Below are 46940 nucleotides of genomic sequence, written 5' to 3' on the forward strand. Positions count from 1 at the left end.
CGAGCTTCGAGCTTCGAGCTTCGAGCTTCGAGCTTCGAGCTTCGAGCTTCGAGCTTCGAGCTTCGAGCTTCGAGCTTTAGACTTCGAGTGGCAGGCGACGAGCCGCGAGTAATGAAGTGCTCGCGGCTCGGGGCTCGCGGCTCGAGACCCACGGAGTGGAATGATGCGCTATATCAGTACCCGCGGGCAGGCGCCCGCGCTGTCCTTCGAGGAGGTCGTGCTGACCGGTATGGCCAGCGACGGCGGGCTTTACGTGCCCGAGACGGTTCCCCAGCTCAGCCATGAGGAACTGGCCGACATGGCCGGGTGTTCCTATGCCGAGATCGCCTTTCGGGTGATGAAGCCGTATGTGGGCGGCGAGATCGACGACGACACCTTCCGCGGTATCGTTCGCGATGCCTACGCGACCTTCAGTCACGATGCCGTGGTGCCGCTCAATCAGCTCGACGCCAATCACTATCTGCTCGAGCTGTTCCATGGCCCGACGCTGGCCTTCAAGGATGTGGCCCTGCAGCTGCTCGGGCGGCTGCTGGATCACTTCCTTGCCAAGCGCGGCGAGCGGGCGGTGATCATGGGCGCGACCTCCGGCGATACCGGCTCGGCGGCCATCGAGGGGTGCCGTCATTGCGACAACCTGGACATTTTCATCCTGCACCCTCACGAGCGGGTCTCCGAGGTGCAGCGACGCCAGATGACCACCGTGCTGGCCAACAACGTCTTCAACGTGGCCATCGAGGGCAACTTCGACGACGCTCAGGCGATGGTCAAGGCCAGCTTCGCCGATCAGACGTTCCTGAATGGCACCCGTCTGGTGGCGGTGAACTCGATCAACTGGGCGCGCATCATGGCCCAGGTCGTCTACTACGTGGCTTCCGCCGTGGCGCTGGGTGCGCCGCACCGCAAGGTCAGTTTCTGCGTGCCGTCGGCCAACTTCGGCAACGTCTTCGCCGGCTACATGGCCTACCGCATGGGGCTGCCGGTCGAACGCTTCGTGATCGCCACCAACGCCAACGACATCCTGCATCGCACCCTGGCCGACAACGACTTCTCCAAGCAGGCGTTGATCGCGACCCTGGCGCCGTCCATGGACATCGTGGTGTCGTCCAACTTCGAACGCCTGCTGTTCGAGGCCTACCAGCGTGATGGTGCCGCCGTGGCCGAGCTGCTCGAGCGCTTCCAGGATGAGCCCTCGGCGCTGGCCGAGGCACCGCTGGCCCGGTTGCGCGAGATGTTTGCCAGCCACAGCATCGACGACGCCACCATCCTGGAGGTGATCCGCGAGGCGCATCACCGCACCCAGGAGATCCTCGATCCGCATACCGCCACCGGCTATCGCGCCGCCGAGCGCGAGCGCGGCGACGAGAGCGTACCGATGATCACCCTGGCGACGGCTCACCCGGCGAAATTCGCCGAGGCGGTGGTCAAGGCCGGCTTCCCCGGCGTGCCCTTGCCGCCGCACATGGATGACCTGCTGGAGCGCGAGGAGCGTTATACGGTATTGCCGGCGGAGCTTGCCGCGGTGCAGCGGTTCGTTGCCGAGAATCGTCGCTGAAGAGGTCTGATCTCCTGTGGTTCCCGATAGGCCGGCTCCAAGAGCTCATGGCCGTTATGGGGCGGGAGTCGCGCGAGGCTGAACCGTCGACAGGTCTGCGAGGGGGCGCTGTGAACCCTTCCCTGGGCGCTACCGATGCCATCCATGGCATCGGACCCCCTCTTCGACCTGTCCCCGGCGCCTCTCGCTAGGTTTGTGCGAAAAGTCGGTGAGCGCAGACAGTTTTCGTACAGAGCCTGGGCCTGTTCCTGCGGGCTTTCATACTTCCTCTCCCCTTGCGGGCGACGAGCGCAGCAATAGACCAGTGTTTCCCCTGATTAGAGGAGCCAGGCGTGAACGCCCCTGTCGATCTGCATGAATCCCTCAAGCCGCGTATTCTGCCGCGCCCGCGGGATGCCTCCGTAGAGCAGCGCGCCCTGGTCGAGGGACTGACGCCGCTGCAGGCACGGATTCTGGCCGGGCGGCTCGGTGGCTACGAGGGCGAACTGGCGCCGCTGGTGACGCCGAGCCTGCGTCACCTGGCGCATCCCGAACGCCTCCAGGACGCGCGCCGCGCTGCCGAGCGTATCGCCCGGGCGGTGACCGAGGGCGAGCATATCGGCATCCTCACCGACTATGACGTCGACGGCATCACCTCCCATGTGGTGATACGGCGGACCTTGAACGAGCTGTTCGGCGTCCCCGAGAGTCGCCTGCACAGTTTGATCGGCCACCGGATTCACGATGGCTACGGCATCAGCCTGCCACTGGTGGAACGCACCCTGTCGCTCTCGCCGCGTCCGAGCCTGGTCATCACCGCCGATTGCGGCAGCAGCGACGAGCCGCGTATCGCCAGGCTCCGCGAGGCCGGTATCGACGTGGTGGTCAGCGATCACCACGCCCTGCCGACGGAGGGGCCGCCGGCCTCGGCCTTCGCCACCGTCAATCCCACCCGCGACGACTGTACCTATCCCGACCCGACCATCGCCGGTTGCATGGTGGCCTGGCTGGTCATGTCGCTGACCCGCAGCGTATTGATCGAATGGGGGGTGCTCGAATCGGCCACCCCCAAACTGTCACCCTGGCTCTCCTATGTGGCCCTGGGCACGGTGGCGGATTGCGTCTCGCTGGGCGGCAGTGCGTCCAATCGTGCCGTGGTCGCCCATGGCCTGACGCTGATCAATCGGATGGAAGCGGCCTGCTGGCGGACCATGGCCCAGCGGCTGGGGGCCGACAGCGTGCCCTTCGACGCCGAGACCCTGGCCTTTCAGATGGGCCCGCGGATCAACGCCCGTTCCCGCCTGGATGATCCCTATGCGGCGCTGCATTTCATGCTGGCGGCGGATGACGCCACGGCGGCGGGCCACCTGGAAACGCTGGATCAGGACAATCAGTCGCGCAAGGCCATCGAGGCGGAGATGACCGAGCGTGCCCGTGGCCTGGCCATGGCCGAGCTGGAGGCCGGCGCACCGCTACTGGTGGTGCTTCTCGAGGATGGCCATCCAGGGGTTCAGGGCATCGTCGCCTCGCGGCTGGTGCAGGCCTTCGGGCGGCCCGCCCTGGTGCTGACCCCGGCCGCGCAGCCCGGCATGCTCACCGGTTCCGGACGTTCCATCGAGGCCCTGCACCTGCGCGATGCCCTGCAGCGTGCCTTCGAGCTGGCGCCGGCATCGCTGCCGCGTTTCGGCGGGCACCGAGGGGCCGCCGGCGTCGGGGTGCCCCGTGAGGCCTTCGACGACTTCCGCCAGGCGTTGCTCCAGGCGGTCGGCGAGCAGCTCGGCGATACGGAGCTGGGGCCACGCGTCTTTACCGACGGTGAACTCGAGGCCGATCAACTGGGCCTGGAAACGCTCGATGAACTGGAAGCACTCGGTCCCTATGGCCGCGAGTTCGATGCCCCGCTTTTCGAAGGCGTGCTGCGGGTGGAGAGCCTGCGTACGGTGGGCGCCGATGGCAGCCACCTGATGCTCGAGCTGTCCAGTGGCGCCATCAGCGTCAGGGCGATCTGGTTTCGCGCCCTGACACCGGGCGAGGTGCCGGCCTTCGATGCCGGCGACCTGTTGCGTTGTGCCTACAAGCTCAATCGCAATCGCTGGCGGGGACGGGAGTCGTTGCAGTTGATCATCGAGCATGCTGAACCCACCTGAGGAAACACTGATTTATTACTACGCTCGACGACCCATATGGATGTGGGAAGTGCGAAGGCCCGTAGGGAACGGGCCTAGCCATCTTGGCTGCCGGCGGTACTCAATATCCTCATTTACTGGCGTGTAAAAACTCCGGTATCTCCGTTCCGGCAGCAGCCAATCTATCTTCGCTCGCGACATAAATCAGCGCTTCCTTAAATGGAAAGAGGGGCAATAGAGCTCGGCATTCCGCCTGTTGCGTCTTCTTCAAAACGCGCAGCGTCGTACTTACCTCTTCTCTCTTCCCTCTTCTTTCAGTAATTCGGCCAGACGCCGGGGGTGGCCAGCTCCAGCAGGTGGCCGTCCGGGTCGCGGAAATAGAGGCTCTCTCCGCCTCGGGGCCAGTGGGTACGCCCCTCGATCTCGACGCCATGGCTCATCAGGCGGCGTTCCCATTCCGCCAGGGCCTCGGCGCCGATGGCGAAGGCCATGTGCGTGCGACCGGTGCCGTCGTGGGGCGGGATGGTGCCCATCTCGTCGGGCAGCACCACGGTGTCACGCGTCGCCCCTTCGAGAAACAGCAACAGGACGGTATTGCCGCCGGCGTCGTAGGCGGTGAATCGCTGGTCGGCGGTGAAGGCCGACAGGCCCATTACCTCCTCGAAGAAGGTCCGGGCCCGGACCATGTCGGTGACATACAGGGCCGTTTCCAGTACGCCGTCGAGTCTGGGCATGGCATTGCCTCCTGCTGATCTTTCGTACTTGCCAGCCTAGCAGTCCCCGGGCTCAATCCAGCCAGAACCACCAGACGATCAAGGCGATCAGGCCCAGTCCGATGAGGTTGATGATCCAGCTCATGATGTCGTCTCCCGGGCATCGGTGGCGTCGTGCGGCGTGAACAGGCGCAGTCGGCTGGCATTGCCGACCACGGTGATCGACGACAGCGACATGGCGGCGCCGGCGATCATCGGTGACAGCAGGGTGCCGGTGAGCGGATAGAGCACGCCGGCGGCGACGGGAATGCCGAGCAGGTTGTAGCCGAAGGCGCCCATCAGATTCTGGCGGATGTTGCGCAGGGTGGCGCGGCTGATCTCGATGGCGGCGACCACGCCGTGCAGCGAGTCGCGCATCAGCGTGATGCCGGCGCTCTCGATGGCCACGTCGGTGCCCTGACCGATGGCGAAACCGACATCCGCCAGCGCCAGGGCCGGCGCATCGTTGATGCCGTCGCCGACCATGCCCACCACCTCGCCGTCGCCTTGCAAGCGCTGGATCTCGGCATGCTTGTCCTCGGGCAGCAGGTCGGCGCGGAAGTCATCGATGCCGACCTCCCGGGCGATGGCTTCGGCGGTATGGGCATTGTCGCCGGTGAGCATGACTACCTTGAGGCCGTCGGCGCGCAGCCGCTGGATCGCCGCCACGCTATCGTCGCGCAGTGGGTCGCTGATGCCGAAGACGGCAGAGAGGCGGCCATCGACGGCCAGGTGGACGACGCTGCGGGCCTGACGCTGCAGGCGTTCGGCGATGTCCTGGCCGGCCTCGAGCGAGACTCCCTGGTCCTGCAGCAGTCGGGCATTGCCCAGCAGCAGCTCGCTGCCTTCCGCGGTGCGCGCCGTGACGCCGCCTCCCGTCACCGACTGGAAGTCGTGAATGTCGGCGGCCGCGACATTTGCCTGTTCGGTGTAGGCCAGCAGGGCGCTGGCCAGGGGGTGTTCGGAGCCACGCTCCAGGGCGGCCACCAGGGCAAGTGTCCCCTCGCGGTCACCCTCGAGGATCTCGGCTTCGGTGACCCTCGGCTTGCCTTCGGTCAGGGTGCCGGTCTTGTCGACCACCAAGGTGGTCAGGCGGCTGGCGGTCTGCAGCGCCTCGCCGGTTCTGACCAGCACACCGTGTTCGGCGGCCTTGCCCACGCCGACCATGGTGGAGATCGGCGTCGCCAGCCCCAAGGCGCAGGGGCAGGCGATGATCAGCACCGTGGTGGCGGTGACCAGCATGTGGATGACCCGGGGTTCGGCGCCGAGGTTGAACCAGACCAGGGCGGTGATCACGGCAACGATCATCACCGCGGGGACGAAGATGCTGGAGATGCGGTCGGCGAGCTGGCCGATGGGCGGCCGTGAATTCTGGGCGCTGGCCACCTGCTCGGTGATGCGGCCGAGTCGAGTATCGGCACCGACCCGGGTGGCACGGTAGACCAGCCCTCCCTTGCCGTTGACGGTGCCGGCGCTCAGCTCGTCGCCGACCGACTTGGCGACCGGCAGCGGCTCCCCGGTCAGCATGGATTCGTCGACATGGCTGGACCCTTCGAGCACGTCACCGTCTACCGGCAGACGCTCGCCAGGGCGCACGCGCAGGTGATCTCCCTCGCGTACCGCATCGATATCGATCTCGCGTTCCTCGCCGCCGCGGATTACCCGCGCGGTTCGGCTCTGCAGGTCGAGCAGGCGTCGCAGTGCCTCGCTGGTACGCCCACGAGCGCGCAGTTCCAGGGCATTGCCCAGCAGGACCAGGCCGATGACCATCGCCGAGGCTTCGAAATAGATACCACGTGCGGCCTCCGGCAGAGCGCCGGCGAAGGCCACCACCGCCATGGAGTAGAGCCAGGCGGTCCCGGTGCCCATGGCGATCAGAGTATCCATGTTGGCCTGGCGATGGCGCAGGTTCTTCCAGGCATTGAGGAAGAAGTGGCGCCCGGGGAACACCATCACGGCCAGCGTCAGCAGTCCGACCACCAGCCAGTAGAGACGGCCGGCGCCGATCGGCTGGGGATGAAAGGCGAACATGCTGGCCATCAGCGGCACGGCCAGCGCCAGGGACCAGGCCGCGCCCCGCATCAGACGGCGGTATTCGGTGCCCTCTCGTTCGGCGCGGGTCCGTTCGGCCTCGCGCATGTCGAGCACGGGTTCGGCGCCATAACCGACGCTTTCCACGGCACCGACCAGGTCATCGAAATCGGCGTCGCCCCGTACCTGGGCCGTATGAGTGCCGAAGTTGACGCTGGCCTCGGCGATACCCGGGACGCCTTCCAGTGCCCCCTGGACGGTGCGCACGCAACTGGCACAGGTCATGCCGGAAATCGACAATCGCCGGGTGCCGCCGGCGCCCGATGATGGCTCGCGCGATGGCACCTCGGAAGCCGGGGAATCGGTCGCCGTCATGCCTTCGTCGTCGTCGGAGCCGGGGGGGTAGCCGGCTTCGCTCAGGGTCGCATCCAGCGCCTCGCCGTCCAGAGAGGTGGTGACTGTCAGGCGCTTGTCGGCGGGCTCGCCGGCCACCTCGGCCTCGGCGTCATGGGCCTGGATGGCGCGTCGCATGCGGCCGACGCAGCCCTGGCAGCTCATGTCGGGAACCAGACGCTCGTATCGAGTGTTCATGAAGAGGCCTCCTGCCGGGGTGGGGTGGGGGCGTCGTCGGGCGCGAGCGACTCGGGGAAGCTTTCGATCAGCCGGCACAGGCTATGGCCGTCGGGGGTGCCATCGGGCATGTCCGACCAGGCCGACAGAGCCTGCTCCATGCGCGACGCCAGCGCCTCGAGCTCATGGATGCGGGCGCGGATCTCCGGGAGGCGTTCGGCCATCAGGTCGCGTACCAGCGGGCAGGGCGAGTCGCCATGATCGGCATGTTCGAGGATCTGGCGGATCTCGGCCACGCTGAAGCCGAGCGTCCGGGCCCGCTGGATGAAGCGCAGGCGCTCCAGGTCGGTGCCATCGTAGCGCTGGTAACCGTTGTCGGGGTTGCGCTCGGGCGCGAGCAACCCTTCGCGGGTGTAATGACGCACGGTTTCGGCGGTGACGCCGGTTCGACGTGCGAGTTCACTGACTTTCATGGTGCCCTCGTCGGGGTGATGACGTTGGCAACAGTGTAAAACCCTTGTGTTACACAAAGGTCAAGCCAGGATCCCGAGCGGACAGGGTGCTTTCAGAGAGTAGTATGTAACCGGTTGAAAAATAGAGAAGTCAAACGGTCGTGTGACTAAAGTATGAGCATGTTTTGCGTTAAAACGAACGTTTGGACTTGATCGTCGGGATGGGTTTCGCAAACACTGAAGCCACGTGACCGCCCCGTGGTTAGCGAGACAACAATCACCCATCACGACTAGGGATGTCTGCTCATGCAAAACAAGCTCAACAAGCTCACCGTCGCCGTGACCCTGGCGTCCGCCGTGCTGGCGTCCAGCCAGGTCGCCGCGTCGGGTTTCCAGGTTCGTGAACAGAGCGCCAAGGCGCTGGCCAACGCCATGGCCGGGGCGGCGGCCGGTGCCGAAGATGTCAGCTTCATGACCTATAACCCGGCGGCCATCGGTAACGTCGAAGGGACCCAGGTAGCCGGCGGCATTTCCTATATCGATGCCAGCTTCGAACTGACCGATGCCTCGGCGAGCCCCGCTGGAATGCCTGTGAGCTATGATCGTGGCGGCTCTCGCGAGGGGGGCGAGGAGGCCTGGGTGCCGAGCTTCGCCTTCAAGACTCGGCTGAGCGACCAGTTCGATTTCGGTCTCTCGGTCTCGGCACCGTATGGCCTCTCGACGGAGTACGACAAGGACTGGATCGGCCGTTATCATGCCGTCGAGACCGACCTGCAGACCATCGATATCCAGCCGACGCTGAACTATCGCGCCACCGATCGCCTCGACCTCGCCGTCGGGGTTCGAGCCCAGTATGCCGATGCCACCCTGTCCAATGCCATTGACCTCGGTGGCATGGGCGTCCGTGCCGGCCAGTTGCCGCCCTCGGCGATCGGCAATGCCGATGGCATGGCCGAGGTGACCGGCGATGACTGGGGCTACGGCTACACCCTGGGGGCGCTGTTCCAGGCCACCGATCGTACCCGCCTGGGGATCAGCTATCGCTCCGAAGTGGATCTGACGCTGGATGGTGACGTCAATTACAGCGCCGACAACGCCACCGGGCAGCAGGTGCTGGCGGGTGCCCAGGCCATGGGGCAATTGCAGGACGCCGGCGGCAAGGCGGATCTGACCACGCCGGCCAACCTCAACTTCGGGGTCTATCATCAGTTGACCGACCGCTTCGCCCTGATGGCCAACGCCGAATGGACCGAGTGGAGCAGTTTCGATGAGCTGGTCGTCGAATCGGGCGGTCAGGATTTGAGCACCACGTCGGAAAACTGGGACGACACCTGGGCCTTCTCGGTGGGGGCCAACTATCAGCTCAACCCACAGTGGATGCTGCGTGCGGGCCTGGGGATCGACGAGTCGCCAGTGCCGGACAGCGAGCATCGCACGCCGCGCGTGCCGGATGCCGATCGTCGCTGGGCGACGCTTGGCGCGACCTGGATGCCGACGCCTGATCTGGGCGTGACGGCCGGCTACATGCGGGTGTTCGGTGACGATGGCGACATCGACCAGTCCGGTGCCAAGCCCGAGAACGCCAGTCGCGGCGACCTGTCCGGGACCTATGAAGTCGATGCCAACGTCTTCGCCCTCTCGGTGGATTACCGCTTCTGACGCCGACTTCGCGCGACCTTCGCGCCTCGTGAACACGACAGGACCCGGCTGAGGCCGGGTCCTGTCGTATCGTTTCCCGCTCCAGGCAGGGCCGGAGCGGGCCGGTCGTCAGGCGGCGTCGTCGACGAAGGCCGCCCGCATCAGCTCTCGGGTATAGGCGTCGCGCGGGTTGGCGAAGATATTTTCGGTTGGGCCTTGTTCGACGACCTCGCCCGATTTCATCACCATCACGGTGTCGGCCAGGGCGCGAACCACCGCGAGATCGTGGCTGATGAACAGGTAGGTCAGGCCGTACTTCGCCTGGAGGTCGCGCAGCAGCTCGATCACCGTGACCTGCACCGAACGGTCGAGCGCCGAGGTCGGTTCGTCGAGCAGCAGGAACTCCGGCTTGAGCACCAGGGCGCGGGCGATGGCGATGCGCTGTCGCTGGCCGCCGGAGAACTCGTGGGGGTAGCGATTGCGCATCGCCGGGTCGAGCGCCACTTCCTGGAGGGCTTCGATGACCCGGCGTTCGCGTTGGCGCCGGTCGAGGACCGGCTGATGGACGCGCAGCCCTTCGCTGATGACTTCGCCGACGGTCAGGCGCGGGGAGAGCGAGCCGAAGGGGTCCTGGAAGACGACCTGCAGGCGCGAGCGCAGCGGGCGCATGCCCGCGCCATCCAGGGCGGTGAGGTCGCTGTCGTCGAAACGGATATCGCCACTGCTCTTGAGCAGGCGCAGCAAGGCGCGCCCCAGTGTCGACTTGCCGGATCCCGACTCGCCGACCACCCCGACGGTCTGGCCGCGCCGGATGGTCAGGTCGATGCCGCGTACCGCCTCAAAGTACTGGCTGGGGCGGAGCAGACGCTTCTTGAGGGCGAAGCGCACGCGAAGATCCCGCGCCTCCAGCAGGACCGGCGCGCTGTCCTCGACCGGCGATTTGCCGCCGCGGGGATCGGCATCGATCAGCATGCGCGTGTAGTCGTGTCGGGGATTGGTGAAGACCTCGGCGGTATCGCCGCGTTCCACCATCTCGCCGCGGCGCATGACGCAGACCCGGTCGGCGAAGTGCCGCACGATGCCCAGGTCATGGGTGATGAACAGGATCGCCATGCCATAGCGGGCCTGCAGCGACTTGAGCAGTTGCAGTATCTGTGCCTGGACCGTGACATCCAGGGCCGTGGTGGGCTCGTCGGCGATCAGCAGCTCCGGCTCGCAGGCCAGCGCCATGGCGATCATCACCCGCTGGCGCTGGCCGCCGGAAAGTTCGTGGGGATAGCTGTCGATGCGCCGCTCGGGCTCGGGGATGCCGACCTGCTCCAGCAGTTCGAGGGCATGGGTCCTGGCCTTGCGCCCCTTGGCCTTGTTGTGCCGGGTCAGGACCTCGATGATCTGGGCGCCGATCCGATGCAGCGGATTGAGCGAGGTCATCGGCTCCTGGAAGATCATCGAGATGGCATTGCCGCGGATGCGTCGCATGCGCCGCGGGGTGGCGGCGAGCAGGTCCTCGCCATGGAAACGGATCGCGCCGCGGGCCTGGGCCAGGTCGGGCAGCAGGCGCATGGCGGCAGTGGAGGAAACCGACTTGCCGGAGCCGGATTCGCCGACCAGGGCCACCGTCTCGCCGGCCCGGATATCGAAGCTCACTCCCTTGACCGCCGGGACGGTGCCGTCGGGGAGCTGGAAGTCGACGCTCAGATTGTCGATCTCGAGCAGGGTGTCGCTCATGGCGTCCTCCTAGCGGGTCTTGGGATCCAGGGCGTCGCGCAATCCATCGCCCAGGAAGTTGAGACAGAACAGCGTCGCCGCCAGGAATACCGAGGGCACCAGCAGCATCCAGGGCGCGCTCTGCATCATGTCGGTGCCTTCCGAGATCAATACCCCCCAACTGGTCAGCGGTTCCTGCACGCCGAGGCCGAGGAACGACAGGAAACTCTCGAGCAGGATGACCTTGGGCACCGTGAGAGTGACATAGACGATCACCGGACCGATGGCATTGGGGATCAGGTGGCGGGTGACGATTCTTGAGTCGCGCACGCCCAGGGCGTGGGCCGCCTCGATGAACTCGCGTTGCTTGAGCGCCAGGGTCTGACCGCGCACGATGCGCGCCATGTCCAGCCACTCCACGGCACCGATGGCGGCGTAGATCAGCAGAATGTTGCGGCCGAACACCACCATCAGCAGGATCACCAGGAACATGAAGGGCAGCGAGTACATGATGTCGACGAAGCGCATCATGACGTTGTCCACCCGGCCGCCGAGATAGCCGGAGATGGCGCCGTAGAGCACGCCGATCACCAGGCTGACGAGGCTCGCCACCAGTGCCACCGACAGCGATACCCGGCCGCCGTACAGGGTGCGGGTGAGCAGGTCGCGGCCATTGGCGTCGGTGCCGAGGAAGTGACCGCCCTCGAGGCTCGGCGAGGCGGTGAAGGCGTTCCAGTCGACTTCCGACAGTCCCCAGGGCAGGACATAGGGACCGAACAGGCACGTCAGGGTGATCACGATCAGCATCACCAGGCTGACCATGGCTGCGCGATTCTGCTTGAGCCGCCGCCAGGCATCACGCGTCAGACTCTCGCCGGCGGCCGGCGCCGCGTCCGGACCGAGGTCATCGGCCGTGGCGTGGCGGTCGCCGTCGTAGGAAAGGGGGTCAGTGGTCATGGCTATCCGCTCCCTGCGGGTCAGTCGTCATGGCGGATCTGCGGATCCAGCGCGGAGTAGATCAGGTCGACGAGCAGGTTCATCAGCACGATCAGGGCGCCGTAGAACACCACCGTGCCCATCACCAGGGTGTAGTCGCGGTTGAGCGCGCCCTGCACGAAGTAGCGACCGATGCCGGGAATGCCGAAGATCTGCTCGATCACCACCGAGCCGGTGATGATCCCGGCGACGGCCGGGCCGAGGTAGGACGTTACCGGCAGCAACGCCGGACGCAGGGCGTGGCGCCAGATGACCTGGGACTCGGCCAGTCCCTTGGCCCGGGCCGTGCGGATGTAGTGACTGCCCAGCACCTCGATCATGCTGGCGCGCATCATCCTCGCGATGTAGGCGACCTGCTGGATCGACAGGGCGGCGACCGGCAGCACCAGGTTGGGCAGGGCACCACCGTTCCAGCCGCCGGCCGGCAGCCAGGCCAGCAGCACGCCGAACACCAGCGCCAGGATCGGGGCGATGACGAAGTTGGGAATCGCGATGCCGGCCAGGGCTGTGCCCATCACCAGGTAATCGATGGTCGAGTTGCGCTTCAGTGCGGCGATCACGCCCAGCGGCAGGCCGAGCAACAGGGCCAGCAGGATCGCCAGCCCGCCGATCTCCAGGCTGACCGGGAAACCCTGCATGATCAGCTCGGTGACCGAGAAGTCCTTGTACTTGAAGGAAGGGCCGAAGTCGCCCTGCAGCAGGTTGCCCATGTAGCGCAGGTACTGCATCGGCAGGGGCTCGTCCAGATGATAGGCGGCCATCAGGTTGGCCTCGATCTCCGGCGGCAGGGCCCGCTCGCCGTCGAAGGGACCCCCGGGCGCGATGCGCATCAAGAAGAACGAGATGGTGATCACGATCAGCATCGTGGGAATGGCCTGCAGCAGCCGTTTCAGCGTATAGCTCAGCATGACGGCCTCCGGGGCATGGGCCGATGATATGGGATGGCAAGACGGAAAGTCACGGTGCTAGTCCTCGAGCTGGATGTAGCGCAGTGGGTGAATGTCGATGGCGCTGGTCTGCCATCCCTGGACCTCGGGAGTGACCAGGTTGAGCGCAGACATGACGGCAAGGCGCGCTCCGCAGGGGAGCGCGCCTTTCACAGCCGGAAAGTCACTGCTCGAACGAGATCCAGCGTGAGGGATGATCGTCCTCGACGTTGTCTTCCCAGCCGGTGATGGCCGGGTTCACCAGGTTGCGCGACACGTAATAGAGCAGCGGCAGGACCGCGTAATCGTTCAGTGCCGTCTGTTCGGCCTGCTCGAGAAGGGTTTCGCGTTCGTCGGCGTCCAGAGTGCGGGCGGCCTGGTCCGTCAGATCGTCGAACTCGGCATTGGAGTAGGCGCCGTAGTTGTTGCCGACCCCGCTGTGCAGCAGGCTGAGGAAATTCTCGGCGTCGTTGTAGTCGGCGATCCAGCCGGCCCGGGCGATGTCGAAGTCACCCTCGGCGATGGTCTGGTAGTGCACCGTGGCTTCCGAATTGATCATCTCGATCTCGACGCCCAGCGGACGCCACATGGCGGCCAGGGCGACGGCGATCTTCTTGTGCTCGTCGTTGGTGTTGTAGCGCAGGCGAAGGTTCAGCGGGTTGTCGGGGCCATGGCCGGCCTCGGCGAGCAGTTGCCTGGCGCGTTCCATGCGCTCGTCCATGTCGCCTTCCTGCGGCATCTTCTGGACGTCGTAATGGTGGATGCCCTCGGGCACGAAGGAACGTGAAGGCAGGAAGGTGCCGCCCATGATCTGCTCGGAGAGCACCTTGCGGCGCACCACGAGACTGAGCGCCTTGCGGACCTTCGGATCGGCGGTCGGGTGGTCTTCGCGGTGGTTGAAGACGTAGTAGTAGCTGCCCAGGTAGGGCGCCATATGGGTGGCGTCGGGCAGTTCTTCCTGAAGCATGCCGTACATGCTGGAGGAGTACTCGCGCATGATGTCCAGCTCGCCGGAGCGGAAGCGCGAGACGCCGGCGTTGCGATCCTCGACCGTGTAGTAGTTGACCTCGTCCAGCGCGACCTCGTCGGCATCGTAGTACTCGGGGTTGCGGCTCACGGTGATACGCGACTGCGAGATCCACTCCTCGGGCGTGAAGGCCCCGTTGGTGACGATGTTGTCCAGTTTTACCCAGTCCTTCCCGTATTCCTCGATGGCGTGCTTGGGGGCCGGATAGGCGGTGTAGTGGGTCAGCAACTGGATGAAGTAGGGCGTGGGCGCCGTGAGCTCGACCTGGAAGGTACGGCCGTCGTCGAGGGAGGCCACGCCCAGGGCATCCAGGGACTTCTCGCCGGTGTTGACCGCTTCGGCGCCTACCACGGGATAGAGCATGTAGGCGTACTTGGAGGCATTCTGCGGGTCGAGCAGATGTTGCCATCCGAACACGAAGTCCTCGGCAGTGACTGGTTCACCATCGGACCAGGCGGCGTCTTCGCGCAGGTGGAAGGTGTAGGTCCTGCCGTCGTCGGAGACGTCCCAGGACGTCGCCATGCCGGGCAGCACCTCGCCGTCCGGGGACTTCTTGACCAGGCCCTCGTAGACGTCCATCAGGACCTGGGACTCCCAGATACCGCCGGCTACCTGAGACGTATCGAAGGAGGCGAGTTCACCGGTGACGCCCATGTCGAGGGTCTGTGCTGCCACGGGTGACGCCAGCAGGGCAGAAGCGAGCGCGATGGCGCCCGCCAGGGGGGTACGATTCTGAGTCATGGATCTCTTCCCTGACGTTGTTGTTGTCGGTCGGCATGGTGCTTCGATGCCATCCTTCCTGACCTTCGTGCGGCTCAGAAGAGAAGTCCATGTGAAATTTCACATGGCGTATTACATATCATGCATGAGCCCGATACGGCGCCGGTCGAACGGAGGGAGACCTGGCTTGCCGATGGATCGGCTCCGAGCGATGCCCTCATCTGCCAGCGTCCCGGGGAGAGTCCGGGACGGGATGACGCTGTGCGGGCATTTGGCTACAATGCCTCTCTTTTCCCTGCCGCCGGGACACGTCCGGCGGACATTTCACTGCGGAATCAGGCGAACGCCATGCAGGAAGTCAATCCCATCAACCACCTCATCAAGGACCTGTCTGAGCGGACAGATGTCCTGAGGGGGTATCTTTGACTATGCCGAGAAGAAGGAACGGCTAGAGGAAGTCACTCGCGAGCTCGAGGATCCCGACGTCTGGAGCGACCCGGACCATGCCCAGAAACTGGGCAAGGAACGGGCGACCCTGGAGATGGTGGTCGAGACCATCGACACGCTGGAACGCGGCCTGAACGACAGCCGTGACCTGCTCGAGCTGGCCGAGATGGAAGAAGATACGGATACCGTCGACGAGGTGAGCCGGGAGCTGGAGAACCTCCAGGCCAATCTCGAGAAACTCGAGTTCCGGCGCATGTTCGCCGGCGAGATGGATCCCAACAACGCCTATCTGGACATTCAGGCGGGGTCGGGCGGCACCGAGGCCCAGGACTGGGCCAACATGCTGCTGCGCATGTACCTGCGCTGGGCCGAGCATCATGGCTTCAAGGCCGATCTCATCGAATTGTCCGCCGGCGACGTGGCGGGCATCAAGTCGGCCACGGTGCATCTGCAGGGCGAATATGCCTTCGGCTGGCTGCGCACCGAGACCGGTGTGCATCGGCTGGTGCGCAAGAGCCCCTTCGACTCCGGTGGGCGGCGGCATACCTCCTTCGCCTCGGTATTTCTGTCGCCGGAAGTCGATGACAGCTTCGAGGTCGAGATCAACCCGTCGGATCTGCGCGTCGACACCTATCGTTCCAGTGGCGCCGGCGGTCAGCACGTCAACACCACCGACTCGGCGGTGCGGATCACCCACGAGCCGACCGGCATCGTGGTGGCCTGTCAGAGCCAGCGCAGCCAGCACGCCAACCGCGACTTCGCCATGAAACAGCTCAGGGCGAAGCTGTGGGAACACGAGATGGACAAGCGCAATGCCGCCAAGCAGGCCGCCGAAGATTCCAAGGCCGATATCGGCTGGGGCAGCCAGATCCGTTCCTACGTGCTGGATGACCAGCGCATCAAGGACCTGCGTACCGGTGTCCAGTCGAGCAGCTGCGAGAAGGTGCTGGACGGGGACCTGGATCAGTACATCATCGCCAGTTTGAAGCAGGGGCTCTGAAGCGCCGCGAGCCCTGGGAAGCGAGCTACGAGAAGCGAATCGCGAGAAACGAGATGCGAAACCCGAAAACCCAGCTCGTAGCTCGAAGCCCGTCGCTCGCAACCCGAAGCCCGAAGTCCACTCTTACAGGTAGCAATATGGCCCACCAGGACAATTCGCAAGCCCCTGCGGGGACCCAGGACGAGAACCACCTGATCGCGGAGCGACGGTCCAAGCTGGCCACGCGCCGCGAGCGTGCCGCCGCCGATGGTGGCAGTGCCTTCCCCAATGACTTCCGTCGCGACAGCGTCGCCGCCGAGCTGCAGGCCGAGCTGGGCGACAAGGACAAGGCCGAGCTCGAGTCGTTGGGACGTCCGGCCGCCGTGTCGGGGCGAATCCTGCGCAAGCGCGGGCCCTTCATCGTCATCCAGGACGCCTCCGGCCAGATCCAGCTCTACGTCGACAAGAAGGGGCTGCCCGCCGAGGTTCTCGAGGACATCAAGGGGTGGGACATCGGCGATATCGTGGCCGGTCGGGGGCCAGTGCACAAGTCGGGCAAGGGCGATCTCTACGTGATGATGGAAGAGGCGCGCCTGCTGACCAAGAGCCTGCGGCCGCTGCCCGACAAGTTCCATGGCTTGACCGACATGGAAGCCCGCTATCGCCAGCGTTATGTGGACCTGATCATGAATCCCGATTCGCGTCGGGTCTTCGAGGCGCGCGCCGGGGTGATCAGCGCCATGCGTCGCTTCTTCGAGGAGCATGGCTTCATGGAGGTCGAGACGCCGATGCTGCAGCCGATCCCCGGCGGCGCGACAGCCCGGCCCTTCATCACCCATCACAATGCGCTGGACATCGACATGTACCTGCGTGTCGCCCCGGAGCTCTATCTCAAGCGGCTGGTGGTGGGGGGCTTCGAGAAGGTCTTCGAGATCAACCGCAATTTCCGCAACGAGGGGTTGTCCACGCGCCACAATCCCGAGTTCACCATGGTCGAGTACTACCAGGCCTATGCGGACTACCAGGACCTCATGGACTTCACGGAGGCCATGCTGCGCACCGTGACCCGGGAAGTGCTGGGTGACACCTGTGTGGTCAGCAATGTGCGTGACGCCGAGGGCGAGGTGCTCGAAACCGTCGAATACGACTTCGGCAAGCCGTTCGAGCGCCTCAGCGTGTTCGACGCCATCCTGGCCTACAATCCGGAGATCACTGCCGAAGCACTGGCCGACGAGGCCGCGGCGCGGCAGATCGCCGAGCGCCTGGATATCGATGTCAAGGATGGCTGGGGGCTCGGCAAGGTCCAGATCGAAATCTTCGAGAAGACCGTCGAACATCGCCTGCAACAGCCGACCTTCATCATCGACTATCCCACCGAGGTCAGTCCGCTGGCGCGTCGCAAGGATGCCGATCCCTTCGTCACCGAACGCTTCGAGTTCTTCGTCGGCGGCCGCGAACTGGCCAACGGCTTCTCCGAGCTCAACGATGCCGAAGACCAGGCCGAGCGCTTCGCCGCCCAGGCTGCCGAGAAGGACGCCGGCGACGACGAGGCCATGTACTACGACGCCGATTATATACGTGCTCTGGAGTATGGCTTGCCGCCCACGGCGGGCGAGGGCATCGGTATCGACCGGCTGGTGATGCTGCTCACCGACAGTGCCTCGATCCGGGATGTGTTGTTGTTCCCGGCCATGCGCCCTGAAGTGGAATAAGGCGCTGCGCGTCGGCCAGGCGGCGTTGCGCGGGGACTCGCTTTGCTCATGTACAACACGGGGGTGTTGTTATTCCCGGTTATGCGGCCGGAGGTGGACTGACAGGGCTGTAGAGAGGCGACAATCGGGGCTGATCCGTCGACAAGCCTGCGAGGAGGCGCTGTGAATACCTCCTTGTACGCTACCGACGCCTTCCGTGGCGTCGGACCTCCTCTTCGGCTTGTCCCCGGCGCCCCTCGCTCCTTTCTTGGATCGCGAGAGGTAATGTTGGTAACGAGCGCCCCTGGCGCCCATAATGGCAGCGTTTCGACGTCGAGGAGACCGTGATGAAACTGCTCAACCGCTCCGCCCTGAGTGTCAGGCCGACCCAACCTTTCGTCGACTGGATCAACGCCCTGGAGCCCACTGTGGGCGACGACGACCTGGCCCTGGAGGATGTCGAACGGGAAAGTACCGTCTATCTGATCCCGGAGATGGACACGCCCGAAAATCTCGAGGCCTTCGTGCGCGAACGGTATCTCGAGATCCTCGAGACCGAGCTGCGTGCCTGGGAAGAGGACGAGCGCCAATGGCCCGAGACGCTCGACTGGTCGCTCTTCCAGCGCTTCCTGTGCATCGAGCACAGCTACCTGGCCATCGACCTCGACGACGAGGCGGCGCTGGAGATCGCCGAGGTGGATGATTCGATGCTGCTGGAAACCGATCAGGACTGAGCTCTTGACGAAAAGTGTCTGCTTTCGCCAACTTTTCGTTCAAGACCGATGGGCGGTATGCAAAGTGTTTCCCCAGGTGATTTATCCAGCGCTCTCCCTGGGAAGAAGGTGTCCTTTGCAGAACCCTCTGAGCTCGTGACGAAAAGCGTCTGCTCTCGCCGACTTTTTGAACAAGACTGACGGACGGTATGCAACGTGCCGGCCCCGGCCGTCGAGTCTTGTCCCGAGCAGCCCCCGGGCGTATCGCTTCCTGCGTTAGCCCTGCCCCGACGCCGGTGTTTCCGTGGAATGGATCCCGATTCATGAGTCGACTCTTCGCGACCCGAGAGGGTGACGATGGTCTGCCCGGCCCCGAGCGCCGGCTTGCCGTGCTGGCGCTGATCTTCGGCACCACCATGGCGGTGGTGGACGCCACCATGATCAACCTGGCGTTGCCTTCCATCGCCGCCGACCTCGACGTGGCGCCGGCCAGCGCCGTCTGGGTCATCAATATCTTCCAGGTGGTCTGTGCCGCCTTCCTGCTGGTGTTTTCCGGACTGAGCGAGATCATCGGTCGGCGTCGCCTCTATGTCGCGGGGCTGTCGCTGTTTGCGGCGTCGGCGGCGGGCAGCGCCTTGTCGCGCGACCTGGACACCCTGCTGGTGTTTCGGGCCCTGCAGGGTCTGGGGGCTGCGGCGACGCTGTCGATCGGGCCATCGCTTTATCGCACCATCTTTCCGTCGCGGCTGCTGGGCAGTGCCCTGGGGTTGAGTTCCCTGGTGGTGGCCACCGGTTATACGGCGGGGCCGGCGATCGGAGGTCTGGTGCTTTCCGTGGCCGACTGGCCCTGGCTGTTTGCCCTGCCGGTGCCAATCGGCGTCGTCGCCGTGACCCTGGCCTGGCGTGCCTTGCCCCGAGAGCCGGGGCGGCGAGGAGGCTTCGATGCGGCGGGGGCCGGCTGTTCGATCCTCACGCTCGGCGCCCTCTTCCTGGCCATGGATGGGGTGGGGCACCAGACGCCTGTCGGGCAATCCCTGGGCTGGTTGTCGTTGAGTCTGATGGCCGGCGGGCTTTTCCTGTGGCGTCAGCGGCGCGCTCTGCATCCGTTGTTGCCGCTGGCGCTGTTCCACCAGCGTCGCTTCAGTCTGGCGGTATCGGCCTCGGGGCTCGCCTTCGTCGGCCAGGGGCTGGCCTTCGTGGCCCTGTCGTTTCTCTATCAGCAGGGCATGGGCTTCTCGCCCCTGGAGACGGCCTGGCTGTTCACTCCCTGGCCGCTGGCGATCATGGTAGCGGGGCCTCTGGCGGGACGCCTCGCCGACAGGGTCAACCCCAGTCTGCTGTCCTGCCTGGGCCTGGTGGTGCTGATCGCCGGAATGGTCGCGCTGGCCGGCCTCGAAGCCGATGCCGGCGTGGCCGACTGCCTGTGGCGAACGGCGCTGTGCGGGCTCGGCTTCGGTATCTTCCAGCCTCCCAACAATCGTGAGCTGATGGCCAGTGTGCCGGCCGAGCGCAGCGCCAATGCCTCCGGCGTGATGAGCACCACCCGTACCGTGGGGCAGGCCATGGGGGTGGCCCTGGTCGGCGCCTGCCTGTCGATCGGTGCGCCGGTCCAGATGGCGCTCTGGGGAGGCGCGGTGGCCGGGGGGCTGGCGTTGCTGGCGAGTCTCGGCCGGGTGTCCCGGGCCGGCGAAGCAGCGCGCATACGTCGTCGTGTTGCCAGCGAACGCGTACAATGATGGCGACATTCACCATCGGGGAGCCGACATGAGCACCCAGTCGACCATCGAGAAAAAGCTCCAGGCCCTCGAGCCCACCTTCCTGACGGTGGAGAACGAGAGCCATATGCACAATGTGCCGCCGAATGCCGAGACCCACTTCAAGGTGACCCTGGTCTCGTCGCGTTTCGAGGGCATGATGCCGGTGAAACGACACCAGCAGATCTATGCGCTGCTGGCCGATGAACTGGCCGGCCCCGTGCATGCCCTGGCGCTGCACCCCTATACCCCGAAAGAATGGCAGTCGCGGGGCGAGGGGCGTCCGGATTCGCCGAACTGCCGGGGCGGCGGCGCCTCGTGACCACAGAGCCGCATCGGCTGCAATACCTGGAGGCCATGGGGCTGACGGCCTGGGTGGCGCGCTATCGCCTGCCCAATGCCCGACCGAGCGAGGCCTGTGAGTGGGACCTGCCGTCGGAGGCCGATGCGCGTTCCCGCGCCCCTGGCGAGCGTCTGCATGCCCTGCTGGAGGATGCCGCCGAGGCACCGTCGGCCGAGCCCTCGGCGCAGGAGTCGACGGCCCGGCCGCCATCAGGGCCAGGCAAGGCTCGTGCCCTGTTGGGAGGGCTGGTGCCGGCGGAAACGACTGTTTCTCCCGAGACACCGCCTCCTGCTCCATCGGTTGGCACGGAAGCCGAGCCGGCCGCCGAGGCGTTGTGTTTCACCTGGCAGGTGACCTGCCTGGATGGGCGCTGGCTGCTGGTGCTGCCCCGCGATACCGGACCCAGTGACATGGAATACCGCCTGCTCGGCAACCTGTTGCGGGCAGCCGGCGTGGTTCCCGCTCGGCCGCCGAGCTTCGAGACCTTCCGTTGGCCACAGCTCGAGGGAGTCGCGGTCGAGTCACCGCTGGAAGAAGCTCGGGAGGGGCTGCGGGCCTTCCTGAGCGGTCGACGGCAGCGTGGCTGGGTACCGGAACGACTGCTGGTGTTCGGCGATGACGCAGTTCTGAATGACTTGCTGGAGCTCGACGAGGGGCACAGTGGCCTGCTGTCGATGCCCGTGTGGCAGGGGCCCGATCCGAAGGATCTTGCGGATGGCGCCGAGGCCAAGCGGGCGCTATGGCCCCGCATGCAGGACTGGGAGCGTGACTGGCGTGTCGGCGACGAAGAGACGCGAAGCGATGTCTGATCCTTCTCCGGTACCCCTGGGGCGCTCGTCCCTGGCGGCGCTGGTCGAGCTGGAGCGTGTGTCCCAGCCCTATCCCTTGTCGGCGGCTCAGTTGAAGGCGGCACTGACGGATGATGCCGATGTGGTGTTGGGGCTCGAGGAAGAGGGCGGGCTGATCGGCCATGCCATCCTCTCGCGTCAGCCCTTCGATGCCGAGCTCCAGGCCATTCTGGTGGCGCCTCATCAGCGTCGACGCGGCCTGGGGGTGGCGTTGATGGAGGCGGTGATCGCCCAGGCGCGAGTCTGGAAGAGCGAGCGGCTGCTGCTGGAAGTCAGGGCGGCCAATGCGCCGGCGATCACGCTCTACCGACGCATGGGGTTTGCCGAGGATGGGCGCCGTCGTGACTACTATCCGTCACTGGACGGCGCCGGGCGGGAGGACGCCTTGCTGATGTCATGCCGCTTGAGTGGGGCGTGATACGGGAGTCAACCGGGCTGCTGCTGAGGCGTCGGCTGTTCCTGCTGCGATGACGACTCGGTCTCGATATCGTCGAACTTGCCCAGCAGCGAGGACAAGCGACGTTCCCATTCCTCGCGTTCCTGCTTGAGGCGGGCGTTTTCCTCGCGCAGCTCCTCGGCTTCCATCTTCATCAACTCCAGGGCCTCGACGGCGCTGGAGACTTTCTGTTCGAGCTGGTTGAAGAGTTCGATGCTCATCCGTTTCTCCTGATGATGTCCTGCTGAGTCGGGCCCGGCCCGCCGAAAGCGTCCTGCCATCGGCAGCGTAACGCCACCGACGGGGCTCAGCAAGCGTCTTCGGTGGGTGCTTCCTTACCCGTGGGCAGGCGTCGATACAGTCGTCCGGTGCTGTCTCCTGCGCGAACCTCTCGATGCAGGAGCCAGCCGGCCGGTACCGCCGGGTCGAGGGTCGACTCGGTCTCCAGGTAGATGCTGGCGTCGTCGGTCAGCCAGCCGCGCTCCAGTGCCGCGCAGCAGGCGGCCGCCAGGTCCTTGCGAAAGGGAGGATCGAGGAAGACGAGCGAGTGCGGCGTCGGTTCGCCTTCGAGGAAGCCCATGGCGTCGGCGTTGATCACCCGAGCTCGGGTGACGCCGAGCGTATCCAGGTTGCCTTCCAGGGCGCGGCTCGCCCGGCCGTCGAGTTCGACCAGGGTAGCCTCATGAGCGCCACGCGACAGGGCTTCAAGGCCGAGGGCGCCGGTGCCGGCGAAGAGATCCAGTACTCGAGCGCCGGAGAGAGCGGGGCCCAGCCAGTTGAAGAGTGTCTCCCGGACCCGGTCCGGCGTCGGGCGCAGCCCTGGCAGGTCGACCACGGGGAGCAGGCGGCGACGATACTCGCCGCCGATGATGCGCAACTGGCCCTTGCCGCGACCTCCGTCCTGGCGACGGGGGGCACGGGAGTGGCGTGATGAGCGGGAAGATGAACGGCGTCGAGTCATGGGCGACGATTGTAGCGGGCGTCTTGTCCACAGTCATGGTGCGCGATGGTAGGATGTGGCGATTCGTTCACCCGCGAGGCTGAATCCCCCCATGTTCGGTTTTTTCAAGCGCAAGAAGAAGCAGCAGGAAGAACAGGCGACGCCTGAGCAGGAGGTCGAGCGCGACGACGCAGCGCTCGCCGACGAGGAATCGGCGCCATCCGAGGCCGAGTCTGCCCCCGAGATCGACCCCGAGTCGACGCCGGAGGTGGAGCCCGAGCCGGTTCCCGAGATCGAACCCGAACCGACGCCTGAGGTGGAGCCCGAGCCGGTTCCCGAGATCGAACCCGAACCGGCGCCGGAAGTGGAGCCCGAGCCGGTTCCCGAGGTCGAGCCCGAACCGACGCCGGAAGTGGAGCCCGAGCCGGTTCCCGAGGTCGAGCCCGAACCGGCGCCGGAAGTGGAGCCAGAGCCGGCTCCCGAGGTCGAGCCCGAACCGGCGCCGGAACCCGAGCCGGAGCCTGCCGCCGTGGCGCCTCGGGAAAAGCCCCGTGGCGAGAAGAAGGGGTGGTTCGCGCGCATCAAGGATGGGCTTGGCAAGACGCGGGCCAACCTGGCTGACGGTCTGTCCGGCCTGTTCCTCGGTCGCAAGCAGATCGATGACGACCTGATGGAAGAACTCGAGACCCAGCTGCTGATGGCCGATGTGGGAATCGAGGCGACTACCGAGATCATCGACCGACTCACCGAACGGGTTTCGCGCAAGGAGCTCAAGGATCCGGAGGCGCTGTTCAAGGCGTTGCAGGAGGAACTCTCGGGCCTGCTCGAGGGCGTCACCCAGCCCCTGGAACTGCCGCCCAAGGGTGAGGGCCCCTTCGTCATCCTGGTAGTCGGCGTCAACGGCGTGGGCAAGACCACGACCATCGGCAAGCTGACCCAACGCTTCCAGCGCGAGGGCCGCAGCGTGATGCTGGCCGCCGGCGATACCTTCCGCGCCGCCGCCGTGGAGCAGCTCAAGGTCTGGGGGGAGCGCAACGACGTGCCGGTGGTGGCCCAGCATACCGGTGCCGACAGTGCTTCCGTGGTCTACGACGCCCTGGCGGCGGCCCGGGCGCGTGGTGTCGACGTGCTGATCGCCGATACCGCCGGGCGCCTGCACAACAAGTCGCACCTGATGGAGGAGTTGAAGAAGGTGCGGCGGGTGATGGGCAAGCTCGATGCCGATGCGCCTCACGAGGTGATGCTGGTGCTCGATGCCGGCACCGGCCAGAATGCCCTGTCCCAGGCGTCGACCTTCAACGAGGCGGTGCCGGTCACCGGCATCACCCTGACCAAGCTTGACGGTACCGCCAAGGGCGGCATCATCTTCGCCCTGGCGCAGCAGCTCGGCACGCCGATTCGCTTCATCGGCGTGGGAGAAACGCTGGATGATCTGCGCCCGTTCGCGGCCCGTGAATTCGTCGATGCGCTCTTCGACAGGGACGATGCCGCGGCATGATCGCCTTCGAGCACGTCGGCAAGCGCTATGGGGGGCGTTTCGAGGCGCTGGCCCACCTCGACTTCCGGGTCGGGCGCGGCGAGATGGTCTTTCTCACTGGCCACTCCGGGGCCGGCAAGAGTTCGCTGTTGCGCCTGATCATACGCCTCGAGCGTCCCAGCCGGGGGCGTATCCTGGTGGCCGGCCATGACATCGATCGCCTGCATCATACCCAGGTGCCCTTCTACCGGCGTCAGATCGGCGTGGTCTTTCAGGATCACCAACTGCTGTTCGATCGTTCGATCTACCATAACGTGGCCCTGCCGCTGGAGATTCAGGGCATGGAGCCTCGGGAAGCCTCGCGCCGAGTGCGGGCGGCGCTCGACAAGGTCGGTCTGCTGCATCGCGAACGGGCCCTGCCCATCGAGCTGTCGGGTGGGGAACAGCAGCGGGTGGGCATTGCCCGGGCGGTGGTCAACAAGCCGGCCCTGTTGCTGGCCGACGAGCCGACGGGGAACCTCGATCCCCAGCTGTCGGCCGACATCATGTCGCTGTTCGAGGACTTCAACCGGATCGGCACCACGGTGATGGTGGCCAGCCACGACCTGGCACTGATAGCCCGGCTGCGGCATCGTACCCTGCGTCTGCACGAAGGTCGCCTGGTGGCCGACGAGGAGGCCGTATGAGCCGTCAAGGGCAGGAGAACTCCCGACGTGGGGCCCGTGCGTATCGCGCCGGTGCCGGCGGGCGCTGGCGCAGTTGGGGGCGCCATCATCGGGCCATGAGCCTGGATAGTGCACGCCGCCTGCTGCGTCATCCGTTGAGCAGCCTCCTGACCATGCTGGCCATCGCGATCGCTCTGGTGTTGCCGGCCGGGCTATGGCTGGCCCTGGATGGTGCCCGGCTGCTCGACGCCGAACTCGATGAGAGCGCCACGCTGACGGTCTACCTCGCCGACCGGGTCGATAGTGGTGAAGCCGGACGCATCGAGGAGGCCCTTGGGGCCCAAGAAGGCGTGGCGGAAACCCGCTTGATCACCGCTGCAGAAGGCATGGCCGAGTTCCAGCAGTCACTGGGGCTCGAGGATGCCCTGGCGCGTCTGCCCGGTAACCCGCTGCCGGCAAGCGTGGTGGTATCGCCTCTCGATCCTTCGCCGGAGGCCGTGCGCCGACTGGCCGATGAGCTCGGGGAGTTGAGCGGTGTCGAAGAGGTGCGGCTCGATCTCGCCTGGCTGGAACGCCTGCGTCATCTGGCGGAACTCGGTCAAAGGGTCACCCTGGCGCTGGCCGTGCTGTTCGGCATGGGCGTGCTGCTGGTGGTGGGCAACACCATTCGCCTGGCCGTGGAGAACCGCCGCCAGGAGATCGAAGTGGTGACGCTGATCGGTGCCACTCATCCGTTCGTGCGGCGCCCCTTCCTCTACAGTGGAGCCTGGTACGGCCTGGGGGGCGGTATCCTGGCCTGGGGACTGCTGACGCTCGGCGGAAATTGGTTGGGAGGGCCGGTCTCGGCGCTGGCGGCCAGTTACGGTGCCAGTTTCGCACTGCCGGCCCTGGGGGTCGGGGGGTCGGCAACCCTTCTGGCATGTAGTACACTACTTGGCTGGCTGGGTGCCTGGATCGCGGTCAGTCGTCATCTGGCGCAGATCCGCCCCCGCTGATGCCATGGGTCACGAAAGCTTCATGGCGAATTCATCGCGAGCCGGAACCAAATCGGTCCCTTGTCGTCAAAGGCAGCGATTACCGATTCCACACATGGGTTTCGAGGGAGACAACCTGCAAATGAGCACCAGTCTTCTGCCGGTGGGCCACCTGTCACCGGGTCACGACCTCAACGGTTACATTCAAGCGGTGAACGGGATTCCCATGCTCACCGTGGATGAGGAGCGTGAGCTGGCCTTCCGCCTGCACGACGAGGGCGACCTCGAGGCGGCACGCCGTCTGGTGATGTCTCACCTGCGTTTCGTCGTGCATATCGCGCGAAGCTATTCCGGCTACGGCCTGGCTCAGGCGGACCTGATCCAGGAAGGTAACGTCGGCCTGATGAAGGCGGTCAAGCGCTTCGACCCCAATCAGGGCGTGCGCCTGGTGTCCTTCGCCGTACACTGGATCAAGGCCGAGATTCACGAATTCGTGCTGCGCAACTGGCGGATCGTCAAGGTTGCCACCACCAAGGCCCAGCGCAAGCTGTTCTTCAATCTGCGCGGTGCCAAGAAGCGTCTGGCCTGGTTGAACAGCAACGAGGTCGAGGCCATCGCCAAGGACCTCGACGTCAAGCCCGAGGTGGTCCGCGAGATGGAGGGGCGCCTGTCGGCCCACGATGCCGGCTTCGATGCCGCACCCGGCGAGGACGAGGAGTCCGCCTATCAGGCGCCGGTCCATTACCTGGATGATGCCTCCCAGGACCCGGCCGCGCAGCTCGAGGATAGCGACTGGGAGGAAGATTCCACCCAGCGCCTGCAGTTGGCCCTGTCCGAACTCGATGAACGGTCCCGCGATATCCTCCAGCGCCGCTGGTTGAGCGACGACAAGTCGACGCTCCATGATCTGGCCGATGTCTACGGCGTGTCCGCCGAGCGTATCCGCCAGCTCGAGAAGAACGCCATGAAGAAGATTCGACAGCATATCGGCGATACGCTGGCGGCATGAGCCGCCGCTGACTTTCTCGCCCGACGCTTCAGTTGTCATCGGCGGCACAGACAAACGCCCCGGCCAGTTCAAGTGGCCGGGGCGTTTTCGTTCCCGCCGGTTAGTCTCGAGGGTGCGTCGTCAGACCGTCTGGGGTGCCTCGCGAAGCAGACGGGCGGAGAGCGATTGCCACTGGTCGTCCCAGTGCTCGGTGGGGAGGCGCTTGAAATCGCTGCGCACATACTGGGAGATACGTCCCTCGACGTGAGCCAGCAGCATGTTGGCGGCGGCCGGAATCGGTAGCGCGGGACGCCGTCCCTCGCGCAGTTCGGCCTCGCGCAGTACCTGCTTGAGCTGGGTTTCCAGGCGCTCGAACAGCTGGTGGATGCGCTGTCGCAATCGCGCGGTCTCGCCGGTCAGGGCATCGCCGCCAAGCAGGCGCGACAGGCCGGGGTTCTTCTCGGCGAAGGCCAGCAGCAGGGTGAGGATCTGGCCGCAGCGCGGCACGGCATCGGGCACGTCCTCGAGAATGCGTCCGATGCGTTCGAACAACGTCTGTTCGATGAACTCGATGAGCCCCTCGAACATGCGTGCCTTGCTGGGGAAGTGGCGATAGAGCGCCGCTTCCGAGACGCCGACCTGGCGTGCCAGGGCGGCGATGGTGATGCGCTTTCCGCTGTCTTCCTCCAGCATCAGGGCCAGCCCCTGCAGAATCTGGTCGCGCCGACTGGAGATGGGGGATTCCTGCGTCATGGTGTTCTTTTCTTGTCGGTCGGTGGGAAAGGATCAATCGTCGTGTGTTTCGTCTCCGGCGTTGGTGATCAATGTGCCGACACCGGCGTTGGTGAAGATCTCGAGCAGGGTGGCGTGAGGCACCCGGCCATCGATGATGTGCGCGCTGGCCACGCCGCCTTTCACGGACTCCAGGGCGCAGCGGATCTTCGGCAGCATGCCGCCGTGAATCGTGCCGTCGGCGATCATGGCGTCGACCTGAGCGGTGCTGAGGCCGGTCAGGACCTCGCCGTCGGCATTCATCAGTCCGGCCACGTTGGTCAGCAGCATCAACTTTTCGGCGTCCAGCGCCTCGGCGACCTTGCCGGCCACCAGGTCGGCGTTGATGTTGAAGCTGCGGCCCGAGGCGTCGACGCCGATCGGGGCGATCACCGGGATGAAGTCCCGGGCGGCGAGCATCTCGATGAGGTCGGTGGAGATATGCTCCACCTCGCCCACGTGACCGATGTCGATGATCTCCGGGGCCGTCATTTCCGGGCTCTGGTGCTCGACCCTCAACTGGCGAGCACGAATCTGGGCGCCATCCTTGCCGGTCAGGCCGATGGCCTTGCCGCCGCACTGGTTGATCAGGTTGACGATGCCCTTGTTGACCAGGCCGCCGAGCACCATTTCGACGACGTCCATGGTTTCGGCGTCGGTGACCCGCATGCCATTGACGAAGCGCGACTCGATGTTGAGTTTCTCGAGCAGCTCGCCGATCTGGGGGCCGCCGCCGTGAACGACGACCGGATTGATGCCGACTTCCTTCATCAGGACCATGTCGCGCGCGAAGGAGTCGATCAACGGGTCCTCGGTCATGGCATTGCCGCCATACTTGACCACGACGGTCTTGCCGGAGAAGCGCTGGATGTAGGGAAGTGCCTCGGAGAGCACTTCCACCACCTGGCGCGGGTCACGGGTCTGTTCGGTCATGTCTGGGGTTCCGTATCGAATCGGGGAAGCGTCAAAGCGTGATCTCGAGAGCCGGGGCCACCTGCTTGAGGGCATCGGCGAAACGGGCACGGATGCGCGTCAGCGCCGCCTCGCTCTTGCCTTCGAAGCGCAGCACCAGCACCGGGGTGGTGTTGGAGGCGCGGCACAGTCCCCAGCCGTCGGGGTAATCGACGCGGATGCCATCCAGCGTGGTTTTCACGCCGTCGTCGCCGAAGTCGCCTTCCCGGGCCAGGCGCTCGACCAGGTCGAACTTGGTCTCGTCGGTCACCGTGATGTTGATCTCGGGCGTGCCGATATCCTGAGGATAGCGTGCGAAGAAGGCATCGGCGTCGAGGGACTGGCGCGACAGGACTTCCAGCAGTCGGGCTGCACCGTACAGACCGTCGTCGAAGCCGAACCAGCGCTCCTTGAAGAAGATGTGGCCACTCATCTCGCCGGCGAGCAGGGCGCCGGTTTCCTTCATGCGTGCCTTGATCAGCGAATGGCCGGTGCGCCACATCTCCGGCGTGCCGCCGGCCTGCTCGATCACCCCGGCCAGGTTGCCGGTGCATTTGACGTCGAAGATCACCCGGGCGCCGGGGTTGCGTTCCAGCATGTCCTCGGCGAAGGCCATCATCAGGTGGTCGGGGTAGATCAATTTGCCCGAAGGGGTGATCACCCCCAGGCGGTCACCGTCGCCGTCGAAGGCCAGGCCGATGTCGGCGCCGCTGGCCTGGACCTCGGCGATCAGGTCCTTGAGGTTCTCCGGCTTGCCGGGATCCGGGTGATGGTTGGGGAAGGTGCCGTCGATCTCGGCGTAGAGCGGGAGGGTCTCGGCGCCGAGGCGTTCCACGAGCTTCGGGCCGAGTTCGCCGGCCACGCCGTTGCCGCAGTCCACCACGGCCTTGATCGGCCGTGTCAGGACGACATCGCCGAGGATGCGTTCCAGGTAGGCGTCACGCAGGTCCTGCTGGCTCACCTGGCCCTGGCCCTCGGTCAGGTCGCCTTCCTCCAGGCGGCGGTGCAGATCGGTGATGGTGTCGCCGGAGAGGGTCTCGCCGCCGAGGACGATCTTGAAACCGTTGTAGTCGGGCGGATTGTGGCTGCCGGTGACCATCACGCCGGAGGAAGTGTCCGTCATCACATGAGTGGCGAAGTAGAGTACCGGCGTGGGCACCATGCCGATGTCGATCACGTCACAGCCCGAGGCGGTCAGGCCGCGCGTCAGGGCCGCGAGCATGCGGGGGCCGGAAAGGCGGCCGTCGCGCGCGACGATGACCCGCGTCTCGCCTTTTGCTCTGGCGGCGCTGCCGATGGCCCGGCCGATACCCTCGACGCCGGGCTCGGTGAGGGTGTCGTCGACCACGCCGCGAATGTCGTAGGCGCGGAAGATGGAGGCGGGCGCGGGGCCGGTCTTGTCTGTCGTCATGTCATCGGTCCTTGATCGGGGAAGAGGTCAATGGCGTTGTCGGGGTCTCAGAGACGACCGGAGCTGCCGAAGCCGCCCATGCCTCGTGCACTGGCGTCGAAGTCGTCGACGACCTCCAGGTCGGCCTGCACGACCGGCACCAGGACATACTGGGCCAGGCGCTCGAAGGGCGACAGGGTGAACGAGGTGTCGCCCCGGTTCCAGACCGAGATCATCAACTCCCCCTGGTAATCGGAGTCGATCAGTCCTACCAGGTTGCCGAGCACGATGCCGTGCTTGTGGCCCAGTCCCGAGCGGGGCAGGACCATACCGGCCAGCCCCGGGTCGGCGATGTGGATGGCGAGTCCGGTACGCACCAGTTCGCAGTCGCCGGGCTCGAGTGTCAGGGGCGCGTCGAGCAGGGCCCGCAGGTCCATGCCGGCGGAACCGGTGGTGGCGTAATGGGGCATGTGGTCGCGCATGCGCTCGTCGAGCAGCTTGACGGCGAGGCGGGGGCGGTCGGGAAAGGTCGGCATCGAATGTCTTCCGGAATCGAGGTGTCAGGCGTGGTGAGTGATGGCCAGGCGGGTCAGGGCCCGCCTCAGGACAGCGTCGGCCAGTCGGGACTTGGGCTGTGGAGGCTGGGCGTCGCGGTCGATGGCGTCAGCGTCGCGCCAGAGCAGCACGGCGGCGTTGTCGTCGGCCCCGAAGCCGAGTCCGGCCCGGGAAACATCGTTGGCCACCACCATGTCGAGGTGCTTGCGTGTCAGCTTGTCCCGGGCGTAGCGCTCGAGGTCGCGCGTCTCGGCGGCGAAGCCGATGACATAGGGGCGCTCGTCCCGGGCGGCGATGCGGGCGATGATATCGGGATTCTTCACCAGACGCAGGGTCATGGTGTCGTCATCGTCCCGCTTCTTGAGCTTGTGCGCGGCCGGGGTCTCGGCGCGATAGTCGGCCACCGCGGCGCAGCCGATGAAGAGGTCGCAGGCGTCGGCGAGGCGCTCGGCGGCGGCCAGCATGTCATCGGCGCTTTCCACGTCGTGCCGGGTCACGCCGGGCGGCGTGGCCAGGGCCACCGGGCCGCTGATCAGGTGCACGTCGGCGCCCAGGGCCACGGCGGCGTCGGCCAGGGCGTAGCCCATCTTGCCGGAGCTGTGGTTGGAGAGGTAGCGCACCGGGTCGAGGGCCTCGCGGGTCGGGCCGGCGGTGATCACCACCGTCAGCCCCTCGGCGGGCCGATCCGCCGTCCCGGCGATGCCTGTCATGATGTCTTCCGGCTCGAGCATGCGCCCCGGCCCCACATCGCCGCAGGCCTGGTCGCCGCTGCCGGGGCCGAGCAGTTGCCAGCCATCCTCGGTGAGCCGGCGGGCATTGCGCGCGGTGGCGGGATGTCCCCACATGGCCTGGTTCATGGCCGGCGCCATGAACTTTTCGGCATGACTGGCCAGGCACAGGGTGGTGAGCAGATCGTCCGCGTGACCCTGTGCCAGGCGCGCCATCAAGTCGGCGGTCGCTGGGGCGATCAGGATGCGATCGGCCCAGCGAGCCAGCTCGATATGGCCCATGCCGGCCTCGGCCTCGGGGTCGAGCAAGGAGGTGCGCACCGCCTCGCCGGTAAGGGCCTGGAGCGTCAAGGGAGCGATGAAGGCCTGGGCGCCTTCGGTCATGACCACGCGGACCTCGAAGCCTGCCTGCTTGAGCAGACGGGCCAGGTGCGCGCTCTTGTAGGCGGCGATACCGGCGCCGATCCCGAGCAGGATGCGTTTTCCGGGCAATGCTGACATGGCAGTGTCCAAGCGGGAATCCGGTCGTCTACCTTACCACTCGCGGGGTGGCTTGCGTAGCCGGCCCCGCATGTCGGTGCCCTGCCGACATGGCGACTACACTGTGCGTTGAAGGCGTGCCGAGAAGGGGCAGGGGTGGCGTGCATGGCCAAGACAAGGACGATGGGCCTGCACGGGAGGCAAGGATGTCGATTCGCGACTGGCCGGAGGGCGAACGCCCCCGGGAGAAACTCTTGGCGCTGGGCACGGAGGCGCTCTCCGATGCCGAGCTGTTGGCGATCTTTCTGCGCGTCGGGGTATCGGGGCGCTCCGCCGTGGACCTGGCGCGGGATACGTTGTCGGCCTTCGGTGGTCTGCGTCCCTTGCTCGAGGCCGATGAACGCGCCTTTTGTGCGGAGCGCGGGCTGGGGCAGGCCAAGTATGTGCAGTTGCAGGCGGTGCTGGAACTGGCGAGACGTCATCTGGCCTGTCGGCTGGATCGCGAGGCGGCGTTGACCTCGCCGGGGCTGGTCCGCGACTACCTGACCTCGCGACTGCGCCACCTCGGACATGAAGAGTTCGCCGCCCTGTTTCTCGACAGTCAGCACCGAGTGATCCGCTACGAGTCGTTGTTCCGGGGCACCCTGGACAGTGCCTCGGTCTATCCCCGCGAAGTGGCGCGACGTGCTCTGGAACTGGGGGCGGGGGCGCTGATCTTCGCGCACAACCACCCCTCCGGTGTGGCCGAGCCGAGCGACGCCGACCGGCGCATCACCGAGCGGCTCCGCCAGGCGCTGGAACTGTTCGAGATCCGGGTGCTGGATCATTTCGTGGTGGGGGATGGCGAAGTGGTGTCATTTGCCGAGCGTGGCCTGCTATAATCCCGCATCTCGCTTGTCTGGCCCGGCCAACTCTGGTATAAAGTGCAGCCTTTGAATTCCCTTGGGTCAAATGACACGGGGTCGTCCCGGTTTGCCCGACAGGTTTTGAACACTCAGGTTAATACCCTGGCCAAGCGGTTGGAGGCTCTCATGTCCAAAGTATGTCAGGTTACCGGCAAGCGCCCGGTGACTGGTCACAACGTATCCCACTCTCAGCGCAAGACCACACGTCGTTTTGTGCCGAACCTGCACACCCATCGCTTCTGGGTGGAAGCCGAGAAGCGCTTCGTCAAGCTGCGCGTCTCTACCAAGGGTATGCGTATCATCGACAAGAAGGGTATCGAGGCGGTGCTCAGCGATATCCGTAAGCGCGGCGAGACCGTTTAAGACGCCCCAGCGCCCGATCCATGAGGGAGAAGAGTCATGCGTGACAAGATCAGAATGGTGTCCAGCGCCGGTACCGGCCATTTCTACACCACCGACAAGAACAAGCGGAACACTCCGGACAAGCTCGAAATGAAGAAGTTCGACCCGGTGGTCCGCAAGCGTGTCATCTACAAGGAAGCCAAGATCAAGTGATCGCGATGCCGATGCGCTGACGCGCTCGGCATCCTGGCCGTCGGTCCCGCTCGCGCAAGCGCACCGGGTCGTTTGATGGCTTCCTTCCGCAGGTAAGAGCCTGTCCGCCCGAACCCGGCCCGATGGTCGGGTTCTTGCGTATATCGCCCCGCTACCGGATATCCCCGCCATGCCCGAGCTCCCCGAGGTCGAAACCACCCGACGAGGCATCGCCCCTCATGTCGAGGCGCGCGAGATCCGCGAGGTGATCGTGCGACAGCCGCGCCTGCGTCACCCGGTGCCGGAAGATCTCGTCGATCGCCTGGTGGGGGCGCGTCTGGGGCGGCTGGACCGACGCGCTAAGTATCTGTTGGTGCCGGTGGTCGGCGAGTCGGGCGGGACCCTGCTGTGCCACCTGGGCATGTCCGGCAGCCTGCGCATCGCGCGGCTGGGCGAGCTGCCCAGGAAACATGATCACGTCGACCTGGTGTTCGACGATGGGGGCATCCTGCGTTATCACGATCCGCGCCGCTTCGGTTTCATCGATTGGCTGGACGGGGATATCGAAAAGGATCGACGGCTGTCGAAGCTGGGGCCGGAACCGCTCTCGGAGGCCTTCGATGGCGAGCGGCTTTATGCGATGTCCCGCAGGCGACGGCTGGCGGTCAAGCCCTTCCTGATGGACAACGCCGTGGTGGTCGGCGTCGGCAACATCTACGCCGCCGAGGCTCTGTTCCTGGCCGGTATCGATCCACGCCGCGAGGCAGGGCGCATCTCGCGTCAGCGGTATACACGCCTGGCGAGCGCCATCCGCGAGGTGCTGGCCGCCGCCATCACCCAGGGAGGCACGACGCTGCGCGACTTCGTCGGTGGCACCGGGGAGCCGGGGTATTTCGCTCAGCGGCTCAATGTCTATGGCCGTGACGGCGAGCCCTGCCGACGGTGCGGCGCCGAGTTGCGCCTGGTGACCCTGGGGCAGCGTGCCAGCGTCTTCTGTGCTGGATGCCAGCGCTGACCCGCAGGCCCCGCACCCGCCCATTTCTACCTTAATCATGAGATTCCCGATGACCGCTCTACGCTCACTGCGCCTCAAGAAGAACGCCGATCGGCGACTGAAGTCAGGCCATCTATGGCTGTATTCCAACGAGATCGATACCGGTACCACGCCCCTCAAGGACTTCGCGCCGGGCGAGCAGGCGGTGGTGGAAGCCGCGAACGGCAAGGCCATGGGCGTGGCCTATGTCAATGCCCACTCACTGATCTGCGCACGCCTGGTGTCCCGCGATGCCGGCACCACCCTCGACCGTTCGCTGCTGGTGCACCGTCTCAACCAGGCCCTGTCCCTGCGCCAGCGCCTGTTCGCCAAGCCGTTCTATCGCCTGGTGCATGGCGAGGGCGACCTGCTGCCGGGACTGGTGATCGACCGCTTCGACGACGTCCTGGTGGTGCAGCTCAATACCGCCGGCATGGAAGCGGTACGCGAGCCGCTGCTCGATGCCCTGGACAAGGTGTTGTCGCCGCGGGCGGTGGTGTTGCGTCATGACACCAGCGGGCGCCGGATGGAGGGGCTCGAGGGAGGCGTCGAGGTGCTCGGCGATGAACCGCCCGAGAGCGTCGAGCTGGAAGAGAACGGCGTGCGCTTCGTCGCGCCGGTGATGGATGGTCAGAAGACCGGCTGGTTCTTCGATCATCGTGCCAACCGGGCCTGGCTCAACGGACTGGTGGCCGGCAAGCGGGTGCTGGACGTGTTCAGCTATGTCGGTGGCTGGGGCGTCCAGGCAGCCGCGCATGGTGCCAGCGAGGTCCTGTGTGTCGATGCCAGCGAACGTGCACTCCAGGGGGTGGCCGAGAACGCCGAGTTGAACGGTCTCCAGGAGCGCGTCGCGGTGGGCGAGGGGGATGCCTTCGAGGCACTGGCCGCCCTCAAGGCCGATGATGAGCGATTCGACGTGGTGATCCTCGACCCACCGGCCTTCATCAAGAAGCGCAAGGACACGGCCGCCGGGGAGCGTGCCTATGGGCGGCTGAATCGGGAGGCGATGCGTCTGCTGGGGCGCGATGGCCTGCTGGTCTCGGCCTCCTGCTCCATGCACCTGGGGATGGACCGGCTCACGGACGTGGTGCGTGGTGCCGCCCGCCACCAGGACCGCCATGGTCAGGTGATCTTCCAGGGGCATCAGGGGCCGGATCATCCGGTGCATCCCGCGATTCCCGAGACGTCCTATCTGAAGGCTCTGGGGGTGCGGGTCTTCCGCGACTAGCCTCCTGTGAAAAGTGCCTGCACCCGTCGACGGTGGCGAGGAGCGGTCATCATGAGGAATGTTGTGTCGTGAGGGTTGCGTCGTGAGGGATGTCGACTTCGTTCGCGTCTTTGCGCATACGAATCCACTGCTGGTCAGCCATGTGGCCAACCTGCTCGAGTCGGCCGGCATCCCGGTGGAACGGCGCAACATGACGTTGGGCGGTGCGTCGGGAGAATTGCCGCCTGTCGAGTGCGAGCCCGAGGTATGGGTGGCGCCGCATAATCGTGCCCGGGCCGAGGCACTGATCCGCGAGACCCATGAGGAGGCGATGCGCCCCGACTGGACCTGTTCCGGCTGTGGTGAAACGCTCGCAGGCGTCTTCGACCGTTGCTGGAACTGCGGTCGCGACCGGCCCTGATACCGCTTCATTACACCACAGGGAAGATGCTGCCATGTCCTGGGACCTGCCGGATCCTTTCATCATCGACCTCGAGGTCGCGCCGTCGAGCATCGACGATTATGGCCATGCCAACAACGCCGAGTATCTGCGCTGGGTCGAGCGTATCAGCTGGCGCCACTCCGAGCATCTGGGGCTCAGCCTGGCGCGCTATCGCGAGCTGGATCGCGCCATGGTCGTACATCGTCACGAGCTCGATTACCTGGCGCCGTCCTTCGAAAGCGACCGGCTGCAACTGGCCACCTGGATCGTCGATTGCGACGGCCGCCTGACTCTCACGCGCCGCTTCCAGCTCAGGCACCATGCAACGGGGCAGACCCTGTTGCGGGCACGTACGCGCTTCGCCTGTATCGAGCTTTCCAGTGGCCGTCCTCGGCGCTTGCCGGCCGAATTCCGGCGTTGCTACGGGATGGCCCTGGTCAGCGAGTGATCGGCAGGCGGAAGACTTTCTGTTTCGTGTTTCTGTGGTAGTCGTATCTTCGATGTAAAAACGGTCTTTTCCGAGTTTTTTTTGTTTTTCTCCCGTGATCTCTGCGTGTATGGACTGTTGTGCTGTAATGGAATCGAACGCGCAGTCATCCATTGTTCACGCATCGGAGGAATTCCATGAAGATCGCCGTGCCGAAGGAAATCAAGAACCATGAATATCGCGTTGCCCTGACACCCAGCGGTGCTCGTGAGCTGGTCGGTCGTGGTCATGACGTCGTTGTCCAGACCGCCGCCGGTGAGGGAGCGGGCTTCAGCGACGCCGACTTCGAGGCGGCCGGTGCTCGACTGGAAGCCGATGTGGCCAGGCTGTGGGGTGACGCCGAACTGATCCTCAAGGTCAAGGAGCCGCAGGCCGAGGAAGTCGCCAGGCTGACCCGCGGGCAGACCCTGTTCACCTACCTGCACCTGGCGGCCGAGGAAGCCCTGACCAAGGGACTGCTCGACAGCGGCGCGACCTGCATCGCCTACGAGACCATTACCGCGGCCGAAGGTGGACTGCCGCTGCTGGCGCCGATGAGCACCGTGGCCGGACGCATGGCCGTCCAGGCCGGCGCGCACAGCCTCGAGAAGGCCCAGGGTGGTGCCGGTGTCCTGCTGCCGGGAGTGCCGGGTGTGGCACCGGCCAAGGTCACGGTCATCGGCGGTGGCGTGGTCGGCGAGAACGCCGCGCGCATGGCGCTGGGGCTGGGCGCCGAGGTGACGGTGCTGGACAAGTCCATTCCGCGCCTCGAGACCCTGGATGATCGCTATCAGGGCCGCATGAAGACGGTGTTTTCCACCGCCGACGCGCTCGAAGAGGCGGTACGCGAGTCGGACCTGATCATCGGTGCCGTGCTGGTGCCCGGGGCCGCCGCGCCCAAACTGATCACGCGTGACATGCTGTCCGACATGAAGCCGGGCAGCGTGCTGGTGGATGTGGCCATCGACCAGGGCGGTTGCTTCGAGACCAGCAAGCCGACAACGCATGCCGAGCCGACCTATGTGGTGGATGGCGTGGTGCACTACTGCGTGGCCAACATGCCCGGCGCGGTGGCGCGGACCTCCACCCAGGCACTGACCAACGCGACTCTGCCGTTCGTGCTGTCGCTGGCGGACAAGGGCTGGCAGAAGGCGCTGGCCGACGACGACCATTTCGCCGCGGGCCTCAATGTCCACGACGGCAAGCTGACCTATCGTGCCGTGGCCGAAGCCTTCGGCCTGGAGCATGTGGAAGCCGCCACCTTGATCGGCTGAGGCGGGGCCGACTCGTCGACGAAAGGCCAGGGCTACCGTGTGGAGTTCTGGTCTTTTCTCGATCTGAGGTTGGCCTCTCTCCCTGGCGACGACTGCGATGCCTCGCCAGGGTGGTCCTGACGAGGGGCGCCGGGGACAAGCCGAAGAGGAGGTCCGACGCCATGGGTGAGGAGCACTGCTCCGAACGGGCTGGCCATGGATGGCCTGCACCGGTCCTGCAAGCGGAGCAGGATGCGAGAGCGCCGCTGGGCGTCGGTAGCGTACAGGGAGGTATTCACAGCGCCTCCTCGTAGGCTTGTCGACGGATCAGCCCCAGGCAGATACTGCTATGTGCACTAGCCCTGCGACTTGTTCCCGGCAGGTCGCCTTGATCGGGGCCTCGCGTTACCATGGCGGGCATTCCAGAGTCAGCAGAGTCCCGCTTTCATGACCGCAGCATCCGACAAGACCCGTGTGCTCACGGGCATCACTACCACCGGAACTCCCCACCTGGGCAACTATGTCGGCGCCATCAAGCCCGCCATCGCGGCGAGCCAGGACCCGAACGTCCAGTCCTACTACTTCCTCGCCGACCTGCATGCCCTGATCAAGAGCCAGGATCCCAAGCGTGTCCAGCAGTCGCGCCTGGAGATCGCCGCCACCTGGCTGGCCCTGGGGCTGGATACCGATAACGCCATCTTCTATCGGCAGTCGGACATTCCGGAGATCCCCGAGCTGACCTGGATGCTCTCCTGTGTCTGCGCCAAGGGCCTGATGAATCGCGCCCATGCCTACAAGGCGGCCGTGGCCGACAACGAGGAGGCCGGTCACCCGGATCCCGACAAGGGCGTGACCATGGGCTTGTTCGGCTATCCGGTGCTGATGGCCGCCGACATCCTGATGTTCAACGCCCAGCGCGTGCCGGTGGGCCGCGACCAGATACAGCACATCGAGATGGCGCGTGACATGGCCGGTCGTTTCAACCATCTCTTCAAGGGCCAGTACTTCACCTTGCCCGATGCGGTGGTCGATGAGCGGGTCGAGGTCCTGGGCGGGCTCGATGGACGCAAGATGTCCAAGAGCTACGACAACACGATTCCGCTGTTCGTCTCCGAGAAGAAGCTGCTCAAGCTGGTGCGCAAGATCAAGACCAATTCGCTGGAACCCGGCGAACCCAAGGATCCGGACAGCTGCACGCTGTTTCAGATCTACTCGGCCTTCGCCAGTCAGGAAGAGGCGGCCGAGATGCGCACCGAGTACGAGAATGGGATCGGCTGGGGCGACGCCAAGAATCGGGTCTTCGAGTACCTCAATGCGCAGCTGCGAGAGCCGAGAGAGCGCTATCAGGCGCTGCTGGAGGATCCCGCGCACATCGAGCAGGTGCTGCGCCAGGGGGCCGACCGGGCGCGTGCCGAGGCCGCCCCCTTCATGGATCAACTGCGCCAGGCGGTGGGGCTGGGGCGCTTCATCTGACTCGCCATGGGTGAGTTCCGCACGACGCTTCGGGCTCCATGGTCGTCGCGTCGACGTGGTAGAGTAGCGCCCAAGTCGCCGTAGAGCGTCACGGCCCGGATTCCAGAGACAGCAGAGACGAACCGATGACCAGAGAAGCCAAGCGCCCCCTCTATATCCCCTACGCCGGGCCCCCCTTGCTCGAGATGCCGCTGCTCAACAAGGGGAGTGCCTTCACCCGCGAGGAACGCCTCGAGTTCAACCTGATCGGCCTGTTGCCGCAGAACGTCGAGACCATCGAAGAGCAGGTGGAGCGGGCCTATCGTCAGTATCGCCAGTGTCAGAACGATCTGGATCGGCACATCTATCTGCGTGCCATTCAGGACGACAACGAGACGCTCTACTTTCGCCTGGTTTCCGAGCATCTCGAGGAGATGCTGCCGATCATCTACACCCCCACGGTGGGGCAGGCCTGCGAAGAATTCTCCAATATCTATCGCAACCACCGAGGCCTGTTCATTTCCTATCCTGACCGGGACCGCATGGATGACATCCTGCGCAGTGCCACCAAGGACAAGGTCAAGGTGATCGTGGTCACCGATGGCGAGCGCATCCTGGGGCTCGGCGACCAGGGCATCGGCGGCATGGGGATCCCCATCGGCAAGCTCTCCCTGTACACCGCCTGTGGCGGCATCAGCCCGGCCCACACGCTGCCGATCACGCTCGATGTAGGTACCAACAACCAGGCCCTGCTCGATGATCCGATGTACATGGGCTGGCGGCACCCGCGGGTTTCCCAGGAAGAATATGATGCCTTCATGGCGGACTTCATCGCAGCGGTGAAGCGTCGCTGGCCTCAGGTACTGCTGCAGTTCGAAGATTTCGCCCAGGCCAACGCCATGCCGCTGCTCGAGCGTTATCGCGACGAGCTGTGTTGCTTCAACGACGATATCCAGGGCACTGCCTCGGTCTGTGTGGGGACCCTGATGGCGGCGTGCAAGGCTCGCGGCGAGGGCGTGGCCGATCAACGCGTGGTCTTCGTCGGCGCGGGCTCTGCCGGCTGCGGCATCGCCGAGCAGGTGGTGGTGGCCATGCAGGCTGAGGGCCTGTCCGAAGAAGAGGCCCGGGCGCGAGTCTTCATGGTCGATCGCGATGGGCTCGTCACGACCGATCAGGACTGGCTGCGCGACTTCCAGCGTCGACTGGCCCAGGAACCATCGCGGGTCGAGGATTGGGACGGGCAGTCGCTGCTCGAGGTGGTCAAGCAGGTACGCCCGACGGTGCTGCTCGGCGTGTGCGGTCAGCAGGGCCTGTTCACCGAAGAGGTGATCCGCACCATGCACGCGGGCTGCGCCTCGCCGCTGGTGATGCCGCTCTCCAACCCGACGTCCCGTGCCGAAGCACTGCCGGAGGACGTGATCCGCTGGACCGACGGCCATGCCATGGTGGCGACCGGAAGTCCCTTTGCGCCAGTGGAATATCAAGGGCGACAGTATCCCATTGCCCAGTGCAACAACGCCTACATCTTCCCGGGCATCGGCCTCGGTGTGGTGGCCGCGGGAGCGCGGCGGGTCACCGATGGCATGCTGATGGCGGCCTCCCGGGCCCTGGCAGCCGAAGCGCCGGTGGCCAGGACCGGCGAAGGGGCGGTATTGCCGGCTCTGTCGAAGATTCGGGAGCTGTCCAAGGCGATCGCCTTCGAGGTAGCCGCTCAGGCGCAGAAAGAGGAGGTGGCCCTGAAGAGCGACGATCAGGCGATTCGTGCCGCCATCGAGCGTCACTTCTGGTATCCCGAGTATCGGGGGTATCGACGCCGCTCGTTCTGACGAGCCACGAGTTTCGAGACGCGAGCGGTGAGCCGCGAGCTTGACAGTGCCAGGGCCGGGAATCGGCTTTTGCTCGTAGCTCGTAGCCCGCCGACAAGAGCCCCCGTCGGAGCACCGGCGGGGGCTTCTTGCGTCATGCGGGCAGGATGACGGCGATCAGGCCGCGCCGATCATCTTGCGCAGCACATAGTGCAGGATACCGCCGTGGAGGTAGTACTCCAGCTCGTTGGCGGTGTCGATGCGGCACAGGGCTTCGATGCGTTTCTCGCCCTTGGGGCTGGCGATGGTCACCTCGACCTTGCCGCCCGGGGTCAGGTCCGATAGCCCGGAGATGGAAATGCGCTCGTCGCCGGTCAGGCCCAGGGTCTCGCGGGTGTCGCCCTCGGTGAACTGCAGCGGTACCACGCCCATGCCGATCAGGTTGGAGCGGTGAATGCGCTCGAAGGATTCGGCCAGCACGGCGCGCACACCGAGCAGCCGGGTGCCCTTGGCGGCCCAGTCGCGCGAGGAACCGGTGCCGTATTCCTTGCCGGCGATCACCACCAGCGGGGAGCCTTCCTGCTGGTACTGCATGGCCGCGTCGTAGATGGCCATCTGTTCACCGGAGGGCACGTGGCGGGTCTCGCCGCCGACCACGCCGTCGAGCATCTCGTTTCTGATGCGCACATTGGCGAAGGTGCCGCGCATCATGATCTCGTGGTTGCCGCGGCGTGAGCCGTAGGAGTTGAAGTCCACCGGTTTGACGCCACGCTCCTGGAGGTAGCGGCCGGCGGGGCTGTCGGGCTTGATGGCGCCGGCCGGCGAGATGTGGTCGGTGGTCACCGAGTCGCCGAGCAGGGCCAGGATGTGGGCGCCCTCGACATCTTCGGTGGCGGCGGGCTCGCGTCCCATGCCCTCGAAGAAGGGAGGATGCTGGATGTAGGTCGAGTCATCGGACCACTGGTACACCTGGCTCTCGGGCACGTCGATGGCCTTCCAGACGTCGTCGCCGTCGAAGACCTCGGCGTATTCCTTGCGGAACATCTCGGTCTTGACCTTCTCCACCGCCTCGGCGATCTCGGCCTGGCTGGGCCAGATGTCCTTGAGATACACCGGTTGGCCATCGTCGCCGGTGCCGAGGGGTTCGCTGGCGATGTCCTTGCGCACATTGCCGGCCAGGGCGTAGGCCACGACCAGAGGCGGCGAGGCCAGCCAGTTGGTCTTGACCAGGGGATGCACCCGGCCTTCGAAGTTGCGGTTGCCCGACAGCACCGAGGCCACGGTCAGGTCTCCGGCCTCGACGGCTTTCTCGATGGCCTCCGGCAGCGGCCCGGAGTTGCCGATACAGGTGGTGCAGCCGTAGCCCACCAGGTTGAAGCCCAGTTCGTTCAGGTCGTCCTGAACGCCGCCGGCGGCGAGGTAGTCGGTCACCACCTTGGAGCCGGGGGCCAGCGAGGTCTTGACCCAGGGCTTGGTCGTGAGGCCGCGGGCCAGGGCGTTGCGCGCCAGCAGGCCGGCGGCCATCATCACGCTGGGATTGGAGGTGTTGGTGCAGGAGGTGATGGCGGCGATCACCACGGCACCGGGGTCGAGCCGGAAGGCTTCACCTTCCATGTCGACGTGCTGGCTGTCGTGATGTTCGTAGCTCTCCTCGACGCCCACGGCGGTCTGGCCGCCTTCGGAGAACAGGCGTCCCTTCTCGGTGGCCGACAACGACTTGCCGTCATCCTCCATCACCTTGGCGAAGGCCGCCGGCATGTCCCTCAGGGCGACGCGGTCCTGGGGGCGCTTGGGGCCGGCCAGGCTGGATTCCACTTCGTCCATGTCGAGATGCAGGACGTCGCTGAAGACCGGCTCCTGGCCGGGTTCGCGCCACAGCCCCTGGGCCTTGCAGTAGGTCTCGACCAGCTCGACCTGGGTCTCGTCGCGGCCCGTCAGGCGGAGATAGTTGAGGGTTTCGTCATCGACCGGGAAGAAGCCGCAGGTGGCGCCGTACTCGGGGGCCATGTTGGCGATGGTGGCGCGATCGGCCAGCGGCAGGTCGGCGAGGCCGTCGCCGTAGAATTCGACGAACTTGCCCACCACGCCGCGTTCGCGAAGCATCTGGGTCACCGTCAGCACCAGGTCGGTGGCGGTGATGCCTTCGCGGAGCTTGCCGGTGAGCTTGAAGCCGACCACCTCGGGGATCAGCATCGATACCGGCTGGCCGAGCATCGCGGCTTCGGCCTCGATGCCGCCCACGCCCCAGCCGAGCACGCCCAGGCCATTGATCATGGTGGTGTGGGAGTCGGTGCCCACCAGAGTGTCGGGGTAGGCGAAGGTCTTGCCGTCTTCCTCCTTGGCCCACACCGTCTTGCCCAGGTACTCGAGGTTGACCTGGTGACAGATGCCGGTGCCCGGCGGTACCACGCGGAAGTTGTCGAAGGCCTGCTGGCCCCAGCGCAGGAATTCGTAGCGCTCGCGGTTGCGCTCCATCTCGATGGCCACGTTGTCGCGGAACGCTGTGGGATTGCCGAACTTGTCGACCATCACCGAATGGTCGATGACCAGATCGACGGGCGACAGCGGGTTGATGCGCGAGGGATCCTCGCCGAGGGTCTCGACGGCGGCGCGCATAGAGGCGAGGTCGACCACGCCGGGCACGCCGGTAAAGTCCTGCATCAGTACGCGGGCCGGGCGGTAGCCGATTTCGCGATCGGATGAAGCGTTCTGCTGCCAGTCGACCAGTGCCTGCATGTCGTCGCGGGCGACGCTGGGGTCGGAGGCGAAGCGTAACTGGTTCTCGAGCAGGATCTTGAGCGTCATCGGCAGGCGGTCGATGTCGCCAAGGGCTTCGGCGGCTTTCGGCAGGCTGTAATAATGGTAGGTGGTGCCGGCGGCCTCGAAGGTCTGCAAGGTATCCGGTGTGGACTCGGTGCTCATTGCTATCCTCCTGTCACGGGGAGTATCGAACCATCCTGGGCTCGTTGTCTTACATGGTCATGATAGAAGGCGTTTTCAACCGCTGCCCCCGGGTGTCGGCCTTGAAACGGCGCCTGTCATCCCCATCTCTGATGGGGTGAATATTGCCTGGAGGAGAGACGTGCACGAGGACGCGCTGGAGAGTCGATCGGTCCATTGCCCCTACTGCGATACCCCCTTCACGCTGCAGATCGATGCCTCCCAGGGGAGTCATGCGACCTGGGAAGATTGCCCGCGTTGCTGCGCTCCGATCCAGTTGCGTATCGACGTGTCGTCGATCAGTGGCGAGCTCGAGTCGGTGACGCTGGGACGGGACGATGACGTGCTGTGAAGCGGACCGATCTGGTGAAACGCTGTTGTGCACGGCACAATAGGCTGCGGCTATTCGTGCCATAGTGTCGAACGCATGGCTCGTCGGTCGCGACTGCCCTAGTGTGGTATCCCTTTTTTCATCACCCATGACACTTCTACGACTTCAAGGAGACTCAATGAGCGTACTGGTTGGACGTCAAGCGCCCGATTTCGAATCCGCGGCCGTCCTCGGCAATGGCGAGATCGTCGAGAATTTCAAGCTCTCCGACAGCAACGGCAAGCTGCGTGTGCTGTTCTTCTGGCCGCTGGACTTCACCTTCGTCTGCCCCTCCGAGATCATCGCCCACGACAACCGTCTGGCGCAGTTCAAGGAGCTCGGCGTCGAGGTGATCGGCGTGTCCATCGACTCCCAGTTCACCCACCATGCATGGCGCAATACGTCTCCCGAGAAGGGGGGCATCGGTGAGGTCGGCTTCCCGATCGTGGCCGACGTCAAGCATGAGGTCACCAACGCCTTCGGCATCGAGCATCCGGATGCCGGCGTGGCGATGCGTGCCTCCTTCCTGATCGACGAGAACGGCGTCGTCCAGCATCAGGTGGTCAATAACCTGCCGCTGGGCCGCAACGTCGACGAGATGCTGCGCATGGTCAAGGCACTCAAGTTCCACCAGCAGCATGGCGAAGTCTGCCCGGCCGGCTGGGAAGAAGGCCAGGAAGGCATGAAGGACACCGCCGAGGGTGTCGCCAAGTACCTGGGGGCCCACGCCGAAGCGCTCTGAGCGCTTCCGGGCGAGTCCGGGGACGGCCTGTGGTCGTTCCCGGTATCGGCTCGCACCGCAGTGGCCTGCGTCATGCCGATGAGGCGTCGGCATCGCCCAGTCCGTTGCGTCACCCATTGCCAGAGTTGCGAGGTATCCCATGAGCGAAGCGCGCCACGAACGCCTGATCATCCTCGGATCCGGGCCTGCCGGCTACACGGCCGCCGTCTATGCGGCCCGGGCCAATCTCGAGCCGTTGTTGATCACCGGTATACAGGCCGGCGGCCAGTTGACCACGACCACCGATGTGGACAACTGGCCCGGCGATGATGTCGGGGTCCAGGGCCCGGAACTGATGGAGCGCATGAAGCGCCACGCTGAACGCTTCGAGACCGAAGTGCTGTTCGATCACGTTCATGAAGTCGAGCTGCGCGAGCGTCCTTTCACGCTCAAGGGCGACAACGGGACCTACACCTGCGATGCCTTGATCATCGCCACGGGGGCCAGTGCTCGCTACCTGGGCCTGGAGTCCGAAAGCCGCTTCATGGGGCAGGGCGTGTCGGCCTGCGCCACCTGCGATGGTTTCTTCTATCGCAAGCAGGATGTCGTGGTGGTCGGCGGTGGCAACACCGCTGTCGAGGAGGCGCTGTATCTGTCCAACATCGCCTCCAGGGTGACCCTGGTGCACCGCCGCGACAGCCTGCGTGCCGAGAAGATCCTTCAGGACAAGCTGTTCGACAAGGTCGAGAATGGCAATATCGAAGTGATCTGGAATCATACGCTCGATGAGGTGCTCGGCGATAACACCGGCGTGACCGGGGCACGCCTGAGGTCCACCGAGGACGGTAGCCATCGCGAACTCGATGCGCCGGGCGTCTTCATCGCCATCGGCCACAGTCCCAACACCGGCATCTTCGAGGGCCAGCTGGACATGGCCGGGGGCTACATCAAGGTCAAGTCCGGACTCGAGGGCAACGCCACCGCCACCAGCGTACCCGGTGTCTTCGCCGCCGGCGACGTCATGGACCATGTCTACCGCCAGGCCGTGACCTCCGCCGGCAGCGGCTGCATGGCGGCCCTGGATGCCGAGCGGTATCTCGACGAAATGAGCTAGAAGCTGGAAGAGCGCCGCTTCGCGGCTGGAAGTAGGAAGTAATCCCGGGAAGCTGTAGTGGCTTCCAGCTTCCAGCTTCCAGCTTCCAGCTGTCGCGAAGCGACTAGTAATGCGGCGGCATTTCGTCTTCGGGGCGAGGTGTCGCCGCGTCATTTTCCTGCAGGGCGTGTTGCTGGTCGCGTATCTTGCGCTGCATCAACTCATTGAGTCTTTCGAGCTGCGCGAGACGTTTCTCCTGTTGCGCCACGGCGCGGTCCAGGGTGTCCAGCGAATCTTCCTGATAGGCGTAGCGGCTTTCCAGGGCGGTCAGCCGTGCCTGGAGATCGGAAAGCGTGTCATCTTGGTTCATGATAGAATCCTTGTGCTGCATGCCACCGTTCATCGTGGCATCAGTCTCGGTTCGGGGGCGGCGTGTCTCGCCGTAAAGTGCCTCGTTACCGCGTTATTCCTTCCTTTCTATTACGACAAAGAGAGCATCCGACGTTTATGAATCGAAAGGTCGTGTTACGTTGCAGTCTCATCAGCCTGTTGCTGGCCGCACCGTCACCGCTGCTGGTGGCCCTGTTCGTGCATCTTGCCGGGGGCGCCATGTCCAGAGAGATAGTCGCCAGCCTCGAGATAGGGGGCGTGGGTGTCGTCTATCTGGCTGTGGCGTTGGCGGTTCTGGTCCTGTTGCTGATCGCCACCCTGGCAGTCAACGCCTTGACGCCTCAGCTGGTCAATCTGGCCGAAGTCGAGGATGATGACCGCGAGATCGGTGAGGTCAAGTGGTTCAATGTCAACAAGGGCTACGGTTTCATCACTCGTGACAGTGGCGAGGATGTGTTCGTGCATTTCCGGGCCATTCGTGGCCGAGGACATCGCACCCTGGCCGAGGGCCAGAAGGTGAAGTATCAGGTGTCGCGTAATGAGCGGGGGTTGCAGGCCGACGACGTGACGGTTATTACCTGAAGAAGGCTCGCCCGGCCGCCCGGCCGGGCTGCGCCGGGAGCTTGAAGTCATAAGCTTGAAGCTGGAAGAAAACCCTCCCGGGCTTCGCCCGGAGCTATAAGCCGTAAGCTTTAAGCTGGAAGAAAAAACTTGACCCCGAAC

The 46940-nt window shown here is 65.3% G+C and carries 44 protein-coding genes; 28 read left to right on the forward strand and 16 right to left on the reverse strand.

The features are described from left to right. Positions 1-163 precede the first annotated feature (163 nt). Entirely contained in the window at positions 164-1552 is a 1389-nt protein-coding gene (gene thrC, locus LU493_RS16775; RefSeq protein ID WP_275288952.1) for a threonine synthase, read from the forward strand. Between the two features lie 332 nt (positions 1553-1884). Then, positions 1885-3678 (forward strand): single-stranded-DNA-specific exonuclease RecJ, encoded by a 1794-nt coding sequence (recJ, locus tag LU493_RS16780; RefSeq protein WP_275288953.1) that lies wholly within the window; start codon positions 1885-1887, stop codon positions 3676-3678. Positions 3679-3971: 293 nt separating this feature from the next. On the opposite strand, the gene LU493_RS16785 is transcribed toward recJ, so the two are convergent. The 3 genes from LU493_RS16785 to LU493_RS16795 all read right to left on the reverse strand — a co-directional run bounded on the left by LU493_RS16785 (position 3972) and on the right by LU493_RS16795 (position 7483). Then, positions 3972-4391, reverse strand: a complete 420-nt coding sequence (locus tag LU493_RS16785; RefSeq protein ID WP_275288954.1) for a VOC family protein — start codon at positions 4389-4391, stop codon at positions 3972-3974. A gap of 120 nt (positions 4392-4511) precedes the next feature. Continuing rightward, positions 4512-7031, reverse strand: coding sequence for a heavy metal translocating P-type ATPase (locus LU493_RS16790; RefSeq protein ID WP_275288955.1), 2520 nt, complete (start codon positions 7029-7031; stop codon positions 4512-4514). Beyond that, the gene (locus tag LU493_RS16795; RefSeq protein WP_275288956.1) at positions 7028-7483 is read right to left on the reverse strand and encodes a MerR family transcriptional regulator; all 456 of its coding nucleotides are present in this window, start codon (positions 7481-7483) and stop codon (positions 7028-7030) included. Before LU493_RS16795 ends, LU493_RS16790 begins: the two co-directional genes overlap by 4 nt. Before the next feature lie 285 nt (positions 7484-7768). On the opposite strand from LU493_RS16795, the gene LU493_RS16800 reads away from it, so the two are divergent. Further along, on the forward strand, positions 7769-9121 hold the full coding sequence (locus LU493_RS16800; RefSeq protein WP_275288957.1) for an OmpP1/FadL family transporter: 1353 nt from the start codon (positions 7769-7771) through the stop codon (positions 9119-9121). Between the two features lie 108 nt (positions 9122-9229). Here LU493_RS16800 and LU493_RS16805 read toward each other — a convergent pair whose 3' ends face one another. The 4 genes from LU493_RS16805 to LU493_RS16820 form a co-directional block, all read right to left on the reverse strand. Then, complete coding sequence (locus tag LU493_RS16805) at positions 9230-10828, reverse strand: ABC transporter ATP-binding protein (protein WP_275288958.1); 1599 nt, start codon at positions 10826-10828, stop codon at positions 9230-9232. 9 nt (positions 10829-10837) lie between these two features. Then, entirely contained in the window at positions 10838-11764 is a 927-nt protein-coding gene (locus LU493_RS16810; RefSeq protein WP_275288959.1) for an ABC transporter permease, read from the reverse strand. A 20-nt stretch (positions 11765-11784) separates the two neighbouring features. Then, complete coding sequence (gene oppB, locus LU493_RS16815; protein ID WP_275288960.1) at positions 11785-12711, reverse strand: oligopeptide ABC transporter permease OppB; 927 nt, start codon at positions 12709-12711, stop codon at positions 11785-11787. Positions 12712-12913: 202 nt separating this feature from the next. Next, the gene (locus LU493_RS16820; protein WP_275288961.1) at positions 12914-14497 is read right to left on the reverse strand and encodes a peptide ABC transporter substrate-binding protein; all 1584 of its coding nucleotides are present in this window, start codon (positions 14495-14497) and stop codon (positions 12914-12916) included. 327 nt (positions 14498-14824) lie between these two features. Here LU493_RS16820 and prfB point away from each other — a divergent pair. The 7 genes from prfB (at position 14825) to rimI (ending at position 21669) form a co-directional block, all read left to right on the forward strand. Then, a protein-coding gene (prfB, locus tag LU493_RS16825) for a peptide chain release factor 2 (protein ID WP_275288962.1) occupies positions 14825-15923 on the forward strand; the annotation gives its coding sequence in 2 pieces (ribosomal slippage) (positions 14825-14899 and positions 14901-15923; 1098 coding nt in all). Between the two features lie 137 nt (positions 15924-16060). Then, positions 16061-17614: a lysine--tRNA ligase gene (gene lysS, locus LU493_RS16830; protein ID WP_275288963.1), complete on the forward strand. Its 1554-nt coding sequence runs from the start codon at positions 16061-16063 to the stop codon at positions 17612-17614. A gap of 326 nt (positions 17615-17940) precedes the next feature. After that, entirely contained in the window at positions 17941-18327 is a 387-nt protein-coding gene (locus LU493_RS16835) for a hypothetical protein (protein WP_275288964.1), read from the forward strand. Between the two features lie 302 nt (positions 18328-18629). Beyond that, positions 18630-20042, forward strand: coding sequence for an MFS transporter (locus tag LU493_RS16840; RefSeq protein WP_275288965.1), 1413 nt, complete (start codon positions 18630-18632; stop codon positions 20040-20042). A 28-nt stretch (positions 20043-20070) separates the two neighbouring features. Further along, the gene (locus LU493_RS16845) at positions 20071-20382 is read left to right on the forward strand and encodes a BolA family protein (RefSeq protein ID WP_275288966.1); all 312 of its coding nucleotides are present in this window, start codon (positions 20071-20073) and stop codon (positions 20380-20382) included. Next, positions 20379-21212 (forward strand): hypothetical protein, encoded by an 834-nt coding sequence (locus LU493_RS16850; RefSeq protein WP_275288967.1) that lies wholly within the window; start codon positions 20379-20381, stop codon positions 21210-21212. The genes LU493_RS16845 and LU493_RS16850 overlap by 4 nt, the downstream gene beginning before the upstream one ends. Beyond that, positions 21205-21669 (forward strand): ribosomal protein S18-alanine N-acetyltransferase, encoded by a 465-nt coding sequence (rimI, locus tag LU493_RS16855; protein ID WP_275288968.1) that lies wholly within the window; start codon positions 21205-21207, stop codon positions 21667-21669. Before LU493_RS16850 ends, rimI begins: the two co-directional genes overlap by 8 nt. 8 nt (positions 21670-21677) lie before the next feature. On the opposite strand, the gene LU493_RS16860 is transcribed toward rimI, so the two are convergent. Together LU493_RS16860 and rsmD are read right to left on the reverse strand one after the other, a co-directional pair. Continuing rightward, entirely contained in the window at positions 21678-21908 is a 231-nt protein-coding gene (locus LU493_RS16860) for a cell division protein ZapB (RefSeq protein WP_275288969.1), read from the reverse strand. 86 nt (positions 21909-21994) lie between these two features. Beyond that, the gene (gene rsmD / locus LU493_RS16865) at positions 21995-22648 is read right to left on the reverse strand and encodes a 16S rRNA (guanine(966)-N(2))-methyltransferase RsmD (protein WP_275288970.1); all 654 of its coding nucleotides are present in this window, start codon (positions 22646-22648) and stop codon (positions 21995-21997) included. A gap of 91 nt (positions 22649-22739) precedes the next feature. On the opposite strand from rsmD, the gene ftsY reads away from it, so the two are divergent. The 4 genes from ftsY (at position 22740) to rpoH (ending at position 26752) form a co-directional block, all read left to right on the forward strand. Beyond that, a complete protein-coding gene (gene ftsY / locus LU493_RS16870) occupies positions 22740-24125 on the forward strand; it encodes a signal recognition particle-docking protein FtsY (protein WP_275288971.1) in 1386 nt (461 codons plus the stop codon). Continuing rightward, positions 24122-24790 carry a cell division ATP-binding protein FtsE gene (ftsE, locus tag LU493_RS16875; RefSeq protein ID WP_275288972.1) on the forward strand — a complete coding sequence of 223 codons (669 nt, stop codon included), beginning with the start codon at positions 24122-24124 and terminating at the stop codon, positions 24788-24790. The genes ftsY and ftsE overlap by 4 nt, the downstream gene beginning before the upstream one ends. After that, positions 24787-25764: a permease-like cell division protein FtsX gene (ftsX, locus tag LU493_RS16880; RefSeq protein WP_275288973.1), complete on the forward strand. Its 978-nt coding sequence runs from the start codon at positions 24787-24789 to the stop codon at positions 25762-25764. The genes ftsE and ftsX overlap by 4 nt, the downstream gene beginning before the upstream one ends. A 121-nt stretch (positions 25765-25885) precedes the next feature. Continuing rightward, positions 25886-26752 carry an RNA polymerase sigma factor RpoH gene (gene rpoH / locus LU493_RS16885; RefSeq protein ID WP_275288974.1) on the forward strand — a complete coding sequence of 289 codons (867 nt, stop codon included), beginning with the start codon at positions 25886-25888 and terminating at the stop codon, positions 26750-26752. 120 nt (positions 26753-26872) lie between these two features. On the opposite strand, the gene slmA is transcribed toward rpoH, so the two are convergent. From slmA to coaBC, 5 genes are read right to left on the reverse strand one after another with little or no spacing between them, the layout of a single operon-like run. Next, a complete protein-coding gene (slmA, locus tag LU493_RS16890; protein WP_275288975.1) occupies positions 26873-27484 on the reverse strand; it encodes a nucleoid occlusion factor SlmA in 612 nt (203 codons plus the stop codon). A 33-nt stretch (positions 27485-27517) separates the two neighbouring features. After that, the gene (gene argB / locus LU493_RS16895; protein WP_275288976.1) at positions 27518-28435 is read right to left on the reverse strand and encodes an acetylglutamate kinase; all 918 of its coding nucleotides are present in this window, start codon (positions 28433-28435) and stop codon (positions 27518-27520) included. A 31-nt stretch (positions 28436-28466) separates the two neighbouring features. Beyond that, complete coding sequence (locus LU493_RS16900) at positions 28467-29864, reverse strand: phosphomannomutase/phosphoglucomutase (protein ID WP_275288977.1); 1398 nt, start codon at positions 29862-29864, stop codon at positions 28467-28469. A 47-nt stretch (positions 29865-29911) separates the two neighbouring features. Continuing rightward, positions 29912-30379: a dUTP diphosphatase gene (gene dut / locus LU493_RS16905; RefSeq protein ID WP_275288978.1), complete on the reverse strand. Its 468-nt coding sequence runs from the start codon at positions 30377-30379 to the stop codon at positions 29912-29914. A 24-nt stretch (positions 30380-30403) separates the two neighbouring features. Next, positions 30404-31627 (reverse strand): bifunctional phosphopantothenoylcysteine decarboxylase/phosphopantothenate--cysteine ligase CoaBC, encoded by a 1224-nt coding sequence (gene coaBC / locus LU493_RS16910; protein WP_275288979.1) that lies wholly within the window; start codon positions 31625-31627, stop codon positions 30404-30406. Between the two features lie 185 nt (positions 31628-31812). Between coaBC and radC the strand changes: the two genes are divergently transcribed. The 10 genes from radC to LU493_RS16960 all read left to right on the forward strand — a co-directional run bounded on the left by radC (position 31813) and on the right by LU493_RS16960 (position 40724). After that, positions 31813-32487: a RadC family protein gene (radC, locus tag LU493_RS16915; RefSeq protein ID WP_275288980.1), complete on the forward strand. Its 675-nt coding sequence runs from the start codon at positions 31813-31815 to the stop codon at positions 32485-32487. A gap of 150 nt (positions 32488-32637) precedes the next feature. Further along, positions 32638-32874: a 50S ribosomal protein L28 gene (gene rpmB / locus LU493_RS16920; RefSeq protein WP_275288981.1), complete on the forward strand. Its 237-nt coding sequence runs from the start codon at positions 32638-32640 to the stop codon at positions 32872-32874. 36 nt (positions 32875-32910) lie between these two features. Then, on the forward strand, positions 32911-33066 hold the full coding sequence (rpmG, locus tag LU493_RS16925) for a 50S ribosomal protein L33 (RefSeq protein WP_064699671.1): 156 nt from the start codon (positions 32911-32913) through the stop codon (positions 33064-33066). 169 nt (positions 33067-33235) lie between these two features. After that, on the forward strand, positions 33236-34060 hold the full coding sequence (gene mutM, locus LU493_RS16930; protein WP_275288982.1) for a bifunctional DNA-formamidopyrimidine glycosylase/DNA-(apurinic or apyrimidinic site) lyase: 825 nt from the start codon (positions 33236-33238) through the stop codon (positions 34058-34060). A 49-nt stretch (positions 34061-34109) separates the two neighbouring features. Then, positions 34110-35306: a class I SAM-dependent rRNA methyltransferase gene (locus tag LU493_RS16935; protein ID WP_275288983.1), complete on the forward strand. Its 1197-nt coding sequence runs from the start codon at positions 34110-34112 to the stop codon at positions 35304-35306. 82 nt (positions 35307-35388) lie between these two features. Further along, positions 35389-35706 (forward strand): DUF2007 domain-containing protein, encoded by a 318-nt coding sequence (locus LU493_RS16940; RefSeq protein ID WP_275288984.1) that lies wholly within the window; start codon positions 35389-35391, stop codon positions 35704-35706. 34 nt (positions 35707-35740) lie between these two features. Further along, complete coding sequence (locus LU493_RS16945) at positions 35741-36175, forward strand: acyl-CoA thioesterase (protein ID WP_275288985.1); 435 nt, start codon at positions 35741-35743, stop codon at positions 36173-36175. A gap of 176 nt (positions 36176-36351) precedes the next feature. Then, a complete protein-coding gene (gene ald, locus LU493_RS16950; protein WP_275288986.1) occupies positions 36352-37467 on the forward strand; it encodes an alanine dehydrogenase in 1116 nt (371 codons plus the stop codon). 426 nt (positions 37468-37893) lie between these two features. Next, the gene (locus tag LU493_RS16955; protein ID WP_275288987.1) at positions 37894-38919 is read left to right on the forward strand and encodes a tryptophan--tRNA ligase; all 1026 of its coding nucleotides are present in this window, start codon (positions 37894-37896) and stop codon (positions 38917-38919) included. Between the two features lie 125 nt (positions 38920-39044). After that, on the forward strand, positions 39045-40724 hold the full coding sequence (locus tag LU493_RS16960) for an NAD-dependent malic enzyme (protein WP_275288988.1): 1680 nt from the start codon (positions 39045-39047) through the stop codon (positions 40722-40724). Positions 40725-40880: 156 nt separating this feature from the next. Here the strand turns inward: LU493_RS16960 and acnA are convergent, their stop codons facing one another. Further along, positions 40881-43625, reverse strand: a complete 2745-nt coding sequence (acnA, locus tag LU493_RS16965) for an aconitate hydratase AcnA (RefSeq protein WP_275288989.1) — start codon at positions 43623-43625, stop codon at positions 40881-40883. 160 nt (positions 43626-43785) lie between these two features. On the opposite strand from acnA, the gene LU493_RS16970 reads away from it, so the two are divergent. The 3 genes from LU493_RS16970 (at position 43786) to trxB (ending at position 45848) form a co-directional block, all read left to right on the forward strand. Continuing rightward, on the forward strand, positions 43786-43995 hold the full coding sequence (locus LU493_RS16970; RefSeq protein ID WP_275288990.1) for a CPXCG motif-containing cysteine-rich protein: 210 nt from the start codon (positions 43786-43788) through the stop codon (positions 43993-43995). Positions 43996-44152: 157 nt separating this feature from the next. Beyond that, the gene (locus LU493_RS16975) at positions 44153-44755 is read left to right on the forward strand and encodes a peroxiredoxin (RefSeq protein ID WP_275288991.1); all 603 of its coding nucleotides are present in this window, start codon (positions 44153-44155) and stop codon (positions 44753-44755) included. Between the two features lie 139 nt (positions 44756-44894). Next, positions 44895-45848, forward strand: a complete 954-nt coding sequence (trxB, locus tag LU493_RS16980; protein WP_275288992.1) for a thioredoxin-disulfide reductase — start codon at positions 44895-44897, stop codon at positions 45846-45848. Between the two features lie 103 nt (positions 45849-45951). On the opposite strand, the gene LU493_RS16985 is transcribed toward trxB, so the two are convergent. Continuing rightward, a complete protein-coding gene (locus LU493_RS16985) occupies positions 45952-46197 on the reverse strand; it encodes a SlyX family protein (RefSeq protein WP_275288993.1) in 246 nt (81 codons plus the stop codon). 137 nt (positions 46198-46334) lie between these two features. On the opposite strand from LU493_RS16985, the gene LU493_RS16990 reads away from it, so the two are divergent. Continuing rightward, positions 46335-46799 (forward strand): cold-shock protein, encoded by a 465-nt coding sequence (locus LU493_RS16990; RefSeq protein ID WP_275288994.1) that lies wholly within the window; start codon positions 46335-46337, stop codon positions 46797-46799. Positions 46800-46940 lie beyond the last annotated feature (141 nt).

Origin of the sequence: Halomonas elongata, assembly GCF_029081005.1 — a bacterium.
GTDB lineage: Bacteria > Pseudomonadota > Gammaproteobacteria > Pseudomonadales > Halomonadaceae > Halomonas > Halomonas elongata_B.

Bases quoted from the DNA above. Each gene is read 5' to 3' on its own strand.
- LU493_RS16845 (WP_275288966.1), top strand. From the start codon at position 20,071: ATGAGCACCCAGTCGACCATCGAGAAAAAGCTCCAGGCCCTCGAGCCC.
- rimI (WP_275288968.1), top strand. From the start codon at position 21,205: ATGTCTGATCCTTCTCCGGTACCCCTGGGGCGCTCGTCCCTGGCGGCG.
- rpmB (WP_275288981.1), top strand. From the start codon at position 32,638: ATGTCCAAAGTATGTCAGGTTACCGGCAAGCGCCCGGTGACTGGTCAC.
- acnA (WP_275288989.1), bottom strand. From the start codon at position 43,625: ATGAGCACCGAGTCCACACCGGATACCTTGCAGACCTTCGAGGCCGCC.
- radC (WP_275288980.1), top strand. From the start codon at position 31,813: ATGTCGATTCGCGACTGGCCGGAGGGCGAACGCCCCCGGGAGAAACTC.
- LU493_RS16820 (WP_275288961.1), bottom strand. From the start codon at position 14,497: ATGACTCAGAATCGTACCCCCCTGGCGGGCGCCATCGCGCTCGCTTCT.
- LU493_RS16900 (WP_275288977.1), bottom strand. From the start codon at position 29,864: ATGACGACAGACAAGACCGGCCCCGCGCCCGCCTCCATCTTCCGCGCC.
- argB (WP_275288976.1), bottom strand. From the start codon at position 28,435: ATGACCGAACAGACCCGTGACCCGCGCCAGGTGGTGGAAGTGCTCTCC.
- ftsX (WP_275288973.1), top strand. From the start codon at position 24,787: ATGAGCCGTCAAGGGCAGGAGAACTCCCGACGTGGGGCCCGTGCGTAT.
- trxB (WP_275288992.1), top strand. From the start codon at position 44,895: ATGAGCGAAGCGCGCCACGAACGCCTGATCATCCTCGGATCCGGGCCT.
- LU493_RS16805 (WP_275288958.1), bottom strand. From the start codon at position 10,828: ATGAGCGACACCCTGCTCGAGATCGACAATCTGAGCGTCGACTTCCAG.
- LU493_RS16790 (WP_275288955.1), bottom strand. From the start codon at position 7,031: ATGAACACTCGATACGAGCGTCTGGTTCCCGACATGAGCTGCCAGGGC.
- ald (WP_275288986.1), top strand. From the start codon at position 36,352: ATGAAGATCGCCGTGCCGAAGGAAATCAAGAACCATGAATATCGCGTT.
- LU493_RS16795 (WP_275288956.1), bottom strand. From the start codon at position 7,483: ATGAAAGTCAGTGAACTCGCACGTCGAACCGGCGTCACCGCCGAAACC.
- rpoH (WP_275288974.1), top strand. From the start codon at position 25,886: ATGAGCACCAGTCTTCTGCCGGTGGGCCACCTGTCACCGGGTCACGAC.
- LU493_RS16810 (WP_275288959.1), bottom strand. From the start codon at position 11,764: ATGACCACTGACCCCCTTTCCTACGACGGCGACCGCCACGCCACGGCC.
- oppB (WP_275288960.1), bottom strand. From the start codon at position 12,711: ATGCTGAGCTATACGCTGAAACGGCTGCTGCAGGCCATTCCCACGATG.
- LU493_RS16835 (WP_275288964.1), top strand. From the start codon at position 17,941: ATGAAACTGCTCAACCGCTCCGCCCTGAGTGTCAGGCCGACCCAACCT.
- dut (WP_275288978.1), bottom strand. From the start codon at position 30,379: ATGCCGACCTTTCCCGACCGCCCCCGCCTCGCCGTCAAGCTGCTCGAC.
- rsmD (WP_275288970.1), bottom strand. From the start codon at position 22,648: ATGACTCGACGCCGTTCATCTTCCCGCTCATCACGCCACTCCCGTGCC.
- lysS (WP_275288963.1), top strand. From the start codon at position 16,061: ATGGCCCACCAGGACAATTCGCAAGCCCCTGCGGGGACCCAGGACGAG.
- LU493_RS16840 (WP_275288965.1), top strand. From the start codon at position 18,630: ATGAGTCGACTCTTCGCGACCCGAGAGGGTGACGATGGTCTGCCCGGC.
- LU493_RS16975 (WP_275288991.1), top strand. From the start codon at position 44,153: ATGAGCGTACTGGTTGGACGTCAAGCGCCCGATTTCGAATCCGCGGCC.
- LU493_RS16945 (WP_275288985.1), top strand. From the start codon at position 35,741: ATGTCCTGGGACCTGCCGGATCCTTTCATCATCGACCTCGAGGTCGCG.
- LU493_RS16860 (WP_275288969.1), bottom strand. From the start codon at position 21,908: ATGAGCATCGAACTCTTCAACCAGCTCGAACAGAAAGTCTCCAGCGCC.
- LU493_RS16955 (WP_275288987.1), top strand. From the start codon at position 37,894: ATGACCGCAGCATCCGACAAGACCCGTGTGCTCACGGGCATCACTACC.
- ftsY (WP_275288971.1), top strand. From the start codon at position 22,740: ATGTTCGGTTTTTTCAAGCGCAAGAAGAAGCAGCAGGAAGAACAGGCG.
- LU493_RS16990 (WP_275288994.1), top strand. From the start codon at position 46,335: ATGAATCGAAAGGTCGTGTTACGTTGCAGTCTCATCAGCCTGTTGCTG.
- ftsE (WP_275288972.1), top strand. From the start codon at position 24,122: ATGATCGCCTTCGAGCACGTCGGCAAGCGCTATGGGGGGCGTTTCGAG.
- LU493_RS16935 (WP_275288983.1), top strand. From the start codon at position 34,110: ATGACCGCTCTACGCTCACTGCGCCTCAAGAAGAACGCCGATCGGCGA.
- LU493_RS16785 (WP_275288954.1), bottom strand. From the start codon at position 4,391: ATGCCCAGACTCGACGGCGTACTGGAAACGGCCCTGTATGTCACCGAC.
- LU493_RS16985 (WP_275288993.1), bottom strand. From the start codon at position 46,197: ATGAACCAAGATGACACGCTTTCCGATCTCCAGGCACGGCTGACCGCC.
- LU493_RS16800 (WP_275288957.1), top strand. From the start codon at position 7,769: ATGCAAAACAAGCTCAACAAGCTCACCGTCGCCGTGACCCTGGCGTCC.
- thrC (WP_275288952.1), top strand. From the start codon at position 164: ATGCGCTATATCAGTACCCGCGGGCAGGCGCCCGCGCTGTCCTTCGAG.
- mutM (WP_275288982.1), top strand. From the start codon at position 33,236: ATGCCCGAGCTCCCCGAGGTCGAAACCACCCGACGAGGCATCGCCCCT.
- slmA (WP_275288975.1), bottom strand. From the start codon at position 27,484: ATGACGCAGGAATCCCCCATCTCCAGTCGGCGCGACCAGATTCTGCAG.
- rpmG (WP_064699671.1), top strand. From the start codon at position 32,911: ATGCGTGACAAGATCAGAATGGTGTCCAGCGCCGGTACCGGCCATTTC.
- coaBC (WP_275288979.1), bottom strand. From the start codon at position 31,627: ATGTCAGCATTGCCCGGAAAACGCATCCTGCTCGGGATCGGCGCCGGT.
- LU493_RS16960 (WP_275288988.1), top strand. From the start codon at position 39,045: ATGACCAGAGAAGCCAAGCGCCCCCTCTATATCCCCTACGCCGGGCCC.